56 protein-coding genes and 1 tRNA gene (2 of these 57 running past the window's edge) are annotated in these 55,309 nt (G+C 63.1%); 34 read left to right on the plus strand and 23 right to left on the minus strand.

The window, feature by feature from the left end; genetic code table 11:
• On the plus strand, positions 1–706 hold the 3' portion of the coding sequence (locus tag BMI85_RS18500; RefSeq protein WP_078602333.1) for an alkane 1-monooxygenase. Its footprint begins 437 nt before the window's first position; only the last 706 of its 1,143 coding nucleotides appear in the window; the start codon falls outside the window, past its left edge; the stop codon is at positions 704–706.
• Positions 707–772: 66 nt separating this feature from the next.
• On the opposite strand, the gene BMI85_RS18505 is transcribed toward BMI85_RS18500, so the two are convergent.
• Positions 773–1,408, minus strand: coding sequence for an alpha-ketoglutarate-dependent dioxygenase AlkB (locus tag BMI85_RS18505; protein ID WP_078602334.1), 636 nt, complete (start codon positions 1,406–1,408; stop codon positions 773–775).
• 182 nt (positions 1,409–1,590) lie between these two features.
• Here BMI85_RS18505 and dnaK point away from each other — a divergent pair, with 182 nt between their 5' ends.
• The 3 genes from dnaK (at position 1,591) to radC (ending at position 5,601) form a co-directional block, all read left to right on the plus strand.
• A complete protein-coding gene (gene dnaK, locus BMI85_RS18510; RefSeq protein WP_078550926.1) occupies positions 1,591–3,507 on the plus strand; it encodes a molecular chaperone DnaK in 1,917 nt (638 codons plus the stop codon).
• Positions 3,508–3,581: 74 nt separating this feature from the next.
• Positions 3,582–4,745 (plus strand): molecular chaperone DnaJ, encoded by a 1,164-nt coding sequence (gene dnaJ, locus BMI85_RS18515; protein ID WP_078570707.1) that lies wholly within the window; start codon positions 3,582–3,584, stop codon positions 4,743–4,745.
• Positions 4,746–4,839: 94 nt separating this feature from the next.
• Positions 4,840–5,601 (plus strand): DNA repair protein RadC, encoded by a 762-nt coding sequence (radC, locus tag BMI85_RS18520; RefSeq protein WP_078602507.1) that lies wholly within the window; start codon positions 4,840–4,842, stop codon positions 5,599–5,601.
• Here the strand turns inward: radC and BMI85_RS18525 are convergent.
• Both BMI85_RS18525 and secA read right to left on the minus strand, forming a co-directional pair.
• Complete coding sequence (locus tag BMI85_RS18525) at positions 5,592–6,554, minus strand: hypothetical protein (protein ID WP_143595174.1); 963 nt, start codon at positions 6,552–6,554, stop codon at positions 5,592–5,594. The two genes, radC and BMI85_RS18525, sit on opposite strands and share 10 nt — an antisense overlap.
• A 234-nt stretch (positions 6,555–6,788) precedes the next feature.
• Positions 6,789–9,500 carry a preprotein translocase subunit SecA gene (secA, locus tag BMI85_RS18530; RefSeq protein WP_078602336.1) on the minus strand — a complete coding sequence of 904 codons (2,712 nt, stop codon included), beginning with the start codon at positions 9,498–9,500 and terminating at the stop codon, positions 6,789–6,791.
• 181 nt (positions 9,501–9,681) lie between these two features.
• Between secA and BMI85_RS18535 the strand changes: the two genes are divergently transcribed.
• The 4 genes from BMI85_RS18535 to BMI85_RS21785 all read left to right on the plus strand — a co-directional run bounded on the left by BMI85_RS18535 (position 9,682) and on the right by BMI85_RS21785 (position 12,652).
• Entirely contained in the window at positions 9,682–10,596 is a 915-nt protein-coding gene (locus tag BMI85_RS18535; protein WP_078541602.1) for a peptidylprolyl isomerase, read from the plus strand.
• Between the two features lie 20 nt (positions 10,597–10,616).
• The gene (argJ, locus tag BMI85_RS18540; RefSeq protein ID WP_078602337.1) at positions 10,617–11,996 is read left to right on the plus strand and encodes a bifunctional glutamate N-acetyltransferase/amino-acid acetyltransferase ArgJ; all 1,380 of its coding nucleotides are present in this window, start codon (positions 10,617–10,619) and stop codon (positions 11,994–11,996) included.
• On the plus strand, positions 11,993–12,391 hold the full coding sequence (gene mutT, locus BMI85_RS18545; RefSeq protein ID WP_078522238.1) for an 8-oxo-dGTP diphosphatase MutT: 399 nt from the start codon (positions 11,993–11,995) through the stop codon (positions 12,389–12,391). Before argJ ends, mutT begins: the two co-directional genes overlap by 4 nt.
• Before the next feature lie 132 nt (positions 12,392–12,523).
• A complete protein-coding gene (locus tag BMI85_RS21785) occupies positions 12,524–12,652 on the plus strand; it encodes a hypothetical protein (RefSeq protein WP_256365680.1) in 129 nt (42 codons plus the stop codon).
• 80 nt (positions 12,653–12,732) lie between these two features.
• Here the strand turns inward: BMI85_RS21785 and infB are convergent, their stop codons facing one another.
• The 6 genes from infB to pip form a co-directional block, all read right to left on the minus strand.
• A complete protein-coding gene (gene infB / locus BMI85_RS18550; RefSeq protein ID WP_078602338.1) occupies positions 12,733–15,249 on the minus strand; it encodes a translation initiation factor IF-2 in 2,517 nt (838 codons plus the stop codon).
• The gene (locus BMI85_RS18555) at positions 15,246–15,875 is read right to left on the minus strand and encodes an RNA-binding protein (RefSeq protein ID WP_078522236.1); all 630 of its coding nucleotides are present in this window, start codon (positions 15,873–15,875) and stop codon (positions 15,246–15,248) included. Before BMI85_RS18555 ends, infB begins: the two co-directional genes overlap by 4 nt.
• A 29-nt stretch (positions 15,876–15,904) precedes the next feature.
• Positions 15,905–17,524: a transcription termination factor NusA gene (nusA, locus tag BMI85_RS18560; protein ID WP_078522235.1), complete on the minus strand. Its 1,620-nt coding sequence runs from the start codon at positions 17,522–17,524 to the stop codon at positions 15,905–15,907.
• A 1-nt stretch (position 17,525) separates the two neighbouring features.
• Entirely contained in the window at positions 17,526–18,107 is a 582-nt protein-coding gene (rimP, locus tag BMI85_RS18565) for a ribosome maturation factor RimP (RefSeq protein ID WP_078541597.1), read from the minus strand.
• A gap of 139 nt (positions 18,108–18,246) precedes the next feature.
• The gene (locus tag BMI85_RS18570) at positions 18,247–18,714 is read right to left on the minus strand and encodes a TspO/MBR family protein (protein WP_078602339.1); all 468 of its coding nucleotides are present in this window, start codon (positions 18,712–18,714) and stop codon (positions 18,247–18,249) included.
• A 29-nt stretch (positions 18,715–18,743) separates the two neighbouring features.
• A complete protein-coding gene (gene pip, locus BMI85_RS18575; protein ID WP_078602340.1) occupies positions 18,744–19,715 on the minus strand; it encodes a prolyl aminopeptidase in 972 nt (323 codons plus the stop codon).
• A 67-nt stretch (positions 19,716–19,782) separates the two neighbouring features.
• On the opposite strand from pip, the gene ubiG reads away from it, so the two are divergent.
• Positions 19,783–20,526, plus strand: a complete 744-nt coding sequence (gene ubiG / locus BMI85_RS18580; protein WP_078602341.1) for a bifunctional 2-polyprenyl-6-hydroxyphenol methylase/3-demethylubiquinol 3-O-methyltransferase UbiG — start codon at positions 19,783–19,785, stop codon at positions 20,524–20,526.
• Between the two features lie 128 nt (positions 20,527–20,654).
• On the opposite strand, the gene mog is transcribed toward ubiG, so the two are convergent.
• The 3 genes from mog to BMI85_RS18595 all read right to left on the minus strand — a co-directional run bounded on the left by mog (position 20,655) and on the right by BMI85_RS18595 (position 23,626).
• Positions 20,655–21,191, minus strand: a complete 537-nt coding sequence (gene mog / locus BMI85_RS18585; protein WP_078541593.1) for a molybdopterin adenylyltransferase — start codon at positions 21,189–21,191, stop codon at positions 20,655–20,657.
• Positions 21,188–22,417 carry an argininosuccinate synthase gene (locus BMI85_RS18590; protein ID WP_078602342.1) on the minus strand — a complete coding sequence of 410 codons (1,230 nt, stop codon included), beginning with the start codon at positions 22,415–22,417 and terminating at the stop codon, positions 21,188–21,190. Before BMI85_RS18590 ends, mog begins: the two co-directional genes overlap by 4 nt.
• A 105-nt stretch (positions 22,418–22,522) precedes the next feature.
• A complete protein-coding gene (locus BMI85_RS18595; RefSeq protein ID WP_143595176.1) occupies positions 22,523–23,626 on the minus strand; it encodes a DUF3450 domain-containing protein in 1,104 nt (367 codons plus the stop codon).
• Between the two features lie 335 nt (positions 23,627–23,961).
• Here BMI85_RS18595 and BMI85_RS18605 point away from each other — a divergent pair, with 335 nt between their 5' ends.
• Both BMI85_RS18605 and ilvA read left to right on the plus strand, forming a co-directional pair.
• Positions 23,962–24,654, plus strand: coding sequence for a hypothetical protein (locus BMI85_RS18605; RefSeq protein WP_210402378.1), 693 nt, complete (start codon positions 23,962–23,964; stop codon positions 24,652–24,654).
• A gap of 38 nt (positions 24,655–24,692) precedes the next feature.
• The gene (gene ilvA, locus BMI85_RS18610; protein ID WP_078602346.1) at positions 24,693–25,940 is read left to right on the plus strand and encodes a threonine ammonia-lyase IlvA; all 1,248 of its coding nucleotides are present in this window, start codon (positions 24,693–24,695) and stop codon (positions 25,938–25,940) included.
• Between the two features lie 214 nt (positions 25,941–26,154).
• Here ilvA and BMI85_RS18615 read toward each other — a convergent pair whose 3' ends face one another.
• Positions 26,155–26,484, minus strand: coding sequence for a histidine kinase (locus tag BMI85_RS18615; RefSeq protein ID WP_078602347.1), 330 nt, complete (start codon positions 26,482–26,484; stop codon positions 26,155–26,157).
• 150 nt (positions 26,485–26,634) lie between these two features.
• Here BMI85_RS18615 and BMI85_RS18620 point away from each other — a divergent pair, with 150 nt between their 5' ends.
• Complete coding sequence (locus BMI85_RS18620; RefSeq protein WP_078602508.1) at positions 26,635–27,945, plus strand: SpoIIE family protein phosphatase; 1,311 nt, start codon at positions 26,635–26,637, stop codon at positions 27,943–27,945.
• 55 nt (positions 27,946–28,000) lie between these two features.
• Here BMI85_RS18620 and BMI85_RS18625 read toward each other — a convergent pair whose 3' ends face one another.
• Entirely contained in the window at positions 28,001–28,441 is a 441-nt protein-coding gene (locus tag BMI85_RS18625; RefSeq protein ID WP_078602348.1) for an NUDIX hydrolase, read from the minus strand.
• Positions 28,442–28,538: 97 nt separating this feature from the next.
• Here BMI85_RS18625 and BMI85_RS18630 point away from each other — a divergent pair, with 97 nt between their 5' ends.
• From BMI85_RS18630 to BMI85_RS18655, 6 genes are all read left to right on the plus strand, one after another.
• Positions 28,539–29,567: an Hsp33 family molecular chaperone HslO gene (locus tag BMI85_RS18630; RefSeq protein WP_078602349.1), complete on the plus strand. Its 1,029-nt coding sequence runs from the start codon at positions 28,539–28,541 to the stop codon at positions 29,565–29,567.
• Positions 29,560–30,153, plus strand: coding sequence for a CoA pyrophosphatase (locus tag BMI85_RS18635; protein ID WP_078550944.1), 594 nt, complete (start codon positions 29,560–29,562; stop codon positions 30,151–30,153). Before BMI85_RS18630 ends, BMI85_RS18635 begins: the two co-directional genes overlap by 8 nt.
• Positions 30,150–31,289: a CCA tRNA nucleotidyltransferase gene (locus BMI85_RS18640; RefSeq protein ID WP_078602350.1), complete on the plus strand. Its 1,140-nt coding sequence runs from the start codon at positions 30,150–30,152 to the stop codon at positions 31,287–31,289. Before BMI85_RS18635 ends, BMI85_RS18640 begins: the two co-directional genes overlap by 4 nt.
• 43 nt (positions 31,290–31,332) lie before the next feature.
• On the plus strand, positions 31,333–33,159 hold the full coding sequence (locus BMI85_RS18645; RefSeq protein WP_078602351.1) for an ABC transporter ATP-binding protein: 1,827 nt from the start codon (positions 31,333–31,335) through the stop codon (positions 33,157–33,159).
• 39 nt (positions 33,160–33,198) lie between these two features.
• Complete coding sequence (locus BMI85_RS18650) at positions 33,199–34,419, plus strand: class I SAM-dependent RNA methyltransferase (RefSeq protein ID WP_078602352.1); 1,221 nt, start codon at positions 33,199–33,201, stop codon at positions 34,417–34,419.
• Positions 34,420–34,481: 62 nt separating this feature from the next.
• On the plus strand, positions 34,482–34,982 hold the full coding sequence (locus BMI85_RS18655) for a L,D-transpeptidase family protein (protein WP_078602353.1): 501 nt from the start codon (positions 34,482–34,484) through the stop codon (positions 34,980–34,982).
• Between the two features lie 69 nt (positions 34,983–35,051).
• Here the strand turns inward: BMI85_RS18655 and BMI85_RS18660 are convergent, their stop codons facing one another.
• On the minus strand, positions 35,052–35,567 hold the full coding sequence (locus tag BMI85_RS18660; RefSeq protein ID WP_078522216.1) for a CAP domain-containing protein: 516 nt from the start codon (positions 35,565–35,567) through the stop codon (positions 35,052–35,054).
• A gap of 168 nt (positions 35,568–35,735) precedes the next feature.
• Between BMI85_RS18660 and BMI85_RS18665 the strand changes: the two genes are divergently transcribed.
• Entirely contained in the window at positions 35,736–36,341 is a 606-nt protein-coding gene (locus tag BMI85_RS18665; protein ID WP_078550947.1) for a L,D-transpeptidase, read from the plus strand.
• A gap of 76 nt (positions 36,342–36,417) precedes the next feature.
• Here BMI85_RS18665 and BMI85_RS18670 read toward each other — a convergent pair whose 3' ends face one another.
• Positions 36,418–36,711 (minus strand): hypothetical protein, encoded by a 294-nt coding sequence (locus tag BMI85_RS18670; protein ID WP_078602354.1) that lies wholly within the window; start codon positions 36,709–36,711, stop codon positions 36,418–36,420.
• 147 nt (positions 36,712–36,858) lie between these two features.
• On the minus strand, positions 36,859–37,914 hold the full coding sequence (hemH, locus tag BMI85_RS18675; RefSeq protein WP_078550949.1) for a ferrochelatase: 1,056 nt from the start codon (positions 37,912–37,914) through the stop codon (positions 36,859–36,861).
• Between the two features lie 128 nt (positions 37,915–38,042).
• On the opposite strand from hemH, the gene otsB reads away from it, so the two are divergent.
• Both otsB and BMI85_RS18685 read left to right on the plus strand, forming a co-directional pair.
• Complete coding sequence (gene otsB / locus BMI85_RS18680) at positions 38,043–38,774, plus strand: trehalose-phosphatase (protein WP_210402379.1); 732 nt, start codon at positions 38,043–38,045, stop codon at positions 38,772–38,774.
• Positions 38,775–38,788: 14 nt separating this feature from the next.
• Positions 38,789–40,135: a trehalose-6-phosphate synthase gene (locus BMI85_RS18685; RefSeq protein ID WP_078602355.1), complete on the plus strand. Its 1,347-nt coding sequence runs from the start codon at positions 38,789–38,791 to the stop codon at positions 40,133–40,135.
• Here BMI85_RS18685 and BMI85_RS18690 read toward each other — a convergent pair.
• Entirely contained in the window at positions 40,127–40,963 is an 837-nt protein-coding gene (locus BMI85_RS18690; RefSeq protein ID WP_078602356.1) for a methyltransferase domain-containing protein, read from the minus strand. The two genes, BMI85_RS18685 and BMI85_RS18690, sit on opposite strands and share 9 nt — an antisense overlap.
• Between BMI85_RS18690 and BMI85_RS18695 the strand changes: the two genes are divergently transcribed.
• The 4 genes from BMI85_RS18695 to BMI85_RS18710 are packed head-to-tail and all read left to right on the plus strand — an operon-like array spanning position 40,962 to position 43,288.
• Positions 40,962–41,720 (plus strand): ComF family protein, encoded by a 759-nt coding sequence (locus tag BMI85_RS18695; protein ID WP_244176669.1) that lies wholly within the window; start codon positions 40,962–40,964, stop codon positions 41,718–41,720. The genes BMI85_RS18690 and BMI85_RS18695 overlap by 2 nt on opposite strands.
• A 35-nt stretch (positions 41,721–41,755) precedes the next feature.
• Positions 41,756–42,013, plus strand: a complete 258-nt coding sequence (gene grxC, locus BMI85_RS18700) for a glutaredoxin 3 (protein WP_078550954.1) — start codon at positions 41,756–41,758, stop codon at positions 42,011–42,013.
• Between the two features lie 4 nt (positions 42,014–42,017).
• Entirely contained in the window at positions 42,018–42,845 is an 828-nt protein-coding gene (locus tag BMI85_RS18705; RefSeq protein WP_078602358.1) for a carbon-nitrogen hydrolase family protein, read from the plus strand.
• A 53-nt stretch (positions 42,846–42,898) separates the two neighbouring features.
• A complete protein-coding gene (locus BMI85_RS18710) occupies positions 42,899–43,288 on the plus strand; it encodes a MarR family transcriptional regulator (protein WP_078541755.1) in 390 nt (129 codons plus the stop codon).
• Positions 43,289–43,528: 240 nt separating this feature from the next.
• Here BMI85_RS18710 and BMI85_RS18715 read toward each other — a convergent pair whose 3' ends face one another.
• The 3 genes from BMI85_RS18715 to BMI85_RS18725 form a co-directional block, all read right to left on the minus strand.
• The gene (locus BMI85_RS18715) at positions 43,529–44,632 is read right to left on the minus strand and encodes a site-specific DNA-methyltransferase (protein WP_078541571.1); all 1,104 of its coding nucleotides are present in this window, start codon (positions 44,630–44,632) and stop codon (positions 43,529–43,531) included.
• Positions 44,633–44,745: 113 nt separating this feature from the next.
• A complete protein-coding gene (locus BMI85_RS18720) occupies positions 44,746–45,381 on the minus strand; it encodes a ribonuclease HII (protein WP_078602359.1) in 636 nt (211 codons plus the stop codon).
• Positions 45,382–45,484: 103 nt separating this feature from the next.
• Positions 45,485–46,036 carry a hypothetical protein gene (locus BMI85_RS18725; RefSeq protein WP_078522204.1) on the minus strand — a complete coding sequence of 184 codons (552 nt, stop codon included), beginning with the start codon at positions 46,034–46,036 and terminating at the stop codon, positions 45,485–45,487.
• Positions 46,037–46,205: 169 nt separating this feature from the next.
• Between BMI85_RS18725 and BMI85_RS18730 the strand changes: the two genes are divergently transcribed.
• The 4 genes from BMI85_RS18730 to BMI85_RS18745 all read left to right on the plus strand — a co-directional run bounded on the left by BMI85_RS18730 (position 46,206) and on the right by BMI85_RS18745 (position 49,619).
• Positions 46,206–46,487, plus strand: a complete 282-nt coding sequence (locus BMI85_RS18730; protein WP_078551126.1) for a hypothetical protein — start codon at positions 46,206–46,208, stop codon at positions 46,485–46,487.
• The gene (locus BMI85_RS18735) at positions 46,459–47,163 is read left to right on the plus strand and encodes a hypothetical protein (RefSeq protein ID WP_078550958.1); all 705 of its coding nucleotides are present in this window, start codon (positions 46,459–46,461) and stop codon (positions 47,161–47,163) included. The genes BMI85_RS18730 and BMI85_RS18735 overlap by 29 nt, the downstream gene beginning before the upstream one ends.
• A gap of 62 nt (positions 47,164–47,225) precedes the next feature.
• Positions 47,226–48,320 (plus strand): carboxynorspermidine decarboxylase, encoded by a 1,095-nt coding sequence (gene nspC / locus BMI85_RS18740; protein WP_078602360.1) that lies wholly within the window; start codon positions 47,226–47,228, stop codon positions 48,318–48,320.
• A gap of 51 nt (positions 48,321–48,371) precedes the next feature.
• The gene (locus BMI85_RS18745) at positions 48,372–49,619 is read left to right on the plus strand and encodes a saccharopine dehydrogenase family protein (protein ID WP_078602361.1); all 1,248 of its coding nucleotides are present in this window, start codon (positions 48,372–48,374) and stop codon (positions 49,617–49,619) included.
• Between the two features lie 57 nt (positions 49,620–49,676).
• Here the strand turns inward: BMI85_RS18745 and BMI85_RS18750 are convergent.
• Positions 49,677–49,753, minus strand: a tRNA-Arg gene (locus tag BMI85_RS18750).
• Positions 49,754–50,118: 365 nt separating this feature from the next.
• Here BMI85_RS18750 and BMI85_RS18755 point away from each other — a divergent pair.
• Positions 50,119–51,111, plus strand: coding sequence for a LacI family DNA-binding transcriptional regulator (locus BMI85_RS18755; RefSeq protein WP_143595203.1), 993 nt, complete (start codon positions 50,119–50,121; stop codon positions 51,109–51,111).
• Positions 51,112–51,144: 33 nt separating this feature from the next.
• Here the strand turns inward: BMI85_RS18755 and BMI85_RS18760 are convergent, their stop codons facing one another.
• Positions 51,145–51,966 (minus strand): ABC transporter permease, encoded by an 822-nt coding sequence (locus BMI85_RS18760; RefSeq protein WP_078522201.1) that lies wholly within the window; start codon positions 51,964–51,966, stop codon positions 51,145–51,147.
• A gap of 131 nt (positions 51,967–52,097) precedes the next feature.
• Here BMI85_RS18760 and cysQ point away from each other — a divergent pair, with 131 nt between their 5' ends.
• The 4 genes from cysQ to galE all read left to right on the plus strand — a co-directional run.
• The gene (gene cysQ, locus BMI85_RS18765; RefSeq protein WP_078522200.1) at positions 52,098–52,892 is read left to right on the plus strand and encodes a 3'(2'),5'-bisphosphate nucleotidase CysQ; all 795 of its coding nucleotides are present in this window, start codon (positions 52,098–52,100) and stop codon (positions 52,890–52,892) included.
• Complete coding sequence (locus BMI85_RS18770) at positions 52,892–53,692, plus strand: manno-octulosonate cytidylyltransferase (RefSeq protein ID WP_078602363.1); 801 nt, start codon at positions 52,892–52,894, stop codon at positions 53,690–53,692. The genes cysQ and BMI85_RS18770 overlap by 1 nt, the downstream gene beginning before the upstream one ends.
• A gap of 194 nt (positions 53,693–53,886) precedes the next feature.
• Positions 53,887–54,780, plus strand: coding sequence for a UTP--glucose-1-phosphate uridylyltransferase GalU (gene galU, locus BMI85_RS18775; RefSeq protein WP_078522198.1), 894 nt, complete (start codon positions 53,887–53,889; stop codon positions 54,778–54,780).
• A 3-nt stretch (positions 54,781–54,783) separates the two neighbouring features.
• Positions 54,784–55,309, plus strand: partial view of a UDP-glucose 4-epimerase GalE gene (gene galE / locus BMI85_RS18780; RefSeq protein ID WP_078541566.1) — the 5' portion only. The gene runs 461 nt beyond the window's last position; the window shows 526 of its 987 coding nt (coding positions 1–526); its start codon is at positions 54,784–54,786; its stop codon lies beyond the right edge, outside the window.

Below are 55,309 nucleotides of genomic sequence, written 5' to 3' on the forward strand. Positions count from 1 at the left end.
GAGCGTCCTCTACTCCCATTTCCGGACCGAGCATCTCCTGGTCCATCACCTCTGGGTCGGCACGCCGCGCGATGCGGTCTCGGCGCGCTATAACGAAGGGTTTCACCGCTTCTTCTGGCGGGTGATTTTTGAATGCCCCCGTTCCGCCTGGAAGGCCGAGAAACTGAAACTGAGCCGCGCGGGCCGCCCGGTCTGGCACCGCTCCAACCCGTTCTGGCGCTACGGCGCATTGCAGGCGCTGGCGCTGATCGTGGCGGCACTCCTCGGCGGATGGATGGGGCTCGGCCTGTTCCTGCTGCAGGCGCTCTTCGCGGTCTGGCAACTGGAGCTGACCAACTATGTCGAGCATTACGGCCTGACCCGGCAATACAAGGGCGAAGGGCGCTATGAGCATGTCCTGCCCCGCCATAGCTGGAACGCCGATCACACGGCCTCGAACTGGCTGCTGATCAACCTGCAGCGCCATTCGGATCACCATTACAAGCCCGACCGCCGCTTCCCGCTCCTGCAGACCTACGATGCCGAGGAAGCCCCGCAGCTGCCCTTCGGCTATCCCGGCATGACGGCGCTCGCGATGATCCCGCCGCTCTGGCGGCGCCGGATGAACCCGCGCGTGCGGGCGTGGCGGCGGAAATACTACCCGGATGTCGAGGACTGGACGCCCTATAACAAGGGCACGACGCCGCTGCCGCGCGGCTCTTTCTGACCAGCCCCTTCCTCTTGGCAAAAATATCCCCGCCGGAGGCTCCCGCAGATGCCGCCAGAACAGGCGTCAGGTCACGACGCGCATCGTCAGGTTGATCCGCCCGCCCTTCGGCATCAGCGGCGAGGTGCCGGGCTTCACGCGGTCGATGCCATGATAAAGCAGCCGCGCCTCGCCCCCCATCACCATCACATCGCCCGAGTGCAGCCAGATGCTTTCGGTCTTGCCACCGCGCGTCTTGTTCCCGATGCGAAACAGCCCGTCATCGCCCAGCGAGACCGAGACCACGGGCTGATCGAAATCCTGCTCGTCGCGGTCCTGATGCATGCCCATCTTCGCGCTTTCACCGTAGAAATTGATGAGACAGCATTCGGGGGCGCGGCTCGTGCCCGAGACCGCCTCCCAGATATCGAGGATCGGCTGCGGAATTGCGGGCCAGGGCTGACCGTCGGGATGGGTCTCCGAATAGCGGTAGCCGCGTCGGTCGGAGATCCAGCCGAACCGCCCGGCCGACGTCATGCGCACCGACATCGGCTTGCCGTAGGGTGTCATCGGCGAGAATAGCGGCGCCTGCGCCACGACACCGCGCAGCGTCTCGATCAGCGCCTTCTGCTCGTCGAGGTCCAGCCAGCCGGGATAATGGCGGAAGCCGCGAATCTCCTGCGGATCGGGCCGAGATGTTGCGTGTTTCGGATTTTCTGTCATTTTCTCACCCTCTTCCTCGGGGGAGCCTTCTTGCAGCCCGATTTTCCCCTCCTTATATACGCTTCGAAGCCGAAGGCGGCTCACACCGCCAGATAGCAGAACATGAAACCGAAACCCAAGGGATAGGGGCCGGGGGCCTGAATGGACCCGTTCCCCGTCATATCGCCAAGAGAGGTAACATCATGGGTAAAGTCATTGGTATCGACCTCGGGACTACGAACTCCTGCGTCGCCATCATGGATGGCGCACAGCCCCGAGTGATTGAAAACTCCGAAGGGGCGCGCACCACCCCCTCGATCGTCGCCTATACGGACGACGAACGTCTGGTCGGCCAGCCGGCGAAACGTCAGGCGGTCACCAACCCCTCGAACACCGTTTTCGCTGTTAAGCGTCTGATCGGTCGCCGCACCACCGATGCGGAAGTCGAGAAGGACAAGAAACTCGTCCCCTACAACATTGTCGACGGCGGCAATGGCGACGCATGGGTCGAAGTGAAGGGCGACAAGTACTCCCCGGCTCAGGTTTCGGCCGTGATTCTTCAGAAGATGAAGGAAACCGCCGAGAGCTATCTGGGTGAGGAAGTCACGCAGGCCGTCATTACCGTGCCCGCCTACTTCAACGACGCTCAGCGTCAGGCCACCAAAGACGCCGGCAAGATCGCCGGTCTCGAAGTGTTGCGCATCATCAACGAGCCGACCGCGGCTGCGCTGGCCTATGGCCTCGACAAGAAAGAATCGAAAACCATCGCGGTCTATGACCTTGGCGGCGGTACCTTCGACATCACCATCCTCGAGATCGACGACGGTCTCTTCGAAGTGAAATCGACCAACGGCGACACGTTCCTCGGCGGTGAAGACTTCGACATGCGCATCGTCAACTACCTCGCTGACGAGTTCAAAAAAGAGCATGGCGTCGACCTGACCAAGGACAAGATGGCGCTGCAGCGTCTGAAGGAAGCTGCCGAGAAAGCGAAGATCGAGCTGTCGAGCTCGAGCCAGACCGAGATCAACCAGCCCTTCATCTCGATGGGCAAGGACGGCACGCCGCTGCACATGGTCATGAAGCTGACCCGTGCGAAGCTGGAAAGCCTCGTGGGCGATCTCATCAAGGCTTCGCTGAAGCCCTGCGCCGCCGCGCTCAAGGATGCGGGCGTCTCCAAGGACGAGATCGACGAAGTCGTGCTCGTCGGCGGTATGACCCGTATGCCGAAAGTCGTGGAGGAAGTGACCGGCTTCTTCGGCAAAGAGCCGCATAAGGGTGTGAACCCGGATGAGGTCGTGGCGCTCGGTGCGGCCATTCAGGCCGGCGTTCTGCAAGGTGACGTGAAAGACGTCGTCCTGCTCGACGTGACCCCGCTGTCGCTCGGCATCGAGACGCTGGGTGGCGTGTTCACCCGCCTGATCGATCGCAACACGACGATCCCGACGAAGAAGAGCCAGGTGTTCTCCACCGCGGAAGACAACCAGAACGCAGTGACGATCCGGGTTTTCCAAGGTGAGCGCGAGATGGCTGCCGACAACAAGATGCTCGGCATGTTCAACCTCGAGGACATCCCGCCGGCCCCGCGCGGCATGCCGCAGATCGAAGTGACCTTCGACATCGACGCCAACGGCATCGTGTCCGTTTCGGCGAAGGACAAGGGCACCGGCAAGGAGCAGAAGATCACGATCCAGGCGTCCGGCGGTTTGACCGATGACGAGATCGAGAAAATGGTTCAGGACGCCGAGGCGAATGCCGACGCGGACAAGTCCCGCAAGGAACTGGTCGAAACCAAGAACCAGGGCGAATCGCTCCTGCACTCGACCCGCAAGTCGCTTGAAGATCACGGCGACAAGGTCGATGCCTCGACCGTCGAAGCGATCGAACTGGCGGCCAACGCGCTTGAGGAAGCCCTCAAGACCGAGGAAGCCGGCAAGATCAAAGGCGCGATCCAGAACCTGACGGATGCGGCGATGAAACTCGGCGAGGCCATCTACAAGGCTGAGCAGGAGAAAGCCGGTCAGGGCGAGAGCTCGAACGACGAAGACAGCCCGCGCGATGTCGATGAAGATATCGTCGACGCTGACTTCGAAGATCTGGGCGAGGACGAGCGCAAGTAATTGCGCATGGAATGTCGGGCGGGCCTGCCTTTTCTAAGGGCGGGCCCGCCTGCGTTCCGCCAAGGGGGTAACCAATGGCAAAACGCGACTATTACGACGTTCTGGGAACTGCCAAAGGCGCCTCGGCCGAAGAGATCAAGAAAGCCTATCGCAAGAAGGCGAAAGAGCTTCATCCCGATCGCAATTCCGACAATCCCGATGCCGAGGCCCAGTTCAAGGAAGTGAACGAGGCTTATGACGTCCTCAAGGACGCCGAGAAGAAAGCCGCTTACGACCGGTTCGGTCACGCGGCGTTCGAAGGCGGCATGGGCGGCGGGCGTCCGGGCGGCGGCTACGGCGGCGCGGGCGGTCAGGGCGACTTCGCCTCGGCCTTCTCCGACGTCTTCGAAGACCTGTTCGGTGATTTCATGGGCGGCGGCAGAGCCGGTCCCGGCGGTGGGCGTTCGCGCGCACAGCGGGGCTCCGATCTGCGCTACAACATGCGCGTCACGCTCGAAGAGGCGTATCGCGGCACCCACAAGACGATCAACGTGCCGAGCTCGGCCGCCTGTACCGAGTGTAACGGCTCCGGTGCGGAAGGCGGCTCCGAGCCGCAGACTTGTCCGACCTGTTCGGGTCTGGGCAAGGTGCGCGCGCAGAACGGCTTCTTCACGGTCGAGCGGACCTGCCCGACCTGTGGTGGCCAGGGTCAGGTGGTGAAGAACCCCTGCAAGGTCTGCCATGGTGCAGGCCGCGTGGAGGTCGATCGCCAGCTTCAGGTCAACATCCCTCCGGGGGTCGAGACCGGCACCCGCATCCGTCACGCCGGCGAAGGCGAGGCGGGGCTGCGCGGTGGTCCGTCGGGCGATCTCTACATCTTCATCGAGGTCCAGCCGCACGCGATCTTCGAACGCGAAGGCACCGATCTGCATTGCCGCGTGCCCGTCAGCATGGCGACCGCAGCCCTTGGGGGCGAGGTCGAAGTGCCGACGATAGATGGCGGCCGAAGCCGTGTGAAAATCCCGGCCGGCAGCCAATCGGGTCGGCAGATGCGCCTGCGTGGCAAAGGGATGCCCGCGCTGCGCGGCGGCGGGGCCGGCGACATGTTCATCGAACTGGCCGTCGAAACCCCGGTGAACCTGACCGCACGGCAGAAGGAAATCCTCAAGGAGTTCCAGGGGATCGAAGCCGAGAACAACCCGGAAGGCGCGAGTTTCTTCAAGAAAGTCAAAAGCTTCTGGGATGGCATGACCCAGTGATCATTTGGAAAAGGCGCCTTCGGGCGCCTTTTTTCTTGTCCGGCTCGCAATCGATTAAGGCTTTCTTCAATCCGAATCGTTCATGGTCTGTTTCATGGACCAGATGCCCCATCATATGCAGGAGCCTCCGCTGCCGTTGTTCAACGGCGGCACCGCGATCCGTCCGCCGCCGGGCGCGTCCAAGCCGTCCTATCTGTTCGATCATCGACAACGGCTGCGCACGCGGTTCATGGAAGGCGGCGCGCAGGCCCTGCCCGATTACGAACTGCTCGAACTGGTGCTGTTTCGCGCGATCCCGCGGCAGGACGTCAAACCTCTCGCCCGTCGCCTGATCGAAACCTTCGGCGATTTCGGGCGGGTGGTCTCTGCCCCGCCTCACCGCCTGCGCCAAGTGACCGGCGTGGGCGAGGCCGTGGTGATCGAGTTGAAGCTGGTAGAGGCCTCGGCGCAAAGGCTCGCACGCTCGAAGGTGATGCATCGGCCGGTGCTCAGCTCGTGGCAGGCGCTTGTCGATTACTGTCACATGGCGATGTCCCATGCCGAGACGGAGCAGTTTCGCCTGCTGCTGCTGGACCGGAAGAACGCCCTGATTGCGGATGAGGAACAGGGCCGCGGCACGGTCGACCACGTGCCGGTCTATCCGCGCGAGGTGATGAAGCGCGCGCTGGAGGCCAATGCCTCAGCGCTGATTCTGGTACACAACCACCCCTCGGGCGACCCGACCCCGTCGGAGGCGGATATCGCCCTCACACGGCAGATCGACGAGGCGGCGAAGCTCTTCGGCATCGTGCTGCACGATCACCTGATCCTCGGTAAGGACTGCGAGATCAGCCTGCGGTCGGAGGGTTACTTTTGAGCGGTCAGGCCCTGAGATTCGAACCCATCAAGCGGCAAAACCACCGTGCCGCCATCGGAGGGGCAAGCGGGTAGGTCGAGGGTGATCGGCATCGCTGCGGTCCCGGTGCCATGCATCCGCATCAACCGGCCGCCGACCGGTTTGCCGCAATCTTCGGAGGACAACGTCGCCTCGAGTTGCAGCTTGAGCGCGGTAAGCGTCTTGGGAGCGGTATAGATTTCGATGCGCTTGCCATCTGCGGAGGTGAAGCTTTGCATATAGCCGCCCAGCGAGGTGTCCGGCGTGCGCGGCTTAGTCACGTCGAGATGGCCCGCATCGTCGAACTGCGCACCGTTCTCATAGGCGTTCAGATGCAACGGGCTTTGTCCATCGGTCACCCAGATCGCGCGGTTGATCTTATCGAGCCCCGACGCCGCGGCCTCGACCTGCGCGATCGTCGATCCACCGGTGGTGACTTCCAGCGACGTCGTCGGCGCGAGCAAAGGCAGAATAGCCGAGAAAGCCCCCGACTTATCGGTCTGCCCGGCGATCGAGAGCGACGCATCGCGGATCGTCAGTTTCGTATCGGGGTGGCACGGCGCATTCAGCTCCAGCTTGGTCAGCCCATCGCCTGCGGGGGTGACCGACAGGACGGCGTGCCCGCAATCGGCAGCGCCGGTTTTCAACGGCATCGGTTGCGGAAGCGAAGAGGTGAACTGGTCGCCGGATGTGCGCACCGTCGCAGGCACGATGCCGACGCCGGAATCCGTCGCGAAATGATAGACGGGAGGATTGCGAAGAACGGTTTTCGAAATGAGCTGAACCCGCGGTTCCTCGCGCGGCTCGACCCGATTTCTCCAAGTCTCGCGACTGACCGAGCTCGCCACCAAAGACGCACCGAGTTGCGGACGCGGACCCACGCTTTGCATCACATGACCGGTCGCGGCGGCGAGCAGGAACGTCGCTCCGATCATGGATATCTTGCGAATGGTGCGCATCGCCGCCTCGAACTGGGGTCTGTCTTAGAAAACTGCTTAATAATTTTCTAATGACCGAAAGCGGCGAAGCTGCGGCGCGAATTGGGAAATCGCGCCCTTCACGCGGCTGGCGTGGGGGGTGGAGCTGCCAAGAGAGTCAATGACTCCAACAAGATATGGAAAAGGCGGCCGAAGCCGCCTCAACTTTGCCACATTCGCGTCAGAGTTGTGTCAAACCAATTGCCCGTGGCAATGCTTGAACTTCTTGCCCGACCCGCAGGGGCAAGGATCGTTGCGCGACGGCTCGCCCCAAGTTGCCGGATTCGTCTCGTCGAATCCCGGAAGCGGCTCGCCCACCACCTCGACCTCGGGCATCGCCTCGGTCGGGGCTTCCGCCGACGCTTCGGTCGGTGCGGGCTGCTGCTGTTGCGCCTGCATCATCTGCGCCTGCTCTTCTTCGGTGAGCGGACGGATACGGGCCAGCTGCTGCGTCACGTCCGAGCGCAGGCTGTCGAGCATGATCTCGAACAGCTGGAAGCCCTCGGTCTTGAATTCCGACAGCGGATCGCGCTGCGCATAGCCGCGGAAACCGATGGTCTGGCGCAGCTGATCGAGCGTGACCAGATGCTCGCGCCATTTCGCGTCGATGATCTGCAGCAGGACCTGCTTTTCAATCATCTGCATCGTGTCGGCGCCGAACGCCTCGGCCTTCTCGGCCATCAGCGTATCAGTCGCTTCCTCGAGTCGCTCGGCGACGACTTCCTGATCGACGCCCTCTTCCTCGGCCCATTCCGCAAGCGGCACGTCGAGGTTCAGCTGTTCGATCACCTCTTGATGCATGCCTTCGACATCCCATTGATCGGCATAGGATTTCGGCGGCATGAAGCGGTCCACGAGGTCCTCGATCACCTGAACGCGCATGTCGCGGGTGATCTCGCCGACCTCTTCGGTTTCCATGATTTCGCGACGCTGCGAGAAGACCGCTTTCCGCTGGTCGTTCATCACGTCATCGAATTTCAGAAGCTGCTTACGAATGTCGAAGTTGCGGCCCTCGACCTTCGCCTGCGCGCGCTCGAGCGACTTGTTCACCCACGGGTGGACGATTGCTTCGCCCTCTTTCATGCCCAGCTTGGACAAGACCGAATCGAGCTTGTCGGAGCCGAAGATCCGCATCAGGTCGTCTTCCAGCGAGAGGAAGAACAGCGAGCGGCCCGGGTCGCCCTGACGGCCCGAACGGCCGCGCAGCTGGTTGTCGATGCGGCGGCTTTCGTGGCGCTCGGTCGCGAGAACGAACAGGCCGCCCGCTTCCAGAACTTTCGCTTTTTCCTCAGCGGTCGCCGCGTCGATCCGTTTGCGAACCTCTTCGGGATCGGCGTCGGGATTCGCCGCGAGTTCGTCCTGCACGCGCATCTCGACGTTGCCGCCAAGCTGAATGTCGGTGCCGCGGCCTGCCATGTTGGTCGCGATGGTCACCGCGCCCAGACGACCGGCCTCGGCGACGATGGTCGCTTCCTGCTCGTGCTGGCGGGCGTTCAGGACGTTGTGCTTGATGCCAGCCTTCTTGAGCATGTCCGAGAGCATCTCGGACTTCTCGATCGAGGTGGTGCCGACGAGCATCGGCTGGCCCTTCTCGTTGGCTTTCTTGATCGCCTCGACGACGGCGTCGTATTTCTCCTGCGCGGTGCGATAGACGCGGTCGTGTTCGTCTTTCCGCGCGATCGGGCGGTTGGTCGGGATCTCGACCACGCCGAGCGAATAGATCTCGGCGAATTCCTCGGCCTCGGTGGCCGCGGTGCCGGTCATGCCGCCGAGCTTGTCGTAGAGGCGGAAGTAGTTCTGGAAGGTGACCGAAGCCAGCGTCACGTTCTCGGGCTGAATGTCGACGCCTTCCTTGGCTTCGATCGCCTGATGCAGACCTTCCGAGAGGCGGCGGCCCTTCATCATGCGGCCGGTGAATTCGTCGATCAGCACGACCTCGCCCGATTGCACGACGTAGTTCTGATCCTTGAAGAACAGCTTATGGGCGCGCAGGGCCTGGTTGACGTGGTGCACGATGGTCGTGCTTTCCGGATCGTAGAGCGACTGACCCTCGGGGAGCACGCCCGCCTCCAGCAGGAGGTTCTCGAGGAAGTCGTTGCCCTCTTCGGTGAAGGTCGCGGTGCGGGCCTTCTCGTCGATGGTGTAATGCTCTTCGCTCAGGCTCGGGATGAACTTGTCGAGCGTGATATACAGCTCCGAGCGGTCGTCGGACGGGCCCGAGATGATCAGCGGCGTGCGTGCCTCGTCGATCAGGATCGAGTCGACCTCGTCGATGATCGCGTAGAAATGGCCGCGCTGCATCATCTGGTCGACCGACGTCTTCATGTTGTCGCGCAAATAATCGAAGCCAAGCTCGTTATTCGTCGAATAGGTGATGTCGGCGGCGTAGGCCTGCTTCTTCTCGGGCTCGGCCTGGAAGGGCACGACGACGCCGGTGGTCAGACCCAGCGCGCCATAGACCTTGCTCATCCATTCCGCGTCACGCCGTGCGAGGTAGTCGTTCACGGTGACGACATGCACGCCCTTGCCGGCGAGCGCATTCAGATAGGCCGGGAAGGTCGCGACGAGGGTTTTCCCTTCGCCCGTCTTCATCTCGGCGATATTGCCCTGATGCAGGAAGATGCCGCCGACGAGCTGCACGTCGAAGGCCCGCAGGCCGAGTGCACGCTTCGCGGCTTCGCGACAGTTGGCGAAGGCTTCGGGCAGGATCTTGTCGAGGCTCTCGCCGTCTTCCTGCACGCGGTGCTGGAAGTCGCGGGTCTTCTCGATGATCTGTTCGTCGGAGAGGGCTGCGAACTCCTCCTCCAGCGCGTTGATCTTGGCCACCAGCGGGCGCACCGATTTCACCTTACGATCATTCGACGTGCCGAAGACCTTCTTCGCGAGTGTTCCGATGCCGAGCATGTAATCTCCGAGGGTAGCTGACCAGATCGTTATTCCCTGTGCCTTGTCGCATAGGGTTTGCTTGCCTAGAAGAGCTAGCGAAACAAGGCCGAAATGGCTCTTACAGGCCCTAGGCGATGTAAGGGGCGGCTGCCAGACTGTCAACGCCGCCTAGAGACGCGGCAGAAAGGAAGTGGCAAGGATGCCGAATCTGACGAAACTGTTCGCGAGCGTCGCGATCTGCGCAATGACTGCCGGGATCGCACAGGCCGATGACGCGAAAGTGCCTGCCGCCGCTGCGGATGCCGCGAAATCGGAAACCGCCGCCAAGCCGCGCACCGACCTGAGCGCCGACACCGTGGTCGCCACCGTGAACGGTCAGGATATCACGCTGGGCATGATGCAAACGGTACGCGACGGCCTGCCCGCGCAATACCAGCAGCTGCCCGATGACAAGCTGTTCCAAGGCGTCCTGGAGCAGCTGATCCAGCAGACCGCGCTCGCCCAGCTCGAAGAGAAGCGCATCACCCAGCGCGACAAGATCGCTCTCGAAGTGCAGAAGCGCGCGTATCTCTCGGGTGCGATGCTGAACTACACCGCTGACAAGGCCGTGACCGACGACGCCGTGCAGAAAGCCTATGACGCGAAATACGCCAAGGCCGAGCCGACCAAGGAATATCACGCGGCCCATATCATCGTGAAAACCAAGGAAGAGGCCGAAAAGATCAAGAAAGAGATCGATAACGGCGGCGACTTCGCAGAACTGGCGAAGAAGAACTCGACCGATGGTGCGGCGGCGAATGGCGGCGATCTGGGCTGGTTCAAGCTCGACGCGATGGTCAAGCCCTTCGCGGATGAGGTTGCAGGCATGAAGGACGGCGAAGTCGCCGGTCCGATCCAGACCCAGTACGGCTGGCATGTCGTGAAGCTGCTCGGCACGAAGATGGTCGACGCGCCGAAACTGGCCGATGTGCGCAAGAAGCTCGAAGGCGATATTCGCCAAGAGGCTGTCCAAAAACGCGTAAAGGCTGTTGTGGGCGAAGCCAAAATCGACAAGATGACCGACGGGATTGATCCGAGCGTTCTGAAAGATCAATCCATCTTGGGTAGCAACTGATCGATCAAAAGGCGGGCGCGATGGCGAAGAAAAAGTCGAAGGACACCAAGGAGTTGAAGACCAAGGTCAAGAAGCTCCGCGCCAAGGTTAAGGCGCTGAAGTCCGACCTTTCCGCCGCGCCCGCCCCTGCCGCTTCTGCGGCGCAAACAAAGGCGAAATCGGTGACGATTTCGCCGCTCGCCCCCGCGAAATTTCCCGATCTTCCGGAAATCGCGGGGGTCGAATTCGCCTCCGCCGCGGCGGGGGTCAAATATGCCGGCCGTACCGATGTGATGCTGGCGCGTGTCACGCCGGGATCGTCGATCGCTGGCGTTTTCACCACCTCGTCCACCCGCGCGGCCTGCGTTCTCGATTGTCAGGAAAAGCTCGCGATGCGCGCGCCTGCCGAGACGGGTGCCGCGATCATCGTCAACTCCGGCAACGCCAACGCCTTCACCGGTAAAAGCGGTCAGGAGAGTGTCGACAAGGTGACCGGTGCGGTGGCTCAGGCGCTCGACATGCCGATCAGCCGTGTGTTCTCGTCCTCCACCGGCGTCATTGGCGAGCCGCTTCCGCATGACAAGATCGTCGCGGTGCTCGACAGCCTGACGCAGCGCCTCTCCCCTGCCGGGATCGAGGATGCCGCGCGCGCGATCATGACGACCGATACCTATCCCAAAGGCGCTTTTGCCGAAGTTCAGGGCGAAGGCGGCAAGATCAAGATCGCCGGGATCGCGAAAGGCTCGGGGATGATCGCGCCGAATATGGCGACGATGCTGGTCTATATCTTCACCGATGCGAAAATCACGCCGGCGCGGCTGCAGAAGATGCTGTCGCGTCAGGTCGACGACACGTTCAACGCGATCACCGTGGACAGCGACACCTCGACCTCGGATGCGCTGATCGTCGCGGCGACCGGGAAATCCGACGCCGCCGAGATCGCCGATCTGCGCTCGGAGCCTGCGAAGGCGTTTGAGGCCGGGCTGCGCGAGGTGATGATGGATCTCGCGCATCAAGTCGTCAAAGACGGCGAAGGGGCCACCAAATTCGTCGAAATCCGCGTGACGCGGGCGCGCTCGAACGAGGACGCGCATAAGATCGCGATGTCGATTGCGAATTCGCCGCTGGTGAAGACCGCGATTGCGGGCGAGGACGCGAATTGGGGCCGCGTGGTCGCGGCTGTCGGTAAATCCGGAGCCGAGGCCGATCGCGACAAGCTCAAGATTTCCTTCGGGGACATGGTGGTGGCCGAGAAAGGCTGGCGCGTGCCGGATTACTCCGAAGAGGCCGCGAGCGCCTATATGAAGAACGACGAGCTCGTGATCGGCGTCGATCTCGGCCTTGGCCGCGCCTCGAAATCGGTCTGGACCTGCGATCTGACCCACCGCTACATCGACATTAACGCGGATTATCGTTCGTGAAGATGGTTCTGGTATCCGCCGTCGCCCTGATCGACGCCGACGGGCGCGTGCTTCTGGCACAGCGCCCCGAGGGCAAGTCGATGGCAGGTCTGTGGGAGTTTCCCGGCGGCAAGGTGGAGGCGGGCGAGACGCCCGAGGCCGCGCTGATCCGCGAGCTAGACGAGGAGCTGGGCATCCAGACCCATCAGAGCTGCCTCGCACCTCTGACCTTCGCCAGCCACGCCTATGACGACTTCCACCTGCTGATGCCGCTGTTCGCTTGCCGCAAATGGGAAGGGATCGTCAGCCCGCAAGAGGGGCAGACCCTCGCCTGGGCGCGGGCGCGTGATCTGCGCGACTACGAGATGCCGCCGGCGGATATCCCCCTGATCCCGATCCTGCGCGATTGGCTCTGATCGGGGTTACTGCGCGGTTAACCTTTGTGATCTTTTTTCCCACCTCTCGCGTCTAACGCGAAGGGCAGACCGTTTCCATTTGTCGTTCCTTAAGACCTTGCGCTTCTAATGAGCGCTCAAGGGAGGAACCTCATGCTCAGAACCATTCAGATCGGCAGCAGCGTCTTCGTTCAGGGAGTTTACGAACGGACGCTGGATTGCGGGCGCATCCTCGTGCGTGTCGGCGATGCGCTCTTTGCCGGGCGTCCCGTCAATCGCTGATGCAGCCGGATGACAGTCACAGATGCAAAACGGGGGCCCGAAGGCCCCCGTTTCTATATTCGTAACTCGGTCCCGAAGGATCATAGCGTCCGCTCGACCTCTTCGCGCTCGAAGATCTCGATGACATCGCCGGGGCGGATATCGTCGTATCTTTCGAAGGCCATGCCGCATTCCTGACCGGAGGGCACTTCCTTGACCTCGTCCTTGAAGCGCTTGAGCGTCTTCAGCGTGCCTTCGTGGATCACCACATTGTCGCGCAGAAGGCGGACGCCAGCCGAACGACGGGCCACGCCCTCGGTGACGATACAACCCGCGACCTTGCCGACGCCGGTGACCTTGAACACTTCCTTGATCTCGGCATAGCCGATGAAGTGCTCGCGGATCTCGGCCGACAGGAGGCCCGAAGCGGCGGCTTTGATGTCGTCCACCAGATCATAGATGATCGAGTAGTAGCGGATCTCGACGCCCTTCTGGTTCGCGGCGTTGCGCGCAGGCGCATTGGCACGAACGTTGAAGCCGATGACCGGCGCGTTGGACGCCTCGGCCAGCGTGATGTCGGATTCGGTGATTGCACCGACGCCCGAATGCAGCACGCGCACGCGCACCTCTTCGTTGCCGACCTTCTCGAGCGCCTGAACGATCGCTTCCGCCGAGCCCTGCACGTCGGCCTTCACCAGCACGGGCAGTTCGGTGACGCTTTCGTCGGCCTTGGCTTTCGCCATCAGCTGCTCCAGCGTCGTCGCGGCACCGGCAGCGGCGCGTTTGTCCTTCGCGGCCTGCTCGCGGTATTCGGCGATCTCGCGGGCCTGCGCCTCGGTCTCGACGACGTTGAGAACGTCGCCAGCCTCGGGCGTGCCGTTGATGCCAAGCACCTCGACAGGAACCGACGGACCGGCCTCATCGACGCGGTCGCCCTTGTCGTTGATCAGCGCGCGGACTTTACCCCACTGCTCGCCGACGACGAAGATGTCGCCTTTGCGCAGCGTGCCGTTCTGCACCAGAACCGTCGCGACCGGACCACGGCCCACGTCGAGCTTGGCTTCGATCACCGCACCTTGCGCGGCGCGATCGGGGTTGGCCTTGAGTTCGAGCAGTTCGGCCTGAAGCGCGATGGCTTCGAGCAGCTGATCGAGACCCTTGCCGGTCTTGGCCGAAACTTCCACGTCCTGCACGTCACCCGACATCTCTTCGACGACGACTTCGTGCTGCAGAAGCTGGGTGCGGACCTTCTGGGCATCCGCATCGGGCTTGTCGCATTTGTTGATCGCGACGATCATCGGAACGCCAGCGGCCTTCGAGTGATTGATCGCTTCGATCGTCTGCGGCATCACCGAGTCATCGGCTGCCACCACGAGCACCACGATATCGGTGACATTGGCACCGCGGGCACGCATCGAGGTAAAGGCCGCGTGGCCGGGCGTGTCCAGGAAGGACAGGGTCGCCCCGCTCTCGGTCTGCACCTGATAGGCGCCGATATGCTGCGTGATCCCGCCAGCCTCGCCGGAGACGACGTTCGCCTTGCGGATCGCGTCGAGCAGCGAGGTCTTGCCGTGGTCGACGTGACCCATGATCGTGACGATCGGCGGACGCGGCTGAAGATCTTCTTCTTTGTCGTCGACCTGATCGATGACCTGTTCGACATCCGCATCCGAGACGCGCACGGACCGGTGACCGAATTCCTCGATCACGAGTTCTGCGGTATCGGCGTCGAGCGTCTGGTTCGCGGTGACCATCATGCCCATCTTCATGAGCGTTTTGACCACGTCGGCTGCGCGCTCTGCCATACGGTTGGCGAGCTCCGACACGATGATCGTCTCGGGAAGCTGCACTTCGCGCGACTGCTTTTCAGCACGCTGCGAGCCGCCCATCGCCTTCTGACGGGCCTTCTCCTGCTTGCGCTTCATCGCAGCAAGCGAGCGCTGGCGGCCTTCGCCACCCGAAAGCGCATCGCTCAGCGAGAGCTTGCCCGAACGGCGGTTGCCGCGGTCGTTGCCCTTGTTGTTGCGATCGTTGCGCGTGTCACGCTCACGATCCGTCTTGCGCGGACCCGAAGCGGACACACCCTTGGTCTCGGCGCGGGCGGCAGCAACCTCCACGGCAGCCTGATCGACCGGCGCATCTTTCTTCGGTCCGCCCTTGCGGATCTCTTCTTTCTTCTTGTCGCGAAGTTCGGCCTCGCGCTTCTTGCGCTCGTCCTCTTCAGCCTTGGCTTTCAGGGCCGCTTCGCGTTCACGCTCCTCGCGCTCCTTGGCCTCAGCCTCGGCGCGACGACGCTCACGTTCTTCTTCGCGGGCTTTTTCCTCGGCCTCGCGGGCGGCGGCCTCTTCGACCTCACGCGCCTTCGCGGCCTGAAGCGCCTTCAGGCGACGCTCCATCTCGGCGTCGGAAATCCCGGCGGGGCGCTTCGACGGATCGCCAAGGGAAGTTTTGTTACCCCCTCCCTTACCAGCGCCTGCCGCCGGTTTGTTCAGCACCCGCTTCTTGCCTTTCGTCTCGACCACGACGTTCTTGGTGCGCCCGTGCGAGAAGCTTTGCTTCACCTGCCCGGGGCGCCCGCCGCCCAGTCCGAGAGTCTTTTTGCCGTCCGTATCGCTCATGCCGTCTTCGTATCCTTCATGGCGGTCTTGCCGCCGTCCTGCTTGCGTACGCCCGCAAGCCTCGATGCGTCTTCAATTACGCGCCGGGTGAGGCCACCGGCTGCAAGCGCGCCGTGTATCGCACGATCGCGGCCGAATGCCAAACCCAATTCCTGAGAGGTGAGGCAGCCGAACCAGCGCCCGCCTTCGGGCGTCCACAGCTTGCCCTTGCCCCTGTCCGAGCCGTCGCTTGCCTGTAGCAGCACTTTCGCGCGCCCCTCGGCCAGCCAGCCCTTGACCTTTTCGAAGCCGACAACCGCTTTGCCGGCCTTCCGCTCCAGAGAAATAAGCTCCACAACGCGAGAGGCAAGGGCCAGTTCCACCAATTCCACCAGATTTTCTGGGGTTTTGGCCGCCTGCTTCGCTGCGCGAGCAAACAATCCCTTTTTCATCGCCGTCTCAATGACGCTGCGTTCGGAGGTGACCCAGATGCCGCGGCCGGGCAGCTTGCCTGCCACGTCCGGATAGATCATCCCATCGGGTCCGAGCACGAAGCGGACAAGCCCCGCCTTCGGCTGAACATCGCCGGTGACGATGCAGCGCCGTTCGGGGTCGTCGTTGGTTTTCGGCTTTCCGCCGCGACTCATCTAAGCTCCTCTCCGGTCGGGACCGAGGCTTACGCCTCGGCCTCCTCCTCGGTTTCCTCTTCGCCTTCGTCTTCCGCGTCGCTTTCCAGCTCGGACGGATCGACCCAGCCTAGCTGAATACGCGCGGTCATGATCAGGTTCTGCGCCTCTTCGAGGCTCACGTCGAATTTCTCGAGCAGACCGTCATCCTTCACGCGCTGACCGTCGACCGTGGTCCAGCCACCGGCCAGTTCCCAGTCGGCGCAGGTCGCGAAATCTTCCAGCGTCTTGACGTCATCTTTCGCGAGCGCCTCGATCATCTGCGGGGTCAGGCCTTCGAAGTCGAACAGCGACTGCTCGACGCCCATTTCCTTCGCCGCTTCCAGCGCCTTGCGGTTCTGCTCTTCGATCACGTCGCGGGCACGGGCCTGCAGTTCGCCTGCGGTGTCCTCGTCCACGCCTTCGATCGACAGCAGCTCGTCCATGTCGACATAGGCCACTTCCTCGAGCGAGGTAAAGCCCTCGGCCACGAGCAGCTGCGCGAAGAACTCGTCGAGGTCCAGCGCGTCGACGAACAGCTTGGTGCGCTCGGCGAACTCGGCCTGACGGCGCGCCGATTCCTCGGCTTCGGTCAGGATGTCGATGTCGAGACCGGTCAGCTGCGAAGCCAGACGCACGTTCTGACCGCGACGGCCGATGGCGAGCGACAGTTGCTCGTCCGGGACCACGACTTCGATCTTCTGCGCTTCCTCGTCGATCACCACTTTCGACACTTCGGCCGGCTGCAGCGCGTTCACGAGGAAGGTCGCCTGATCTTCGTTCCACGGGATGATGTCGATCTTCTCGCCCTGAAGCTCGCCGACGACGGCCTGCACGCGCGAACCGCGCATACCGACACAGGCGCCGACCGGGTCGATCGAGTTGTCATAGGAGATGACGCCGATCTTCGCGCGCGAACCGGGATCGCGGGCCACGGCCTTGATCTCGATGATGCCGTCGTAGATTTCCGGCACTTCCATCTTGAACAGCTCGGCCATGAATTCCGGCGCGGTGCGGCTGAGGAAGATCTGCGGGCCACGGGTCTCGCGGCGCACGTCTTTCACATAGGCACGGATGCGGTCGTTCGGGCGATAGCTCTCGCGGCCAATCTTCTCGTTGCGGCGCAGGATCGCTTCGCCACGGCCCACATCGACGATGATATTGCCGTATTCCTCGCGCTTGACGATGCCATTGATGATCGTGCCCACGCGGTCTTTGAACTCTTCGTACTGGCGATCACGCTCGGCTTCGCGGACCTTCTGCAGGATGACCTGCTTGGCTGATTGCGCGGCGATGCGGCCCAGATCGACCGGCGGCACCTCGTCGACGATCTGATCGCCGACCGAGGGGTTGTCGAGATACTGCTTCGCCTGCTCGACGGTCAGCTCGGCCTGATAGTTCTCCAGCTCTTCGTCTTCGACGACGGTGCGGACACGGGTGAAGGTCGCCTTGCCGGTCTTGCGATCGATCGAGACGCGGATGTCCATCTCCGCGCCGTAACGCGACTTCGCCGCGCGCGCGAGGCTTTCTTCCATCGCCTGGATCACCAGATCCGGGTCGATCATCTTTTCGCGCGCCACCGCCTCGGCGGTCTGCAGAAGCTCAAGCTGGTTGGCTGCCGTGATGGCCATCTCAGTTCTCCTCCTCGGGGGAATCGTCAATCTCGTCAAATTCAGCTTCGTCGACGCCTTCGGTCGCCTTCTTCTGGCGCAGCATCTCGTCGATCAGCTCATCGGTCAGCACCAGCTTCGCATCCGCGAGCCAGTCGAACTGGAGGCCGATCACGACGTCTTCGCCGTTCTCGTCCAGCTCGATCAGGATTTCCGAGCCTTCGGTGCCGCGCAGGATACCCTTGAAGCGCTTGCGTCCGTCGATCTGCTCGGAGGTCTCGATCTTCGCCTCGTAGCCTTCCCAGATGTCGAAATCCTTGAAGCGCGTCAGCGGCCGGTCGATCCCGGGCGACGACACTTCCAGCGTATATTTGTCCTCGATCGGGTCTTCCACATCGAGAGCCGCGGACACGGCGGTCGAGATCGCGGCGCAATCGTCCACGATGATCCCGCCATTGGGGCGGTCTGCCATGATCTGAAGCGTGGCCGTCTTGCCGCCCTGCAGCCGCAGCCGCACGAGCTCGAAGCCAAGCCCCTCGATCACGGGGGTCACGATCTCGGCCAGACGCCGATCAATGGCGGTCTTGGCGATCAGGTCGGTCATGTCTCTCTTTCCGATCCTACAAAAACAAAAAACGGGCCGTTGCGGCCCGTCACACGTTTCCGGTGGGCGTCAGGTTTGGACCCCGGCGCGCCGCTGTTGAAGGCGATATAGTCCTGTATCGCAGATTCCGCAAGTGGAATCAGGTTTGGGCCCCCGCCCGCGGGTTGTCGCGCCAAACGCGGAAGTTCAGCGCACCCGCCAATGTCAGCCAAACGAGATAGGGGAAGACCAGCAGTCCGGCCAACATATCGAGCTGCAGGAAGGCCAGCATCATCGCCGCGACAGCGACCCAGAGGCAGATCAAAACGAGGAGCCCGAGCCACAACCGATGCGCCCCGAAAAAGACCGGCGTCCAGAGCGTGTTCAGCGCGATCTGCACGGCAAACAGCGCCAGCGCGATCTGGCTGCCCGCCTCGGGCGCGATGCGCGCCGCCCCATAGGCGACCGAGACGTAGAGATAGGTCCAAGCCACGGGAAACACCCAGTTGGGCGGCGTAAAGCCGGGCTTCTTCAACCCGACATACCATGCGCCCGGCTTGAAGATGATGCCCGTCGCAGCGGCGGCCGCGGAGGCCACGAGAAACAGCAGGAAATAGGTAAGCGTCATGGCGGCCCCGATCGAAATCTTTTGCTAGATCAGGATCTAAGCTCATCCATCGCGCGGACAAGCCCGGCGGTGATCCCCGGCTCGGAAAGCGCATGCCCGGCCATAGGCACCAGCTGCAGCTTCGCCATCGCCCAGCCCTGCGCCAGCCTGTAGGCCGAGGTCGGCGGGCAGATCATATCGAGCCGCCCCTGCACGATGGTCGTCGGGATATGCTCGATCTTGTGACGGTCGCGCAGGATCTGTTCGTCCTCTTCGAGGAAGGCCGCGTTCTGGAAATAGTGGTTCTCGAGCCGCGCGAAGGCACGCGCGTAATCGGGCGAGGCTTCGCCGGGCGGGCCGTCATAGCGCACCGAAGCCAGCGCGTTTTCCCACATCGCCCAGTGCCGCGCATAGCGCGCCTCGGCCATGTAGTCGCCCGAGAACAGCCGCTTGTGATAGGCCCCGATCAGATCGTGCTGCTCGTCTTCCGGAATCGGACGCCGGAAATTCGCCCAGAGGTCGGGATAGAAATTCCCCGCGCCGCCGCCGTAGAACCAGTTGAGCTCGGCCTGCGTCGCAAGAAAGACACCGCGAAGAATCAGGTTCGACGCCCGGTCGGGATGCGCCTGCGCATAAAGCAGCGCCAGCGTGGCGCCCCAGCTACCGCCGAAGACCATCCAGCTATCGATGCCGAGGGTCCGGCGGATCTGCTCCATATCCGCGATCAGATGCCAGGTCGTGTTATCCGCGACGCTGGCATGCGGGCGCGACAGACCGCAGCCGCGCTGATCGAACAGGATGACCCGGTAATGCTGCGGATCGAAGAATCGCCGCATCGTCGGCGAGCAGCCGCCCCCCGGCCCGCCATGACACACGACGACCGGCTGGCCCTCGGGATGACCCGATTGTTCGACGTAAAGAACATGGCCATCGCCCACGTCGATCCGGCGCTGATCGAAGGGTTCGATCGGCGGATAAAGATGGGCGCCCGATGCGCGCTTTTGCCCTGCAGTTCTGTCCATGTCTGGACTATATAGAGCAAAAGGCGCGCCCGCCATGGGCTGCCCGAAAATCAATGCGAGGAGAGCAATGGCAGATCCGGCAAACAGCATCGACCCGTCCGAAGTCGCCAAATTCGAGGCGATGGCCGCCGAATGGTGGGACCCGAATGGCAAGTTCAAACCGCTGCATATGCTCAACCCCTGCCGGCTCGACTACATCACCACGCAGATCGCCACGCAGTTCGGCCGCGACCTGAAAGCGCCACGCCCGTTCGAGGGGCTGCGTCTGCTGGATATCGGTTGCGGCGGCGGGCTACTGTCCGAACCGATGGCGCGGCTTGGCGCGACGGTCGTGGGGGCCGATGCCGCCGAGGGTAACATCCCCGTGGCGCGGCTGCATGCCGAACAGTCGGGGCTCGAGATCGACTACCGCCATTGCGCGGCGGAAGACCTCGCGGCGAGCGGTGAGCAGTTCGATGTCGTCCTCGCGATGGAGATCATCGAACATGTCGCCGACCCGCAGGGCTTCGTGAACACGATCCAGAGCCTGATGAAACCGGGCGGGCTGATGATTTGCTCGACGCTGAACCGCAATCCGAAAAGCTACATGGTCGCGATCATCGGCGCCGAGCGGGTGATGCGCTGGCTGCCCGTGGGCACGCATGAATGGTCGAAATTCGTCACCCCCGACGAGCTTTACGAGCTGTCGCGCAGCGCGGGGCTCGACCCGGTCGACCGCCGCGGCATGGTGTTCAATCCGCTGGCGTGGACCTGGTCGCTCTCGGAGCGCGATCTTTCGGTGAATTATGCCATCGCAGCGGTGAAGCGTTAAGGGGCGCTGCCCCTCTGCCTTCGGCATTCACCCCGGGATATTTCAGCCAACACGAAGAGAGGCGATTTTCGCCTTGGGTCAAATATCCCGGGGGAGTCTCTGAAAGAGACGGGGGGCAGCGCCCCCTCTTACTTTTTCTTCGGACGGAAGGCTTTGATCCGGGCCGGATCGGTCTCGATATAGCCCGCGCCGATCAGGTCGAGGCAATAGGGGACGGCAGCGAAGACCGCATCGAGGCAGGTCGCGATGGCCGAGGGTTTGCCCGGCACCATGATGATCAGCGATTTGCCCGCGATCCCCGCCGATTGGCGCGACAGGATGGCGGTCGGCACTTCCAAAAGGCTCGCGCGGCGCATTTCTTCGCCGAAGCCCGCGAGTTCCTTCTCGATCACGTCGAAGCAGCCCTCGGGCGTCTCGTCGCGCGGCGCGGGGCCGGTGCCGCCGGTGATCAGGATCAGATCGGCTTCGGCCGCGACCAGTTCGCGGAGTTTCGCGGCGACCGACTCGCGCCCATCGGGAATGATGTGACGCTCGATTTCCAGCGGCGAGGTGACCACGCCGCGCAGATAGTCCTCGCAGCCCGGACCGCCCTTGTCTTCGTATTCGCCGCGCGACGCGCGATCGGAGACGGTGACGATGGCGGCCTTGGGCTGCGAAAAGCTCATTTCTTCACTCGCGCGTTGCGGGTTGCGATCAGTTTCAGGCGCAGCGCGTTGAGCTGGATGAAGCCCGCCGCGTCTTTCTGATCGTAGGCGCCTGCGTCTTCCTCGAAGGTCACATGGGCCTCGGAATAGAGCGAGTAATCCGACCAGCGCGCCACGGTCCGGGCCGCGCCCTTGAAGAGCATCAGCTTCACCGTGCCGGTCACGTATTCCTGGGTCTTGTCGATCAGCGCCTGCAGCGCCTCGCGCTCAGGGCTGAACCAGAAGCCGTTATAGATCAGCTCCGCGTAGCGCGGCATGATCGAGTCCTTCAGGTGGCCCGCGCCGCTATCGAGCGTGATCTGCTCGATGCCACGGTGCGCTTCCAGCAGGATGGTGCCGCCGGGGGTCTCGTAGACGCCGCGCGACTTCATGCCCACGAAGCGGTTCTCGACGAAATCGAGACGGCCGATGCCGTGGGTCTTGCCGTATTCGTTGAGCTTGGTGAGGATCGTCGCCGGGCTCATCGCCTCGCCGTTGATCGACACCGCGTCGCCCTTTTCGAAGCCGATCTCGATGAATTCCGGCTCGTTCGGAGCCTGCGTGATCGGATCGTCGGTGCGCTGATAGACGTAATCGGGCGCCATGTCGGCCGGATCTTCCAGCACCTTACCCTCGGACGAGGTGTGCAGAAGGTTCGCATCGACCGAGAACGGCGCTTCGCCGCGCTTGTCCTTGGCGATCGGGATCTGGTTCGCCTCGGCGAATTCCAAGAGCTTGGTGCGCGAGGACAGGTCCCATTCCCGCCACGGCGCGATCACCTTGATCGACGGGTCGAGCGCATAGGCCGACAATTCGAAGCGGACCTGATCGTTGCCCTTGCCGGTCGCACCATGCGCCACCGCATCGGCGCCATGCTTATGCGCGATCTCGACGAGGTGCTTCGAGATCAGCGGCCGCGCGATCGACGTGCCCAGCAGATAGAGCCCTTCATAGACCGCATTGGCGCGGAACATCGGGAAGACGAAATCGCGGACGAATTCTTCGCGCGCGTCGAGAATATGGATATTCTCCGGCTTGATGCCGAGCATTTCGGCCTTCTTGCGCGCCGGTTCCAGTTCCTCACCCTGACCGAGATCGGCGGTATAGGTGATGACCTCGCAGCCGTATTCGGTCTGCAGCCATTTCAGGATGATCGAGGTATCGAGGCCGCCCGAATAGGCAAGCACGACTTTCTTGGGCGCGGACATGCGGCATCTCCCGGTTTTCTTGTTCCGCGACGGAATAGAAGCTTTTTTTCCAATGAACAAGGGCCGCCCCGAAGGACGGCCCTTTCACATGTGCTCTGCGCGAGATCAGCTCTCGGTGGACGGGTCCACGAGCGGATCGGTCGTGGTGTCCCCGCTCGAGGCGAGATCGCCATCGACCGTGGTCCCGTCGCCCGTCGTGCCGTCGCCGGTCGCCACATCGCCATCCGCAGGTGCCTCCGCCGTCGCGGTTTCCGGCGGCGGCAGGTCGAGCAGTTCATGCAGATAGGCTTTGGCCTCGGGCGAAAGATCGCGCCCGTTGGAAGCGGCGAGAAGCGCGTCCGCCTGCATCTGATCGGCTTCCGCGACCTGTTTCTCAAGCTCGGTGACCTGATCCTGAGCGGTCGCGAGATCCGTCTGATAGGTCTCCGCCGCCTGCTTTTGCGCTTCGAGCGTGTCGAGCTGGCTCTGGTAGTCCTCTGCCTCGGGATCGAGATCGTCGATCTGAGCCTGAACTTCTTCCGGCGTGGGAACATCCTGCGCCTCGAGATCCGAGAGGGTCTGCTGCGCGGTCGCGAGATCTTCTTCTGCTTGCGCCGCCCCGACGACAGAGTCGCGATAGGTCGCGATCCGGCCCACCTGACTGTTCGGCGAGGCGTTGGCGAGCGCGGTCGCGCTTGCATGGGCCGCGTTCAGACCCTTCAGCTCGGAGGCCAGTGCGCCGTGATTGCGCAGCTCATCCTCGCTCAGGCTCGGCTTGCCGTTCGGGCGCGGCGACTCGTTAACCGCATATTTGGTTGGAGTGGTCGAGCGCGTCTTCGTCGCCGTGGTGCCGCGCGACGCCGTTTTCACAGTGGAGCGGGTCGTATGCTGCGATTTCGCCTGCCGCTTACCCGAGAACAGATCGTCGAGGAATTTCGCGGGGCCGCCGCCATGCGCAGCAGCCTTGCCGGAATTTCCGGGGCTCGTTGCACGCCCGGCCGATGCGGATTTGCCCGCCGAGCCGGAATTGCCGCCTGCGTTGCTTTTGCCTCCGCCATTGCCGCCACTATTTCCGCCGCCGTTGCCGCCACCGTTTCCACCGCCATTACCGCCACCGTTGCCGTTCTTGGCAAATGCGGCATCCGCGCCGGTGAAATGGCTGGTCGCCACCGGGGCGACGACGAAGCTCGCCGCGACAAGGGCGACAATCGAAGTTTTTCTCAGGCGCATGCGGCCCTCCTCTTTTGTTGCTCGCAACACAGTTTCAGCACGATTAGCGTCGAAAGTGGGCAAAAAAGCGGCAGCCTTTGCAAAATGCGCAAGGCTTCGCTCAAAGCGAAGGTGAGCCAGCGGTGACTCGCTCTTTTCCACCTCGATCACACGGAGAATTCAACCAAGGCGCGCCGAACGTGCTTTGACTGCGGTGAGATCGAGCCCCAACGGTGAATTGTTAAATGACATTCTTTGGGGGCAAAGTGATGAATGTATTGGGGGTTTTCGGACACTCGTTCCGGCAGATCTTTGGAAATTGGCGGCAGACCCTTCGGATCTCAGCGCTTCTTCTCTTGATCATGATCATCGGGCAGCAATGGCTTATCGAGAGCGTGATGCAGGCCGGAGCATCGCAACACCCGAGTTTCGAAAAATCATTGTTCATTTTGGTTTTCAACACGTTCATCCTGCCGATCCCGATGATCATCGCGGCAGTGAACTGGCACAGGTTCATCCTGCTCGGCGAGCGCGTCGGCTGGCTGCCGCGGATTCATCTGCGCCGCGACGTGAGCTATTTCTGGCGTGGAATAGTGATCACGCTCTGTGCCATGGCAATCATGGTTCTGGGAGCCGCGATTGTCTTTCTTTTCGCCCTCGCGGCGCAGGAAATCATTCCGAACCAGACCGCTGAAGCCGTTCTACTTGCCGTGGTGGGGCTGGCATTCTTCATTGCCGTGTATGCCTTCATGCTCCGTCTCGGAGTATCCCTGCCCGGGGCCGCGATCGGCGGCGCCACGATCCGCGACAGTTGGCGCGCGACTCGCGGCCACTGGCGTGGCTTCGCTTTGCTCACTCTGCTGGCATTTCTCGTGGTACTCCCTTTCGTTGCGGTGAACATGCTTTCGATACAAGCGCCACATGACCTCGCGGATGATATGGTCGTGGTCGCGCTCAAGCTGCTTTTCGCTGTGCCCACCGTGATGCTGCTGCTGTCGATCCTAACGACGCTCTACGGTCATTTTGTCGAGCAACGCGCCCTCGTCTGAGCTTGCCAAAGCGGGCGGCGCGCGTCACATCTGGCGGTATGAGTGAGTTCGCCCTTTCCGCCCAAGCCGCCACCCGCGCGCTGCGTGCGCTCTTCGAGCCCACGCCGCTGCAACTCAATGCCCATCTGTCGAAACGTTTCGACGCCGAGGTCTGGCTCAAGCGCGAGGACCTGACGCCGGTGCGCTCCTACAAGATCCGCGGCGCCTTCACTGCGATGCGCAAACTGCGCGAGCGCGATCCGTCGGCGGCGCATTTCGTCTGCGCGAGCGCCGGGAACCACGCGCAGGGCGTGGCCTTCGCCTGTCGGCATTTCGGGGTGAAAGGCACGATCTTCATGCCGGTGACCACGCCGCAGCAGAAGATCGACAAGACCAAGACCTTTGGCGGCGACGCAGTCGAGATCGTGCTGACGGGCGATTATTTCGACGACACGCTGGCGTCGGCGCAGGAGTTTTGCCGTGAGGCCGGGGCGCATTTCCTCGCACCTTTCGACGATCCGGATGTGATCGAGGGGCAGGCGTCGGTCGGGGTGGAGATCCTCGACCAGTTGGGCGGCGCGCCGGATATGGTCATCCTTCCGGTCGGCGGCGGCGGCTTGGCTGCGGGCGTCACCGGCTATCTGCGCGCGACCGCCCCCGATACGGAATTTCGCTTCGTCGAGCCGTTGGGCGGCGCGAGCCTCACCGCTGCGGTCAAGGCGCATGAGCCCGTGACGATCTCGCAGGTGAACAGTTTCGTCGATGGCGCCGCGGTTGCCCGGATCGGCGCGCGCCCCTTCGCGGAGCTTGGGTGGGTCACGCCCGAACAAGTTCATCTCGCACCGGAGGATCGCATCTGCATCACGATGCTTGAGATGCTGAACGTCGAAGGCGTCGTGCTGGAACCCGCTGGCGCGATGTCCGTCGACATCCTGCCCGAGCTGGCCGAGACGATCCGCGGCAAGCGCGTGGTCTGCGTGACTTCAGGCGGTAATTTCGATTTCGAGCGGTTGCCGGAGGTGCGCGAACGCGCCCAGCGCTATTCGGGTCTGAAGAAGTATTTCATCCTCCGCCTGCCGCAGCGCCCCGGCGCCCTGAAGGACTTCCTGCAGATGCTTGGCCCTGACGACGATATCGCGCGCTTCGAGTATCTGAAGAAATCGGCGCGGAACTTCGGCTCGGTCCTGATCGGGATCGAAACGAAACGCGCCGAGAACTTCACAGAGCTCTTCGCGAAGCTCGACGCCGAGGGCTTCGTCTGGCGCGACATCACCGAAGACGAAACCTTGGCCGAGTTTCTTATCTGAGGCCTTCAATTCGATAGAGCGGCCGCCTGACGGACGAAACACTCTGGCCCTTCACCGGTTTACACTGTGGAGGCCTTTCTACACCTCCCAACTCCTGCGCTCACGGCCCGCAGTAGGCACGCGAGTTAACCAAAGTTTGGCCGCACCCGTGCCCAATGGGTGCGACTGCGTGCAAACTGCGCTCGGCGCAGCTCAATCTGCTCAGCACCTCGCACTATGCTGCCGGCGTGAACTCCGATAGCCGCCCCATGAACTGCGTCTTGGACAGACGATAGGTCTCGCGGATCGCGCCCAGATCGACCTCCACGGCGCGTCCGGCGGCGGCCATTCGTTCTCCCTGCTGACAGGCCCCGCCGAAATCGCGGAACCCGAGATTCCAGGCGGACCCTTTCAAGAAGTGCAAATCCTCTTCGACCCGGTCGGGACGTCCGCCAAGCCCCATCACCACGGCCTCGACCTCGTCGAGAAAAAGGTCCACGACCTCGGCAAAGCCATCGGCGCCAATTTCCGAGCGCAGTTCCTGCACCCGATCCCAATCAATCATCACGCCCTCCAGGCCACTCGATCCGACTCCACCCGAGACTGACCGTAGCGCCGCACCCTTTCGATTTTCTTAACGTCTGATCCGGGCTGGTTTTCACCGAATCTTAGGGAGTTTGCGGTTTCGTGAGGGCAGAGGTTTCGGATGATGCAGATGGTGCAAAGACAAGAGGCCCCCGCAGATGCGGGCCGGAGACCATTGGCGGGCGCTGCGCGGCACGTTCTCGTCGTGGACGACAGCCGCATGCAGCGCCGTATCCTCTCGGCGCAGTTGTCCCGCTCCGGCTATCAGGTGAGCGAAGCAGAAAGCGCAGAAGAGGCGATCGCGATCTGCGCCCAATGCGAGCCCGATATCGTGATCTCGGACTGGATGATGGCGGGGATGAGTGGCCCTGAATTCTGCCGCGTCTTCCGAGGTTTGCCGCGGCGAAGCTACGGGTATTTCATCCTCCTGACCTCCAAGGCCGAGAAGACGGACGTCACGCGTGGATTGGAAAGCGGCGCCGATGATTTCCTGTCGAAACCGGTCAACGGAGCGGAGCTTCGGGCGCGCCTGAGCGCGGGCGCCCGCATCCTGACCATGCAGGAGGAGTTGAGCGAAAAGAACCGTCTGTTGCGCGAGGCACAGGAGGTGATCGACCGTGACCTGCAAGAGGCACGCAAACTGCAACAAAGCCTCGTGCGGACACGACACGCGCGGTTCGAGGCGGCGGATGTCTCGCTGCTCTTGCGGCCCGCAGGCCATGTCGGCGGCGACCTCGTCGGGTTCTTTCCGATCAATGAACGCCGGGTGGGCCTATACGGCATCGACGTCTCGGGGCATGGCATCACCTCGGCCCTGATGATGGCGCGGATCGCGGGCTACTTCTCCGGCACCACGCCCAGCCAGAACCTCGCGATTTACCGCAACGCACAGGGCGAATTGCGCGGACGACGCCCGGCGGAACTCGCGCAGCGCCTCAACGATCTCGTGCTGAGTGAAATGAGCACCGAGAGCTATTTCACCCTTATCTACGCCGATGTCGACCTGCGCACCGGCAAGGCGGAATTGGTTCAGGCGGGCCACCCCTACCCGGTCCTGCAACGGCGCAACGGCACGGTGGAGTTTTTTGGAGAGGGCGGGCTGCCCATCGGCCTGATCGAGGGCGCCGAATACGAGACGCTTACGGTTCAACTGACCCCGGGCGACCGGCTGGTGCTTGTCTCGGACGGGATTACCGAAGCCAGCGACCGCAGCGGCGAGATGATCGATCAGACCCGGCTGGCCCGGATGCTCCGCAAGTTTTCCCAGATGCCGGGGCCCGGGCTTCTGGATGCACTCTACTGGGCCACCGAGGAATTCGCCGAGGGTGAGATCGGGGACGATGTCTCGGCTGGCGTATTGGAATTTCACGGCCCCGGCAGCACCGAGCGAGGTTCGGAGCTTGGGTCAGACAGCAGAGACCATCCCCCCGGGGAGACTTGAAAGGAGAACGCACCAGCTCAGCTACATCTGAGGCGAACGAAACGCCCAAGACGATTCAGCGACGGACGAACCGCTGAAAAAACGCGCGCTCGCCTTCATTCGCGAGCAGTTCGAGCGCATCCTCGGGATCGGCCCAATGCGCCGTATGATGCGGCTCCGGCGGTTGACCGCGCTTCAGCACCGGGCGCGCCAGCCAGACGGAGCAGAGCTTTTCCGCCCAGAACTCGTACTCGGGCATATAGGTGAAACGCCGATAGGCCCCGAGGCGGCGCAGCCCCGTGATCGCCCAGCCGGTTTCCTCGAAGACTTCGCGGTGCAGCGCCTCGATCGGCCCCTCGCCCGGATCAATCCCGCCGCCGGGCAATTGAAACTCCGGTATGGGATGGGCCTGATGGGTCAGCAGCACCCGCCCGTCGCGGATCAGGATCGCGTAGGCACCGGGGCGCAAACGATACTGCTGACCGGATTTCACCCGCTCTCCGAACCTCGCGATCATGTGCTCTCCCTTGGGTCTGCGGTTGCCGCGCCTATATTGGGGCTGTATGGCAGGCTCCGCGCTGCCCGAAAACCCCTCTGAGCCCCTCAGGAGCACCATGTCCAAGCTATCCCAAATCGCATGGGACGATACAGTTCTGCCGTTTCAGCTCGACCGCTCTGACATCCGCGGCCGGGTTGCCCGCCTCGACGGCGTGCTCGACACCGTCCTGTCGCAACATGATTACCCGCGCGCGGTCGAAATGCTGGTGGCCGAAGCCGCCCTTCTGACCGCGTTGATCGGCCAGACCGTCAAACTGCGCTGGAAGCTGTCGCTGCAAATCCGCGGCAACGGCCCGATCCGCATCATCGCAACCGATTACTACGCCCCCGAAAAGGAGGGCGCGCCCGCCCGCATTCGCGCCTGGGCGAGCTTCGATGAAGAGAAGCTCGATCCCAAGGCCGACCCGTTCGAACAGATCGGGCAGGGTTACTTTGCGATCCTGATCGACCAGGGCAAAGGCACGACCCCCTATCAGGGCATCACGCCGCTGTCCGAAGGCTCGCTGCGCGCCTGCGCCGAGGCCTATTTCGCGCAGTCCGAACAGCTGCCCACGCGGTTCTCGCTGTCCTTCGGGCGCTCGATCCTGCCCGGTCAGGGCGAAAGCTGGCGCGCGGGCGGCGTGATGCTGCAGCATATGCCCCCGGCCTCGCCCTTCGCCGCTCAGGAAGGCTCGGGCGATCAGGGCCTGCTGACCGCCGACGACATTCTCGACGGCGAGGAAGGCGAGAACTGGGCGCGCGCCAATATCCTGCTCGACACGGTCGAGGATATGGAGTTGATCGGCCCGACCGTGCAGCCAACCGAGCTGCTGGTGCGCTTGTTCCACGAAGAGCGGCCGCGCGTCTTCGATCCGCAGCGGGTGGAGTTCGGCTGCACCTGTTCGGCCGATCGCGTGCGTCAGTCGCTCTCGATCTACTCGGCGCGCGATATCGCGCATATGACTACCGATGAGGGCACGGTCACCGCGGACTGCCAGTTCTGCGGCGCGCATTACATTTTCGATCCGCTGACACTCGGCTTCGAGGCGCAGAAGAACCCCGACGGATCGCTGCGCGAAGCGGGGGACGAGGGATCGAATGAGTGATCCTCTCGCCCCGGTTCTCGACGCCTTGGCGCGACCGGGGCGGCCCTCTTCGGATTACGATCTGAACCCGGAAGTGATCCTGCCCGAAGGCCGCAAGCTGCGGCCCGCGGGCGTTCTCGTCGCCTTCGACACGTTCGGGCCGGAACCGCGCCTGCATCTGACGAAGCGCAGCTCGCATCTGCGCCATCACCCCGGCCAGATCGCCTTTCCCGGCGGCAAGGTCGATCCCGATGACGAAGGTCCGGTCGGCGCGGCGCTGCGCGAGGCGCAGGAAGAGATCGGCCTGCCCCATGCCCATGTCGAGGTGCTGGGCACGCTCGATCCGCATGAGACCGTGACGTCCTTTCTGGTGACGCCGGTGCTGGCGCGCATCCACACGCCGTTCGAGGTGATCCCCGAAGCGGGCGAGGTGGCCGAGGCGTTCACCGTGCCGCTCTCGCATATCACGCCCGGGAATTTCCGCGTCGAATCGCGGCGCTGGCGCGGCTCCCGGCGCAGCTATTTCGTGGCGCCTTACGGGCCCTATTACATCTGGGGCGCCACCGCGCGTATATTGCGCTCATTGGCGGACCGGATGGCGGAATGAGACTGACCGGAGACTGGATCGAGGCAGAGCCGACCCAACGCGTGCTGAAGATGCTCGAAGAGGGCGGGCATCAGGCGCTTCTGGTGGGCGGCTGCGTGCGCAACAGCGCCCTCGGCGCGCCGGTCAACGATATCGACATCGCCAGCGATGCGCGCCCCGAGCGGGTGATCGAACTTGCGAAGGCGGCCGGTTTGAAGCCGGTACCGACCGGGGTCGATCACGGCACGGTCACGGTGGTCGCGGAGGGGCATCCGCATGAGGTCACCACCTTCCGCCGCGATGTGGAGACGCATGGGCGGCATGCTACGGTCGCGTTTTCCGACGACATCGCCGAGGACGCGGCGCGGCGTGATTTCACGATGAACGCGCTCTATGCCCGCTCGGACGGCACGATTCTCGACCCGCTCGGCACCGGGCTGGAGGATCTGGCGGCGCATCATGTCCGCTTCGTCGGCGAGGCGGAGGAACGTATCCGCGAGGACTACCTGCGCATCCTGCGCTTCTTCCGCTTTACCGCCTGGTATGGGCACGATCTCGACCCTGACGGGCTGGCGGCGTGTGCCGAGAATATCGCCGGAATAGAGACGCTTTCGCGCGAACGCCTCGGCGGCGAGATGCGCAAATTGCTGGCCGCGCCCGATCCCGTTCACGCGGTGGCGGCGATGGCGCAATGCGGGGTTCTCACCGCCGTGCTGCCCGGCGCGGATGCGACCGCGCTCGGGCCGCTCGTGCATCTCGAGGATCGCCCCGCCGATCCGATCCGCAGGCTGGCCGCGATTGGCGGCGAAGACGTGGCCGAGCGGCTGCGGCTGTCGAAGAAGGACACAAGGCAGCTCGAGGCCCTGCGCGCCTCGCTGTCCGACGGTGATGACGCGGCGGTCCTTGGCTATCGGCTCGGGGCCGAAACTGGGGCCGATGCGCTTCTTCTGCGGCATGCGCTGATGGGGCAGGAAATGCCGGACGGCTGGAAAAACAGGGTCTGTTTCGGCGCAAAACAGAAATTTCCAGTGCAAGCCAAAGACCTGATGCCCCGCTATGAGGACAAGGCTTTGGGAGATACGCTGAGGGCGCTCGAAGCGCGCTGGATCGCCTCCGGTTTTACGCTGACGCGCGAGGATTTGCTCGCCGCGCTTTGAACCGCGCCGCAACCGCCTATATCGGGAGAGGAAAGAGAGACTCATGTTCGATCCCTTCTCCCCCGCCGAAGGCGCCCCGCCGCGCCAGCTTGGCGCTTTCTTCCGCTGGTGCCTCAAGGGCAGCTGGGGCGCGATTGCCGTGGCCAGCTTTGGCACGACTATCGCCGGCGTGATGGAGGTCGTCTCGGCCTGGCTTCTGGGTCAGGTGATCGACGCGGCGCTGAACAGCGACCGCGCTGCGGTGATCGGGGCCAATGTCGGGCTTCTCGTTCTGTTCGTCGCGTTCTTCCTGCTGATCCGTCCCCTGACCTTCGGCATCAGCTCCGCCACCAACAACCTGCTGATCAGCCCCAACGTGATGCCCTTGGTGCTCTCGCGGCTGCACCGCTGGACGATGGGCCAATCGGTCACCTTCTTCGACAACGACTTCGCCGGGCGCATCGCGCAAAAGCAGATGCAGACCGCGCGCGCCGTCACCGATACCGTCACCGAGATCATCAATACCGGGCTCTTCGCACTGGCCTCGATCGTCGGCTCGCTGATCGTTCTGGCCCAGATCGACCGTTGGGGAGCGGTGGGTCTCGTGTTCTGGACCTTCGGGCTTTACCTGATCATCCGCCTTTTCCTGCCCCATATCCGCGGACGCTCGCGCGAGCGAGCTTCGGCGCGGGCGATGGTGACGGGGCAGGTCGTCGACACGGTCACCAACATCAAGACGGTGAAACTGTTTGCCCATGCCGAGCACGAGGATCGCGCGGCGCTGGAGGCGATGCAGAAGTTCCGCCAGAAGACCTATTCCTTCGGCATGGTCCAAAGCCTCTATCGGGTGGTGCAGATGGCCTATGCCGGTCTCGTTCCGGTGATGCTTGTGGGCGGCGCGATCTGGCTCTGGTCGCAGGGCGAGGCGACTGCGGGGGCCATCGCCACCTCGGGCGCCATCGCGATCCGGCTGTCGCAGATGTCGGGCTGGGTCAGTCAGGCGCTGATGTCCGTCTGGACCCATATCGGTGAGGCCGAGGACGGGATGCGGACGCTTGCGCATATGCACGACCTGACCGATGCGCCCGACGCACGCACGCTGCGCCACGTGGAAGGTGAGATCCAGTTCGACAATGTCGATTTCGCCTATGGGCGCCGCAGCGGTGGCATCGCGGATATTAATCTGACCATCGCGGATGGCGAGCGGATCGGGATCGTCGGGGCCTCGGGCGCGGGGAAATCGACGCTCGTGGCGCTGCTGCTGAGGCTCTATGATCCCGAAAAAGGGTCTATTCTGATCGACGGGCAGAACATTCGTGAGGTCACGCAGGAGAGCCTGCGCCGCAATATCGCGATGGTCACGCAGGAGACAGCGATGTTCAATCGCTCGGCACGGGAGAACATCCTCTACGGCAAACCCGACGCGACCGAGGAGGAGATGATCGCCGCCGCGCAACAGGCCGAAGCGGACCACTTCATTCGCGGCCTCGCCGATCACGAGGGCAATCGCGGCTATGACGCCAAGCTGGGCGAGCGTGGGGTGAAGCTGTCCGGCGGCCAGCGCCAGCGGATCGCCCTTGCCCGCGCCTTCCTGAAGAACGCGCCGATCCTCGTGCTGGACGAGGCGACCTCGGCGCTCGATTCCGAGGTGGAGGCTCAGATTCAAAGCGCGCTGCACCGGGTGATGGCAGGCAAGACCGTGCTGGCGATCGCCCACCGCCTCAGCACCATCGCCGAGATGGACCGGATCGTGGTGCTGGAGGAAGGCCGGATCGTCGAGCAGGGCAGCCATGACGAGCTGCTGGCGATGAACGGGCTCTACGCACGCTACTGGGCACGTCAGTCCGGCGGCTTCTTGACCTGCGACGACGCGGAGGATGCGGCGGAATAGGGTCTTTTCTGACCCGCGCCGCGCAGCTAGAGAAGGCGCATGACCTACGAAATCGAGCGACTGTCCCTGCATGCCGACGGCGTGACCCATGGCCCCGAGGGGACCGTGCATGTCGCAATGGCGCTTCCCGGTGAAGTGGTCGAGGGCGAGGTGATCGACGGCCGCATCGCGCAGCCCAAGATCGTGACGCCCTCGCACGACCGCGTCAAAGCGCCCTGCCCGCATTACCGTTCCTGCGGGGCCTGTTCGATGCAGCACGCATCCGAGGCGTTCACCGCCGAGTGGAAGATGGACGTGGTGCGTCAGGCGCTGGCCGCGCGCAACCTGCCCGTGCCGGAGATGAGCATCGCGACCTCGCCGCTCAATTCCCGCAGGCGGGCGACGCTTTCGGGACGGCGCACGAAGAAGGGCACCTTGGTCGGGTTTCACGCCCGCGCCTCGGACACGGTCGTCGAGATTCCGAACTGCCTGATCCTGCGGCCCGAGCTGCTGGCCGCGATCCCGATGCTGCATGAGGCCACCTCGATTGCAGGCTCGCGCAAAGGCGAAATCGCCTTCACCCTGACGCTGTCGGAGGCCGGGCTGGAGCTGGCCACACAGGGCGGAAAAGACCCTGATACGGCCCAATTCGAGGCTTTGTCGGCTCTGGCGCGCAGCCACGATCTCGCCCGGCTCAGCTGGAACGGGCAGGTCATCGCGGGCCGCCGCCCGGCGATCCAGCAATTCGGAAAAGCGAAAGTCGTGCCGCCGCCGGGCGCGTTTCTGCAAGCGACCCATCATGGCGAAGCGGTGCTGACCGCCTTCGCCAAAGCGGCGATTGGCAATGCGAAAAAGGTGGCCGATCTCTTCGCAGGCTGCGGCACCTTCTCGCTGCCGCTGGCCGAGCTGGCCGAGGTGCATGCGGTCGAAGGGGTCGCGGCGATGACCGAGGCGCTCGATCAGGGCTGGCGTCAGTCGCAGGGCCTGCACCGGGTCTCCACCGAGGCGCGCGACCTGTTCCGCCGTCCGCTTCTGCCCGACGAGCTGGCGAAGTTCGACGCGGTGGTGATCGACCCGCCGCGGGCTGGCGCGCAGGCGCAGATCGCCGAGATCGCGGCATCAAAACTCAAGCGGCTGGTCCATGTCTCCTGCAACCCGGTCACCTTCGCGCGCGACGCAGAGACGCTGATTGCAGCGGGCTTCACGCTCGACAAGCTTCTGGTGGTGGATCAGTTCCGGTTTTCCGCTCATGTGGAGCTTGCGGCCCTTTTCACCCGCTAGATGCGACGGCGAAAATCGGGTAGAAAGACTGCAAAACAGCAGTCTCCGAATACAGGCCGAACATGAACCGTCGAACCCTCCTCTTGGGCGGATGCGCCCTCGCAACGCTCGCCGCCTGCGGCGATTCCACCAAATTCAAATCCTATAACGGCCCTGCCGTGACTCAGATCCAGCTCTTCAAGTCGCAGCGGATGATGTATCTGCTGCATGGCGACGAGGTGCTGGAGAAGTACAAGGTGGGCCTTGGCGGCGATCCGGTCGGGCCGAAGCGGTTCGAGGGCGACGGCAAGACCCCGGAAGGGCTCTATTACATCAATCGGCGCAATCCGAACTCGGCCTATTACCTGTCGATCGGTATCAGCTACCCGAATCCGCAGCAGGTGGCCTTCGCGGAATCGCAGGGAAAAAAAGCGGGCGGCGACATCTTCATCCATGGCCGCGACGGCAAAAACAAAGGCAAGGGTCGCGACTGGACCGCGGGCTGCATCGCGGTGAAGGACAAGGAAATCAGCGACATCTACGCGATGGTCCGCGACGGCACGCCGATCTTCATCTTCCCCTGATCGCAGCATCCCCCGGAAATGACAAAGGGCCCCGCGTGGGGCCCTTTTTGATTGCGGCGGGTCTTCGGCTCAGTTGCCGGTGACCATCGTCCACCAGATCTTGCCGGACGGCTCCTGATACCAAGAGAAGCCCATCTGCGTCGCTGCCGGGTTCAGGATCACGTCGCGCGTATCGGCGACCTTCATCCAGGCCGAGAGGGTCTCCATCTCGGTCTCGTAGGTCTCGGAGATATTCTCGCCCAGCACCTGCCCCGGATAGCCGGCGCGCTGCGCCCGGCTCAGCGGCGAGGAGCCGTCGGAGCCCCAGTGCCACGGGCGGTTCTGCACGGCCATGTCCTTGGAATGCGCGAGCGCCGCCGTGGTCAGCGCGTCGTTCAGCACCAGCGGCGCAGCACCGCGCGCCGAACGCAGGCTGTTCACCGATTCCAGCACGCGCTGCGGGATCACCGAGCGATCGCTCGCAGTGATGTTGTAGACTTTCGGCAGCGGCAGGCCATCGGGCCCGAGTTTGGGCTGCGTGTCGGTCGGCTGGCAAGCCGCCAGAGCCACAATCGCGGAGACCGCAAATACAGAAGCGCGCAACATCTTTGGTCCGTCCCTCGTTAAAACGTCAATCTGCATTACACGCTTGTCCCCAGCCGCGCAAACCCCTCTGTCGCTTTGCGGGCACATCCCCGCCAGTTTGATTTGCCGCCGCCGCGCGATCACATTATATTTATCGCAATTGACCCCGTCGCGAACCCGGAGCCTGAGATGTCCCATACGCGCAAGCCCTTCGACCGCCGCGCCTTCCTCGGCGCCGCCGCCTGCCTTGGTGCGGGGCTCGCGCTGCCCGCCCGGGCGCAAACGCCCGATTACGGTCAGGAGCAGTTCGAAACGAACGCCTATACGAACCAGCGCCGCAATATCTCAAGCTTCCAGAACCGCGACTGGCAGCCCTATTTCTCGAACCTCCGCGGTGGGGCGATCCTTGTGGATACCCATTCGCGGGCTTTGCATTACTGGTCGGCGGATCAGTCGATCTACCGCCTCTATCCGACCTCGGTGCCGGTGTCGGAAGAATTGACGCGGCGCGGCCGGACCTCGGTGATCCGCAAGGTCGAAGGGCCGAGCTGGGCGCCGACGCCCTCGATGAAGAAGCGCAATCCGGAATGGCCCGATTACGTCCCGCCGGGCCCCGATAACCCGCTGGGCACCCATGCGCTGTATCTGTCGTGGCGCTATTACCGGATCCACGGCACGCATGACACGCGCAAGATCGGTCGCAAAAGCTCGAACGGCTGCATTGGTCTTTACAACGAACATATCCAGGAGCTGTTCGGCTTCGCGAAGATCGGCACGCAGGTGCTGCTGATCTGAGCCACGCCACCCATCGGACAAAGTAAAACCCCCGGGACTACGCAGTCCCGGGGGTTTTCAATTCATTGGATAGGGGTCAGTGGTTACCACCTTTGCCCCCGCCCTGGCCGTGTTCGTGGTCCGAGCCGCCGCCAGTGCCGCCGCTCGAACCCGAACCGCCCGCCAAGCCGTCGAGCTTGCCGTGGGCGCTTCGCACCATGACGCCGAGCATCTCGTCTTCGCCGGGCGTATCGATGGATTTCACGAGGTTATCCTCGTGCTCTTGGTTGTAAATCACGTCATCCTCGGTCGCCCACGGATTTGCGTGCCCGGCCCAGGAAGCGCCAGCATAGAGAGCCGCCAAGGCGACCAGTCCCATAGTCTTGAGCATTCTCTTTCCTTTCTGCTCTGAACGGCCCGGTCGTTGCCGGTCCGCAGGGTACGCCTTCACGGCGATCCCTTGCCCCCGCGTCAGAACTTATAAGAAAAGACACCCACGAATCTGTGAGGCAGGACGTCGCAGATCGCGACAGTTTTATCAGTCGATCCAACCGGCGAGGTTTTCTCCGACCACCTCCATCAGCGCCTTGATGTGCAGATCGTCGTCGTTGAGGCACGGAACGTAGGTGAATTTCTCACCGCCCGCGTGCTCGAAAGCCTCGCGGATTTCGCCGTTGATCTCTTCGAGCGTCTCGATGCAATCCGCGCTGAAGGCGGGCGAGATCACCGCGATGTTCTTCTTGCCCTGCTTCGCCAGCTCCGCGACATGCTCGACCGTGTAGGGCTTGAGCCATTCCTCGGTGCCGAAGACCGACTGGAAGGTCGTGTCGATCCCGTCCTTGTCCCAGCCGAGCCGTTCGCGCAGCAGACGCGAGGTCTTCTGGCACTGGCAATGGTAGGGGTCGCCTTCCATCAGATAGCGCTTTGGCATCCCGTGATAGGAGGCGACCAACACGTCGGGCTTCTCGTCGAGCGTGGCATAGACCCGCTCCACCGATTGCGCGAGCGCGTCGATATAGGAGGGCTTGTCGAAATATTCCGGCGCGACGCGCGCGGCGGGCTGGCGCTTTTGCTTCATCAGCGCGCGGAAGAACTGATCGTTCGCGGTGGCCGAGGTGGCGCCCGCGTATTGGGGGTAAAGCGGCAGGAACAGGATCTTCTCGCAGCCCTGTTCGACCATCCGGTCGACGACGGACTGGGTCGAGGGATTGCCGTAGCGCATGCAATAATCGACGACGACCTCCTGACCGTAGCGCGCCGAGACAGCCTCGCGCAGCTTTGCGACCTGCTGCTTGGTGATCGTCATCAGGGGGCTCTCGCCCGCCTCGTTGTTCCAGATCGTCTTGTAGTTCGCGCCCGAGGTGAAGGGCCGCTTCGACAGGATGATGAGTTGCAGCAGCGGCTGCCATTTCCATGCCGGGTAATCGATCACGCGCCGGTCCGAGAGAAACTCGTTCAGATAGCGACGCATCGACCAGTAATCGGTGTTGTCCGGGGTTCCGAGATTGGCGACGAGCAGACCGATCTTCGCTTCCTTGACGGGCGGGTGATCGGCGGGGGCATGGGCAAGGCGCGTATTTGCGGCGTTGGTCATCGTGTCACTGTCCTGTCGTCATTTATCGCGGAACTTCCACCCGACTTAACGGGTTTCCCGATCTGTGCCAATGCGGCCTATTCAACCGGGACAGGATCACTTACGGTCTTCACATGGCAATGGATGACATGACCGGGAAAAAACCGGCCCCGCCCGCTCTCGACCCGTCGCGAGACGCGTTGTTCCTAGATTTCGACGGATGTCTGGTGGACATAGCGCCCCGCCCGGATGCGGTGATCGTGCCGCAAAATCTGCCGCGTTTGCTCGAACAACTCTCGGAGGCGCTCAACGGGGCGCTTGCGGTTGTCTCGGGGCGATCCCTGCACGAGCTGGAACGTTTCCTCGACGGGTTCGACGGGCTGATGGTTGGCTCCCACGGCTCGGAAGCGCGCGGAATGGAACCGCCGATGGCCGAGACCCCACAACATCTGGGCGCGGTCAAAGAGGATCTGGCCGGGTTCGCGCAGGACCACGATCTCATTTTTGAAGACAAGAGCCACGGCGCCGCGATCCACTTCCGCTCCAACCCCGCCAAGCAAGGCAAAGTGGAAGCCTTCACCGAAGAGCTGACCGCGCGCTATGACGGTTTCACGATCCAGCCCGCGAAGATGGCGGTCGAAATCCGTCCCGAGGGGTTCTCGAAGGATGGCGCTCTGGCGATCCTGTCCGACCTCGTGCAGTTCGGCGGGCGCAATCCTGTCTATGCGGGCGACGACACGACCGACGAGCCCGCGCTGGCCTGGGCAGAGGCGCATGGCGGTTTCGGCATCAAGGTCGGTGACGGAGAGAGCGTCGCGCGCTATCACCTTGACGAACCGATGGATGTGCGCGCCTGGCTCGCCGCTGCCGTGGCACGCTGAATGAGGAACGTCGAATGGGCCGCCTGATCTGCATCTCGAACCGTATTCCCACCGGGGCCAATCCCTCCGGCGGGCTGGTCGTGGCGCTTGGCGATGTGCTGGAGGAAACCGGCGGCATCTGGATCGGCACCTCGGGCGAGATTGCCGACACGCCTGCCGCAGAGTTGCGCGAGATCGAGGGCGGGCCGTTCAAGCGCTACTGCTTCGATCTGACCGAGGAAGAGCAGGACAACTATTACGCGGGATATTCGAATTCGGTGCTCTGGCCGCTGTTCCACGGTCGCGCCGATCTGATGGATATCCATCAGGAATATCTGGGCGTCTACAAGCAGGTGAACCGACGGATCGCGAAACTCGTGGCACCGTTCCTCAAGCCCAATGACCGGATCTGGGTGCAGGATTACCATCTGCTACCGCTGGCCTACGAGCTGCGCCTGATGGGCGTGACCAATCCGATCGGCTTCTTCCTGCACACGCCCTTCCCCGGCCCGACCGCGATGCAGGCCCTGCCCAACGGGCGCGAGGTCTGCCAGTGGATCGCGAATTACGACCTCGTGGGCCTTCAGGCAGAGCGCGACGTGCGCGCCTGTCTCCACTCGATGATCGAGATCGCCGACGCCTCCAATCTCGGCGCGGGCTATGTGCATCTCTCGCCCCGTCAATGCCGGATCGCCGCGTTCCCGATTTCGATCGATGCGCGAGAGTTTCAGGAACTGGCGGAGACCGAGTTCGATAAACTGCCCGCCGGGATCGTGAAGGATCACCGCCGGCTGATGATCGGCGTCGACCGGCTGGATTATTCCAAAGGTGTGCCGCATCGCTTCCGCGCATTCGGCGAATTTCTCGAGCGGCACGAGGACTGGCATCGTTACGTCTCGCTCTTGCAGATCTCGCCGCCGACCCGCGAGGGCGTGCAGGCCTATGACGATATTCGCGAAGAGACCGAGCATCTCTCGGGCCGCATCAACGGCCAATTCGCCGACATCCAATGGGTCCCGATCCGCTTCATCAACCGCGCAGTGCCGCGCGAAGTGCTGGCGGGGCTTTACCGCGCCTCTCATGTGGCCCTCGTGACACCGCTGATGGACGGGATGAACCTCGTGGCGAAGGAGTTCATTGCGGCGCAGAACCCCGACGATCCCGGCGTTCTGATGCTGTCGCAATTCGCGGGCGCGGCCGAGCAGATGGATGCGGCGCTGATGGTGAACCCGCACGATCCCGAACAGGTCGCGACCTCGATGCTGACCGCGCTGATGATGTCGCGCGGCGAACGGCGGGAACGCTATCGGTCGCTGATGACGGGGCTGACCACCTATGACGTGCATTGGTGGTCGAAGTCTTTCCTCGACGCGCTAGGCTGAGCCGGGCTTGTCGCCGCTCGGGCGTTCGGTGGTGCCCAGCGCATCGGCGAGCCGCTGTGCCGCGGACCCCGGACGCAACGGTTTTTGCTGATCGGGATGCGGCTTCCAGCCGGTGAGCCAGACCATATCGAAGGTCGCGCGCACCCGGCCATCGGGCTCCTGATAGGTCTCGATATAAAGTCGCAGCGCCTCGGTCAGCACGTCACGGCGCAGGAAGCGGCGATCGCGGGCGGCAAGCGCATTGGTCTCGCCCATCGCGCGCAGGTCCGACAACAGCCGCAGCGGCGTCTCGTAGGTCACCTTGCGTGTCACGGCATCGGCCACCGGCAGCGCCAGCCCCGCCCGCTGGATCAGCGCGCCGAGATCACGAATTTCGCCCATCGGCACGATCCGCGGGCTCAAGCCTCCGGTGATCGCTGCCTCGGCCTGCGCCAGCGCGGCGCGCAGTTCGTTGAGCGTCTGGCCGCCGAACATCACGCCGATGAAAAGCCCGTCGGGTTTCAGCGCACGCGACGCCTGCACCATCTGCCCGACCGGATCATTCGCCCAATGCAGACAGAGCGCGTGGACCACCAGATCATGCGCGCCCTCCTCGAGATCGAGCACATCCGTATCAGCCACGATCTTCGCCTCGGGAAGAATTTCGCGCCACGGTTCGGGAAATGCGGCGATCAGGGCTGGCTCCGTAAAGGTTCTGTTAACCTCTAGCAGCCTTTCCTCAAGTTCAGCCGCCGCGTCCTCGTGCAAGAACAGTTCGGGGGCACGGGCGGCGCGAACTCTGTGGCGCTCGAGCGCGGCGCGGTCGGTCAGAAGGGGCGGCGTATCCATGGCAGAAACCCTTAACGAGGTTCGCAGCCGGATGCTAGCGGCGGGACGTCTGGGATTGCGCGCGCTCTTCCCCCCGCGCTGCATCGCTTGCGGCGACGCGGTCGGCACGGATTTCGGCCTTTGCGGTGCGTGCTGGTCCGAGGCCACCTTCGCGCGCGGCACGGTCTGCGACGCCTGCGGCACGCCGCTGCCCGGCGAAAGCGAGACGGCCATCCTTTGCGATGACTGCCTCACCCATCCGCGGCCCTGGGCGCGGGGACGCACGGTGATGCATTACTCGGGCACCGGGCGCGATCTTGTGCTAGCGCTGAAACATGGCGACCGGCTCGATCTGGTGCCGCCGCTGGCGGATTGGATGGCGCGGACCGTGGAGTCGCTCCTGACGCCCGACACGCTGATCGCGCCGATCCCGCTGCATCGGCTGCGGCTGCTGCGACGGCGCTACAATCAAGCGGCGGAACTGGCGCGTGCGCTGGCCCGGCGCACCGGCCACGACTACTGCGCCGATCTCTTCACCCGCGCCCGCCCGACGTCGAGCCAGAAGGGCAAAAGCCGGGAGGAGCGGCACACCAATCTCGACGGCGCGATCACCGTCACGCCGCGCCGCGCGGCGCTGCTGCACGGGCGTCCGCTCCTGATCGTCGATGACGTGATGACCTCGGGGGCCACGCTTTCCGCCGCGACGGAGGCGGCGTTGAGCGCAGGTGCAAAGCGGATCTGCACTGTGACACTGGCACGCGTTGCGAAGGCACCCTAAATCCCTATAGTCTCGCAGACCAAAGGGAATTGAGAATGAAACGCGTCGAAATCTACGTCACCAGAACCTGCCCCTTCTGCATCATGGCCAAGCGCCTGTTAGACAAGAAGGGCATCTCCTACGAGGAAACCGATGTCGGGCGCGAACCGCAACTGCGCGCCGCGATGACCCAGCGCGCCAATGGCCGCCGGACCGTCCCGCAGATCTTCATCGGCGACGAGCCGATCGGCGGCTGCGACGAGCTGCACGCGCTCGAACATTCGGGCAAGCTCGATCAGATGCTGGCGAGCTGACGCGATGAAGGCGGCGCTCGTTCAGCTTTCGGTAACGGATGATCCGGCACAGAACCTGCCGGTCACGCTCGACTTCATCCGCGATGCCGCGTCGAAAGGTGCGCAGCTGATCGCGACGCCGGAATGCACCAATCTGATCTCGTCGGACCGCGCCCATCAGAACGCGGTCCTGCATCACGAGCATCACGACCCGACGCTGGAGGCGCTTTGCAACGAGGCAGAGCGCCTCGGCGTCTATATCCTGATCGGCTCGCTCTGCCTGAAATCCGGAGACGATGCGCGCTTCGCCAATCGCTCCTTCCTGATCGGGCGCAAGGGCAATATCAAAGCCCGCTACGACAAGATCCACATGTTCGACGTGGACGTGTCCGAGTCCGAACGCTACCGCGAATCCGAAGCCTACCGCCCGGGGCGCGAGGCGGTTCTGGGCGCCACGAAATACGCCCAGCTGGGCCTGTCGGTCTGCTACGACCTGCGCTTCCCGCATCTCTACCGGGCGCTGGCACAGGCCGGGGCGCAGGTGTTGACGATCCCGGCGGCGTTCAACGACACGACCGGGGCCGCCCATTGGGAGGTTCTGGTGCGTGCCCGCGCGATCGAGAATACCTGCTTCGTGCTGGCGCCTGCGCAATGCGGCACCCATGCCGCGCATGGCGGTCGGCCGCGCCGGACTTGGGGTCATTCGCTGGCGGTGGATCCGTGGGGCAAGGTGCTGGCAGATGGCGGCACCGAACCCGGCGTGACCCTCGTCGATCTCGATCTCGATCAGGTGGACGCGGTGCGCTCGCGCCTGCGGTCCCTCTTCCATGACCGGAGCTTCGACGGACCGTGAGCACCCCGCCCGAGAACGATCCGCTCGCCGCGACGCTGTTCGCCGAGGTCTTCATGGCCGATCAGCTGGCGCGCAACGTCGTGAGCCGCGCCCTGCCGAAGGGCATGGAGATCTCGCATTTCTCGGTGCTCAACCTGCTGGCCCATATCAACGAAGAGCGCACGCCCGCCCAACTGGCCGAGGCGCTGCATGTGACCCGCGGTGCGATGACCAACACGCTCGCCAAGCTGGAATGGGCGGGACATGTGCATATCCGGCCCGACTGGGACGATGCGCGGCGCAAATGGGTATCGCTCTCGCCCTCCGGTCGGCGGGCGCGCGATGCGGCTCTGGCCTCGCTGATGCCGATCATCGGAGGGATCGTGCGCGATCTCGGCCCCGATAAGGTCCGCGCCACCCTGCCGGTGCTGCGCGAATTGCGCGCTCGCCTCGGCCAGGCCTGAATGCGGCAGGGGCGCTGCCCCTCTGGCCTGCGGCCATTCACCCCGGGATATTTCCGCCAAGCCGAAATCCGGCTCTTTGTTCTTGTTCAAATATCCCCGGGGGCGCGGTGGGGCAGGCCCCTTTTCATCGTCAGCACAAACGAAAAGACCCCGCCGTTTCGCACGGCGGGGCAAGGCGCGTGCCGAGGAGCGGCCCTCGGCACCGGCGGTAACTTCTAATTCTTGAGAGAGGGCTGAGCCTCAGTTCATCTCGGCGCGGATCTGCTGGCGCAGCAGGTCGATCGGGACCTGTTTGCCATCGCGCTTGAACGTCCAGTAGGTCCAGCCATTGCAGCTCGGCGCGCCTTCGAGATGGGCGCCGACCTGATGGATCGAACCTTTCACGTCGTCGCCGATCAGCGTGCCATCGGCGCGGACCTTGGCCTTGTGGCGACCGTTGAGCGAGTAGAGCTCTTCGCCCGGGCGCAGCATCCCGCGTTCGACCAGCTGGCCGAAGGGCACACGCGGCTCGGCGCGTTTCGAGGTGGAAACTTCCAGCGCTTCCTTGTCGAACTTGCGGATCTTGGCGAGGCGCTTCAGCGCGACTTCGCGATACGCTTCCTCGCGCTCGATGCCGATGAAATCGCGGCCGAGCATCTTCGCCACGGCGCCGGTCGTGCCGGTGCCGAAGAACGGGTCGAGGATCACGTCGCCGGGATTGGTGGTGCCGACGAGGACACGATGCAGCAGCGCCTCGGGCTTTTGGGTCGGGTGGGCTTTCTCGCCGTTCGCATCCTTCAGACGCTCGCCGCCATTGCAGATCGGGATCACCCAGTCGGAGCGCATCTGCACCCCTTCATTGAGCGATTTCAGCGCCTCGTAGTTGAAGGTGTATTTCGCGCCTTCGGATTTCGACGCCCAGATCAGCGTCTCATGCGCGTTGGTCAGGCGCTTGCCGCGGAAGTTCGGCATCGGGTTCGACTTGCGCCACACGACGTCGTTGAGAATCCAGAAGCCCTGATTCTGCAGCTCTGCGCCCATGCGGAACACGTTGTGATAGGAGCCGATCACCCACATCGCGCCATTCGGCTTGAGGATGCGGCGTGCGGCCTTCAGCCAGTCTCGGGTGAAATTGTCGTAATGCGCGAAGGAGCCGAACTGGTCCCAGGCGTCATCGACCGCGTCGACCTTGGAATTATCTGGGCGGTGCAGATCACCGCGCAACTGTAGATTGTAGGGCGGATCGGCGAAGATCAGGTCCACACTGTCCTCGGGCAGCGAGTTCATCATCTCGATGCAATCGCCATCCAGAATTTCGTTCAGGGGCAGTGCATTGCGCACCACCGGAGTCTTGGTCTTTGCCATTTTTAGCCTCTTAACTGCCCGCCTCAGGGCCCAATATCTGGGAGCCGGCTTTGTGCCGATCTATGGCTATAAAAATGAGTCAAAGGCGATTCATCGTCAATTTCTTTTTTGAATCAAGGGGTTATATAATTAGCTTGGCACAAGATATTGTGGACCGGCTTGAAGCTTCGTCTATGAACGGGGGTGACCCCTAAATCTAGAAGCGCCTGCAGATGGTCCTTGGTCGGGTAGCCCGCATTCCGCTCCCAGCCATAGCCCGGATACTGTTGCGCCAAATCCACCATGAGCAAATCGCGGGCCTCTTTCGCGAGGATCGAGGCCGCCGCGATCGACAAAGAGCGGGCATCGCCCTTCACGATCGGTTCGCTGGACAACTTCAGGTCGCGCGGCACGCGGTTGCCGTCGACGAGGACATGATCGGCGGTGCGGGCCAGCCCTTCGACCGCGCGGCACATCGCGAGATGCGAGGCGTGGTAGATATTGAGTTCGTCGATCTCCTCGACGCTGGCATGGGCCACGCAGAACTCGGCGCAGTCCATGATCTGCGCGGCCAGATCGGCGCGGCGCTTTGCGGTGAGCTTCTTCGAGTCGTTGAGCCCTTCGGGAATGCGGGCGGGATCGAGAATGACCGCCGCTGCCGTCACCGGACCGCAAAGCGGGCCGCGGCCCACCTCGTCCACGCCTGCAACGATTGTCAGGCCGCGCGCGAAGGCGGCTTCTTCGAAAGAGAAATCGGGGTTCTGTGCCATGAGTTCGGAATGCCCCGGAACGGCAGGTCTGTTCAATGAAAAAGCGGGGACCCGAAGGCCCCCGCGCTGCTCGACGACGCTCTTATGGCGTCTGCCGCATGGCTTAACGCCGGCTGAGACGGATCCCGCGATCCTCGAGGCAGTTGCTGCCATAGACTTTCTCGACGCCGTGACGGCCGGTCTTCATCGTGAAGGCGCAATTGGCGGGCAGGCGGCGCTCGGTGCGGCGATCGAGGCAGGAGGCGGAGACCACCTCGCCCCAGCCCCGGCCGGTCTTCACACGCTGCACGCATTGCGCGGGCAGACGGATGCGGTCGCGATCATGGCTATAGCGACGGTGGTCGCGGTCGTAACGCTCCTGCGCGCGCTGGCGGCGGGCTTCGGCTTCGCGGCGCTCGCGCTCGCGGCGTTCGCGCTCGAGACGGCGCTGGCGGTCCTGCCAGCTCTCGTAGCGCGGCTGCGCCTTCTTCGCCTTGTGATCCTTTTTGTTCATCCCGTCGAGGAGCAGCGCGGCAGCACCGACCCCAAGCAGGATGCTCAGCGCCTGACGGTCCTTCTTGCCCAGCGCGGCGGCGGGCGTAGCACTGATCGCGACGGAGCCCAGCGCGAGGGCGAGGGCGGTGATGGCGGCGGTGGCCTTGGTCTTGAGGCTCATGGCTTCGGTCCTTTCACTCGGCAGCCCGGAAGGCCGCATGACGTCGATGAACCGAGATTGGGCCGAGGGGCGAAAGTCAGGCAATAACGGCCCCCTGCTATCGGATAACAGGCGGGCCAACCCCCTTTGGCTATTGAATAACACGGGCGTTGAGCGCAGCGTGTTCCACATGAAACACGTAGTCCTTATATTGGCGTTTCTCGCCTCTGCCTCGGCCGCGCAGGCCGAGTGCTATGCCGATTACAAGGCCAAGCGCGACAACCCGTTGCAGCTGCAATACGGGGTAGCGCAGGTCTCGGACTCGGCCTGTTCGAAAAAGGCGGCGGCGCGCGAATTGGCGCCGAAGCTGAAAGCCGATGGGTGGACCTTGCTGACGGTTCTCTCCACATTCGGCGCGGAAGGCTTGGAGCAAAGGAAGGCCAGTGCCGGACAATATTTCCTCCGTTACTGATAGTTTACGACTCGGCTCGCGCGCAGTCGTGGGCGGGATCGTGGCCGTGGTCGCGATTCTCGCCGTGGCCGCGGTGCTGCTGTTCGCGAATCTGCCGAACGCGGATGCGTTCAACGCGCGGGTCGAGCAGATCTTCGTGCAGAACGACAATCTGACCTCACAAGCCGAGATCAAGCTGCTGGAGGTGCTGGCGCAGTCGGGCACCGCGTTCTCGGACGTGCTGGCGAATTACCGGGTGATCATCTTCATTCTGCTGATCTTCGCCGCCGCGCTTCTGATCGCGACGATCGTCTTCCTTCTGCTGCTGATCGCGCTGAACAAACGGATGACCGAGATTCGCCGCGCCGGGATCGAGGTGCAGTCCTTACGCATCCTGCGGGGCGAAAACGCGGTGATGCTCAACGATATGGGCTTCACCCTGACCCCGGCGGCGATCGAGACGCTGTCTGTTCTGGCCGAGGCGCGGATGGATGACGACATCCTCACCGGCGTGCAGATCGAGGCGATGATCTCGGGCCGGGACGAGGCCGATTGCGACGAGGCCGCGGGCGCCACGCGGATCAAACGCCTGCGCGACAGCCTCGGAAATCAGCTCGTCAGCGAGCTTCTCGTGCGCAACATTTCCCGCAAAGGCTATGCACTTAGCGTGGCCAAGGATGCGATCCGAGTCGACTGATCCGGTTGCGCCACTGTCACATGCGCCCTATATCGCAGGGTCTGTTGACCCGAGGGAGAGCCATGTCCGACACGCCCTTCTACCTGATCGACGAGGCGCGCCTGCGCGAGAACATGCGCAAGATCGAGCGTCTGCGCGAACGCTCCGGCGCGAAAGCCCTGCTGGCGCTGAAATGTTTCGCGACCTGGTCGGCCTTCGACATCATGAAGCCCTACATGGATGGCACGACCTCAAGCTCGCTGTTCGAGCTGCATCTGGGGCGTGAGAAATTCGGGAAGGAAACCCATGCCTATTCGGTCGCCTGGGCGGATCACGAGATCGACGAGGCCATCGGGTACGCCGACAAGATCATCTTCAACTCTCTGAGCCAGCTGGATCGCTTTGGCGACAAGGCCGCGCATATCGAACGTGGCCTGCGTCTGAACCCGCGGTTTTCGACCTCCGGTTTCGATCTGGCCGACCCGGCACGGCCCTTCTCGCGTCTGGGCGAATGGGATGCGGAGCGGCTGGAAGCGGCGATGGACCGCATCTCGGGCGTGATGATCCACTACAATTGCGAGAACGCGGATTTCGCGCTGTTCGATCATCAGCTTTCCCGCATCGAAGCCGAGTTCGGCGACATCCTGAAACGTCTGAAATGGGTCAGCCTCGGCGGCGGCATCCATTTCACCGGCGACGATTATCCGCTCGACGCTCTGGCGGACCGGCTGAAGAAATTCTCCGAGGATTTCGACGTGCAGGTCTATCTCGAGCCCGGCGAGGCCTCGATCACGCAGACCGCCTCGCTCGAAGTGACGGTTCTCGACATTCTCGATAACGGCAAGAAGATCGCCATCGTCGATAGCAGCATCGAGGCGCATATGCTCGACCTGCTGATCTATCGCGAGACCGCCAAGCTGCCGCAGCATGGCGAGTTTGAATACCAGATCGCGGGCAAGACCTGCCTCGCGGGCGACATCTTCGGCGAGGCGCGGTTCGACAAACCGCTCGAAATCGGCGACCGTATCTCGATTGCCGATGCCGCCGGTTACACGATGGTCAAGAAGAACTGGTTCAACGGCGTGGCGATGCCCGCCATCGCCATCCGCCGCGAAAATGGGAACATCGACCGGATTCGCGACTTCACCTATGAGGATTATCGCGCCTCATTGTCCTGAGGGCCCACAAGAGCCCCCTTCCCCTGTCCGCAGAAAAAGGAGACAGCCGAAGTGAAAAAGAACGTGCTCATCATCGGAGCGGGCGGCGTCGCCCAGGTCGTGGCGCATAAATGCGCGCAGAATAACGACATCCTTGGCGACCTGCATATCGCCTCGCGCACCAAATCGAAATGCGACGCGATCATCGAGAGCGTGCATGAAAAGGGCGCGATGAAGGTGGACGGCACGTTCGAGGCGCATGAGGTGGATGCGACCGATTCCGAGGCCGTCGCAGCGCTGATCCGCGAGACCGGCGCGCAGATCGTGATCAACGTCGGCACCGCTTTCGTGAATATGCACGTGCTCGACGGCTGCATCGCGACGGGCGCCGCCTATATCGACACCGCGATCCACGAGGAGCCCGACAAGATCTGCGAAACCCCGCCGTGGTATGCCAATTACGAGTGGAAGAAGCGCGACCTGTGCACCGAGCATGGCGTGACCGCGATCCTCGGCGCGGGCTTCGATCCGGGCGTGGTGAATGCCTATGCGCGTTTCGCGATCGACCAGATGGACGAGGTGAAGTCGATCGACATCGTCGACATCAACGCAGGCTCGCACGGCAAGTATTTCGCGACCAATTTCGATCCCGAGATCAACTTCCGCGAATTCACCGGCGTCGTCTATTACTGGGAAGACCAGCAGTGGAAAGAGACGAGCATGTTCGCCTCGGGCCACAAATGGGATCTGCCCGTCGTCGGCCCGTCCCAGGCCTATCAGTCGGGCCATGACGAGGTGCATTCGCTGGCGACCAACTATCCGCAGGCCGATGTGCGCTTCTGGATGGGCTTCGGCGATCACTATATCAACGTCTTTACCGTGCTGAAGAACCTCGGCCTGCTGTCCGAACAGCCGGTGAAAACCGCGGAAGGTCTGGAAGTAGTGCCGCTGAAAGTGGTGAAGGCCGTGCTGCCCGACCCGTCGAGCCTCGCGCCCGATTACACCGGCAAGACCTGCATCGGCGATCTGGTGAAAGGCACCAAGGACGGCAAGGACGTGGAATATTTCGTCTATAACGTCGCCGATCACAAAGAGGCCTATGAGGAAGTCGGCTCGCAGGGCATCTCCTACACGGCGGGCGTGCCGCCGGTCGCCGCCGCGATCCTGATCGCCCAAGGCGACTGGGATGCGAAGACGATGAAAAACGTCGAAGAGATGGACCCCAAGCCCTTCTTCACCGAACTCGACCGCATCGGCCTCCCGACCCGCGTGATGGTCGGCGGCCTCAAGGGCGAGGACAAGGCCTGGACCGAGCTTTAAGCGGTCGCACCAGAAACACGAAAGGCCCGCATCGCGCGGGCCTTTTTCATGTCTGATTGGCGATCCCGGCAGGATTCGAACCTGCAACCTGCCCCTTAGGAGGGGGCTGCTCTATCCAGTTGAGCCACGGGACCGCACTGCGCCTTTGATGCCGCCAAAGAGCCTATGGTGCAAGTCCATCGCTGCGCTGCAACAGAAAACCCCGCGCATATTCCTATGCATGCGGATCTTGCAGAAGTTTCAGGATTCCGGGGGAAAGGAAAGAAAAGGGAGCGCAAATTGGCCCACTGCGCCCCCTTTCGCATCCCTCGCCGTGACGAATCCGACACCGGCGCGGGTCGTTCCAGGTATCGGGCGGAGATTATCCGACCCTACAACCGTTAACGCTAACATACTTGGCATCATTCGCTTGCGCAAGGGAAATGTTTGGCGCTAACAAGAGGAGAACCTTGAGGAACCGCCCTTGTCTCGCCCTATCGAAACCCGCCGTCCTTTGACCCTGCGCGATGTCTCCGAAGCCTCCGGCGTCTCGGAGATGACCGTCAGTCGCGTGCTGCGCAATCGCGGCGATGTCTCTGATGCGACACGCGAAAAGGTCCTGCAGGCCGCGAAAGCGCTTGGCTATGTGCCCAACAAGATCGCGGGCGCGCTCGCCTCTCAGCGGGTGAACCTCGTGGCCGTGATCATCCCGTCGCTGTCGAACCTCGTCTTTCCGAAAGTGCTGTCGAGCGTGTCCGACGAGCTCGAGGATACCGGGCTGCAGCCGGTCGTCGGCGTGACGAATTACTCGCCCGAGAAGGAAGAGCAGGTTCTCTATGAGATGCTCTCGTGGCGCCCCTCGGGGGTGATCATCGCGGGGGTCGAACACACGCCCGCCTCGCGCGCGATGCTGCAGAATGCGGGCATTCCGGTGGTCGAGATCATGGATGTCGATGGCGAGGGGATCGACTCGGTCGTGGGGATTTCGCATCGCCGCGCCGGGCTGCATATGGCCGAGGCGATCGTCGCCGCAGGCTATCGCAAGATCGGGTTCCTCGGCACGAAAATGCCCGAGGATCACCGGGCGCGCAAACGGCTCGAAGGGTTCAAGGAAGGGCTCGCCAAGGCGGGGATCGAACTGGCGGACACCGAGTTCTACGCGGGCGGTTCTGCGCTCGCGAAAGGGCGCGAGATGACGGAGACGATGCTCAAGCGCTCGCCCGATCTCGATTTCCTCTATTACTCCAACGACATGATCGGCGCGGGCGGTCTGCTCTGGTGCCTCGATAACGGCATCGACGTGCCGAACAAGATGGGTCTGGCCGGGTTCAACGGGCTGGAACTGCTCGACGGGCTGTCGGTGCGACTCGCCACGATGAATGCCTGCCGCGCTGAAATCGGCCGCAAGGCGGCGCAGATCATTTCGGGGCGCTCGCGAAGCGGGATGATCGGCGGCGAAGTGATCGAGCTGGAGCCGACCCTCGATCCGGGCGACACGATCCGCAAACGCTGATCCCAAGGCGGCGGCGCAAGCACAGCCTGCCTTTTAGCGCCGCGCACCCCAGCTAAGCGACGCGTATTGCCGCGTGTAGAACTCGCCCAGAAGGCCGATCATCAGGATCGCGAGCCCGACATAGAGCGGGTATTCCCAGTTCGAGAAATGCGGATTGTAGTTGATGAAGGTGTAGCCCCGCGCCTGATCGATCGTGTGAAACAGCGGGTTCCAGTTGAACAGGATCAGCATCTTGTGCGGCAGATTGTTGGCGAGGAACATCTTGCCCGAGGCGATCATGTTGGCGCGGGTATAGACCTGCTGGATCACGCTCACCACTTCGGGCGCCCAAGGCTTCGCCGCAAGCAGCACGACCCCGACCGCAAGCCCCGTGAACCAAGCCAGCAGCACCATCGCGAACGCGCCGACCCAGTCGTAAATCTCGATCGGTTTGAAGGCCGCGTGGTAGATGTAGAGCACCGTCACCATCGACAGCACCTGAATATAAAGCGCGCTCAGCGCCGCCGACGCGATCGAGATCGCCGTGGTCATCGGCGCGTGTTTCATCATCGCCGAAGTGGGCCCTTCCGACCCGAAGACCGCGCCGAGGGTCTTGGTGTGGGTCATATAGAGGAAGATACCCGTCATGATGTAGAGCAGGAAATCGCCCCGCACCGAGCTCGACCGCATCCCGAGCACGCTGAACATGATGTAGAAAGAGATGACCAGCAGCATCGTCTGAAACATGTTCAGCAGCAGACCGATCAACGCATTCCCGTGGTTCTTGCGCAGATTGCGCACGGTGGCGTGATAGATCAGCTCCAGCAGGCTGAAGGTCGTGCCGAGCTTGGTCGATTTCGTCTCTGGTCTGAACATGTCCCTGCCGATTCGGGCGTCGTTGCGGCCCAAGCTAGGTCGGATTGCTTGCTCAACCCTTATCGCCGCATCATAAGGGGGGAGTTGGAGCATAGCAATTGGGCCTTAACAAGGCCGGGAGAGGCGTGACGATGGATTTCGAACATCTGATGCGAGTGATGCGGCGGCTGGCGCTCGAAGCAGGCGACAAGATCATGGAGATCTACGACTCGCCCGATTTCGAGGTGAAGTCGAAGTCGGATAACTCGCCGGTGACCGAGGCCGACGAGGCCGCCGACGCGCTGATTTCCGCGGGGCTGCGCGCCGAATTCCCCGATATGCCGCTCGTCACCGAAGAGCAGGCCGCGAGCCATTCGCAGGAGGTATCGACCTTCCTGATCGTCGATCCGCTCGATGGCACGAAGGAATTCGTCAAGCGCCGCGGCGATTTCACGGTGAACATCGCCTATGTCGAGAACGGCAAGCCCGTGCGCGGCGTGGTCTACGCCCCCGCCAAGGGACGTCTGTTCTACACGCTGGCCGAGGGCCGTGCGGTCGAAGAGGACGGCCCCTTCGACAAGGAACGCCCCGGCAAGCAGCATCCGATCACCGTTTCGATGCCCGACAATCGCGGCCTGATGGTGGTCGCGTCGAAATCGCACCGCGATCAGGCGACCGACGATTACATTGGCAAATACGCAGTGAAGGACATGGCCTCGGCCGGGTCGTCGCTGAAATTCTGCCTTGTCGCGACGGGCGAGGCCGATCTCTATCCGCGCCTCGGGCGCACGATGGAATGGGATACGGCAGCCGGTGACGCGGTTCTGCGCGGCGCGGGCGGCGAAATGATCCGCTTCGACGATCACGCGCCCTTCACCTATGGCAAGCCGGGCTTCGAGAACCCGTTCTTCATCGCCTATGCCCCCGGCGTTCTCTTGGTGAAGTAATGTCGGTCCTGATCGTCATCCCGGCGCGCTACGCGTCGAGCCGCTATCCCGGCAAGCCTCTGGTCGAACTGACCGGCGCCACGGGCGAGAAAAAGACCCTGATCCAGCGCAGCTGGGAGGCCGCGACGCAGGTCGGCGGCGTCGACCGTGTCGTGGTGGCGACCGATGACGACCGTATCCGCGAGGCCTGCGAAGCCTTCGGCGCCGAGGTGGTGATGACCTCCGAGAGCTGCCGCAACGGGACCGAGCGCTGCGCCGAAGCGGCAGCGACCCTTGGCGGCGGTTTCGACATCGTCGTGAACCTTCAGGGCGACGCGCCACTGACGCCCGCCTGGTTCATCGAAGACCTCGTCGCCGGGCTGCGCGCGAATGACTGGGCCGAGCTGGCCACCCCGGTGCTGCGCTGCGAAGGCGCGACGCTCAACAGCCTGCTGGAAGATCGCCAGAACGGGCGCGTCGGCGGCACGACGGCAGTGTTCGGCGCCGGCAATCGCGGGCTCTATTTCTCGAAAGAGGTCATTCCCTTCACCTCCGAGACTTACGCGGACGAAGCCCCCACGCCGGTGTTCCACCATGTGGGCGTCTATGCCTATCGGCCGGACACGCTGGCGGCCTATGCGGGCTGGCCGATCGGGCCTCTGGAAACCCTCGAAGGTCTGGAGCAGCTGCGCTTTCTGGAGAACGGTCGCGCGGTGCTCTGCACAGAGGTCGAGTCGCGCGGACGGCAGTTCTGGGAACTCAACAATCCGTCAGATGTGGCCCGGATCGAATCCATGATGCTGCAGATGCAGCTTCCCTGAACGCACGCAATTTCTCGCCTATCGCATTAAAAATGCGGTTTTTCACGGCATTGCAGGAAACAATTTTCGCATTTGCAGCATTTCTTCCTTCGGGAGTGCTCAACGCCAGAACCGGTCCCTTGTTGGATCACGGCTTTGGGGACACAATAAACCAACTTCTGACGATTTAATCGTAGCAACCCTATAGGTGACGAATGAAAAGCAAGGTGACGAAGGCGATCTTCCCGGTGGCCGGCCTCGGAACCCGCTTCCTCCCCGCGACGAAGTCGATCCCGAAAGAGATCCTCACGTTGGTGGACCGCCCGCTTATCCAATACGCCATCGACGAGGCGCGTGCGGCCGGTATCGAGGAATTCATCTTCGTCACCTCGCGCGGCAAATCGGCACTTGAGGATTATTTCGACAACGCCCCCGAACTGGAAAGCGCATTGGCGCAAAAGGGCAAGACCGAAATCCTCGACGAGCTGCAGCAGACCAATATGGACAGCGGCGCGATCGCCTATGTCCGTCAGAACCAGCCGCTGGGTCTGGGCCACGCAGTCTGGTGTGCGCGTCGTCTCGTGCATGACGAGGCCTTCGCCGTGATCCTGACCGATGACGTCATCGCCGCCGACAAGCCCTGTCTGCAGCAGATGATGGAAGCCTATAACGAGACCGGCGGGAACTATGTCGCGGCGATGGAAGTCCCCGCCGACAAGACCGCGTCCTACGGGGTTCTGGATGTCGCCCCGGGCGACGGCCCGCGCCTGCAGGTCAACGGCATGGTCGAAAAGCCCAAGCCCGAGGATGCCCCCTCGAACCTCGCGGTGATCGGTCGCTACATCCTCACCCCGCGCATCATGTGGAACCTCGATGCGCGCAAGGCGGGTGCTGGCGGTGAAATCCAGCTGACCGACGCGATCGCGCAGGAAATCCATGGCGGCAACTCGGTCTATGGCTATCGCTTCGACGGGCAGCGCTACGATTGCGGCTCGAAGGCGGGCTTCCTGCAGGCGACGGTGGCTTTCGGCCTCCAGCGCCCGGATCTGAAGGATGAGTTCGGCGAATATCTCTCCGATCTTTCCGCGATGCGGCAGGCGGCTGAGTAAGCGATGCAGCAACATGTGTTGGTAACGGGTGGTGCGGGCTATATCGGCTCGCACGCCTGCAAAGCGCTGGCCGCGGCGGGCTATGTCCCGGTCTGCTTCGACAATTTCTCCACCGGCTGGAAAGAGGCGGTGAAGTTCGGCCCCGCCGAGGAGGGCGATCTTGCCGATCGTTCCCGCCTCGACGAGGTCTTCGCGAAATATCAGCCGATCGCGGTGATGCATTTCGCGGCGCTGAGCCTTGTCGGCGAGTCGATGCAGAACCCGTCGAAATACTGGCGCACCAACGTGAATTGCGCGCTGAATTTGATTGAAGCGGCCGTCGATGCGGGCTGCCGCAACTTCGTCTTCTCCTCGACCTGCGCGACCTATGGCGATCAGGACGGGGTCGTTCTCAACGAGGACACCGAGCAGCGCCCGATCAATGCCTATGGCGGCTCGAAGCGGGCCATCGAAGACATGCTGCGCGATTTCGGCGCGAGCCACGGGCTGAACTCGGTGATCTTCCGCTATTTCAACGTGGCGGGCGCCG

It is taken from the genome of Thioclava sp. DLFJ4-1 (assembly GCF_002020145.1).
In the GTDB taxonomy this organism is placed as follows: Bacteria; Pseudomonadota; Alphaproteobacteria; order Rhodobacterales; family Rhodobacteraceae; genus Thioclava; species Thioclava sediminum.

What these genes read in the sequence shown, in the direction of transcription:
- ilvA (WP_078602346.1), top strand. Translation starts at nt 24,693, where the DNA reads ATGAGTGAGTTCGCCCTTTCCGCCCAAGCCGCCACCCGCGCGCTGCGT.
- BMI85_RS18665 (WP_078550947.1), top strand. Translation starts at nt 35,736, where the DNA reads ATGTCCCATACGCGCAAGCCCTTCGACCGCCGCGCCTTCCTCGGCGCC.
- infB (WP_078602338.1), bottom strand. Translation starts at nt 15,249, where the DNA reads ATGAGCGATACGGACGGCAAAAAGACTCTCGGACTGGGCGGCGGGCGC.
- BMI85_RS21785 (WP_256365680.1), top strand. Translation starts at nt 12,524, where the DNA reads ATGCTCAGAACCATTCAGATCGGCAGCAGCGTCTTCGTTCAGGGAGTT.
- BMI85_RS18715 (WP_078541571.1), bottom strand. Translation starts at nt 44,632, where the DNA reads ATGGCAAAGACCAAGACTCCGGTGGTGCGCAATGCACTGCCCCTGAAC.
- BMI85_RS18630 (WP_078602349.1), top strand. Translation starts at nt 28,539, where the DNA reads ATGTCCAAGCTATCCCAAATCGCATGGGACGATACAGTTCTGCCGTTT.
- BMI85_RS18620 (WP_078602508.1), top strand. Translation starts at nt 26,635, where the DNA reads ATGGTGCAAAGACAAGAGGCCCCCGCAGATGCGGGCCGGAGACCATTG.
- BMI85_RS18710 (WP_078541755.1), top strand. Translation starts at nt 42,899, where the DNA reads ATGGCCGATCAGCTGGCGCGCAACGTCGTGAGCCGCGCCCTGCCGAAG.
- BMI85_RS18615 (WP_078602347.1), bottom strand. Translation starts at nt 26,484, where the DNA reads ATGATTGATTGGGATCGGGTGCAGGAACTGCGCTCGGAAATTGGCGCC.
- BMI85_RS18660 (WP_078522216.1), bottom strand. Translation starts at nt 35,567, where the DNA reads ATGTTGCGCGCTTCTGTATTTGCGGTCTCCGCGATTGTGGCTCTGGCG.
- radC (WP_078602507.1), top strand. Translation starts at nt 4,840, where the DNA reads ATGGACCAGATGCCCCATCATATGCAGGAGCCTCCGCTGCCGTTGTTC.
- BMI85_RS18695 (WP_244176669.1), top strand. Translation starts at nt 40,962, where the DNA reads ATGGCAGAAACCCTTAACGAGGTTCGCAGCCGGATGCTAGCGGCGGGA.
- BMI85_RS18685 (WP_078602355.1), top strand. Translation starts at nt 38,789, where the DNA reads ATGGGCCGCCTGATCTGCATCTCGAACCGTATTCCCACCGGGGCCAAT.
- BMI85_RS18645 (WP_078602351.1), top strand. Translation starts at nt 31,333, where the DNA reads ATGTTCGATCCCTTCTCCCCCGCCGAAGGCGCCCCGCCGCGCCAGCTT.
- BMI85_RS18650 (WP_078602352.1), top strand. Translation starts at nt 33,199, where the DNA reads ATGACCTACGAAATCGAGCGACTGTCCCTGCATGCCGACGGCGTGACC.
- rimP (WP_078541597.1), bottom strand. Translation starts at nt 18,107, where the DNA reads ATGACCGACCTGATCGCCAAGACCGCCATTGATCGGCGTCTGGCCGAG.
- BMI85_RS18670 (WP_078602354.1), bottom strand. Translation starts at nt 36,711, where the DNA reads ATGCTCAAGACTATGGGACTGGTCGCCTTGGCGGCTCTCTATGCTGGC.
- galU (WP_078522198.1), top strand. Translation starts at nt 53,887, where the DNA reads ATGAAAAGCAAGGTGACGAAGGCGATCTTCCCGGTGGCCGGCCTCGGA.
- BMI85_RS18690 (WP_078602356.1), bottom strand. Translation starts at nt 40,963, where the DNA reads ATGGATACGCCGCCCCTTCTGACCGACCGCGCCGCGCTCGAGCGCCAC.
- BMI85_RS18570 (WP_078602339.1), bottom strand. Translation starts at nt 18,714, where the DNA reads ATGACGCTTACCTATTTCCTGCTGTTTCTCGTGGCCTCCGCGGCCGCC.
- BMI85_RS18625 (WP_078602348.1), bottom strand. Translation starts at nt 28,441, where the DNA reads ATGATCGCGAGGTTCGGAGAGCGGGTGAAATCCGGTCAGCAGTATCGT.
- argJ (WP_078602337.1), top strand. Translation starts at nt 10,617, where the DNA reads ATGGCGAAGAAAAAGTCGAAGGACACCAAGGAGTTGAAGACCAAGGTC.
- nusA (WP_078522235.1), bottom strand. Translation starts at nt 17,524, where the DNA reads ATGGCCATCACGGCAGCCAACCAGCTTGAGCTTCTGCAGACCGCCGAG.
- BMI85_RS18535 (WP_078541602.1), top strand. Translation starts at nt 9,682, where the DNA reads ATGCCGAATCTGACGAAACTGTTCGCGAGCGTCGCGATCTGCGCAATG.
- secA (WP_078602336.1), bottom strand. Translation starts at nt 9,500, where the DNA reads ATGCTCGGCATCGGAACACTCGCGAAGAAGGTCTTCGGCACGTCGAAT.
- dnaK (WP_078550926.1), top strand. Translation starts at nt 1,591, where the DNA reads ATGGGTAAAGTCATTGGTATCGACCTCGGGACTACGAACTCCTGCGTC.
- hemH (WP_078550949.1), bottom strand. Translation starts at nt 37,914, where the DNA reads ATGACCAACGCCGCAAATACGCGCCTTGCCCATGCCCCCGCCGATCAC.
- cysQ (WP_078522200.1), top strand. Translation starts at nt 52,098, where the DNA reads ATGGATTTCGAACATCTGATGCGAGTGATGCGGCGGCTGGCGCTCGAA.
- BMI85_RS18590 (WP_078602342.1), bottom strand. Translation starts at nt 22,417, where the DNA reads ATGTCCGCGCCCAAGAAAGTCGTGCTTGCCTATTCGGGCGGCCTCGAT.
- BMI85_RS18555 (WP_078522236.1), bottom strand. Translation starts at nt 15,875, where the DNA reads ATGAGTCGCGGCGGAAAGCCGAAAACCAACGACGACCCCGAACGGCGC.
- BMI85_RS18595 (WP_143595176.1), bottom strand. Translation starts at nt 23,626, where the DNA reads ATGCGCCTGAGAAAAACTTCGATTGTCGCCCTTGTCGCGGCGAGCTTC.
- BMI85_RS18730 (WP_078551126.1), top strand. Translation starts at nt 46,206, where the DNA reads ATGAAACACGTAGTCCTTATATTGGCGTTTCTCGCCTCTGCCTCGGCC.
- nspC (WP_078602360.1), top strand. Translation starts at nt 47,226, where the DNA reads ATGTCCGACACGCCCTTCTACCTGATCGACGAGGCGCGCCTGCGCGAG.
- BMI85_RS18760 (WP_078522201.1), bottom strand. Translation starts at nt 51,966, where the DNA reads ATGTTCAGACCAGAGACGAAATCGACCAAGCTCGGCACGACCTTCAGC.
- BMI85_RS18655 (WP_078602353.1), top strand. Translation starts at nt 34,482, where the DNA reads ATGAACCGTCGAACCCTCCTCTTGGGCGGATGCGCCCTCGCAACGCTC.
- BMI85_RS18505 (WP_078602334.1), bottom strand. Translation starts at nt 1,408, where the DNA reads ATGACAGAAAATCCGAAACACGCAACATCTCGGCCCGATCCGCAGGAG.
- BMI85_RS18705 (WP_078602358.1), top strand. Translation starts at nt 42,018, where the DNA reads ATGAAGGCGGCGCTCGTTCAGCTTTCGGTAACGGATGATCCGGCACAG.
- dnaJ (WP_078570707.1), top strand. Translation starts at nt 3,582, where the DNA reads ATGGCAAAACGCGACTATTACGACGTTCTGGGAACTGCCAAAGGCGCC.
- grxC (WP_078550954.1), top strand. Translation starts at nt 41,756, where the DNA reads ATGAAACGCGTCGAAATCTACGTCACCAGAACCTGCCCCTTCTGCATC.
- BMI85_RS18640 (WP_078602350.1), top strand. Translation starts at nt 30,150, where the DNA reads ATGAGACTGACCGGAGACTGGATCGAGGCAGAGCCGACCCAACGCGTG.
- mog (WP_078541593.1), bottom strand. Translation starts at nt 21,191, where the DNA reads ATGAGCTTTTCGCAGCCCAAGGCCGCCATCGTCACCGTCTCCGATCGC.
- otsB (WP_210402379.1), top strand. Translation starts at nt 38,043, where the DNA reads ATGACCGGGAAAAAACCGGCCCCGCCCGCTCTCGACCCGTCGCGAGAC.
- BMI85_RS18635 (WP_078550944.1), top strand. Translation starts at nt 29,560, where the DNA reads ATGAGTGATCCTCTCGCCCCGGTTCTCGACGCCTTGGCGCGACCGGGG.
- BMI85_RS18725 (WP_078522204.1), bottom strand. Translation starts at nt 46,036, where the DNA reads ATGAGCCTCAAGACCAAGGCCACCGCCGCCATCACCGCCCTCGCCCTC.
- BMI85_RS18720 (WP_078602359.1), bottom strand. Translation starts at nt 45,381, where the DNA reads ATGGCACAGAACCCCGATTTCTCTTTCGAAGAAGCCGCCTTCGCGCGC.
- pip (WP_078602340.1), bottom strand. Translation starts at nt 19,715, where the DNA reads ATGGACAGAACTGCAGGGCAAAAGCGCGCATCGGGCGCCCATCTTTAT.
- ubiG (WP_078602341.1), top strand. Translation starts at nt 19,783, where the DNA reads ATGGCAGATCCGGCAAACAGCATCGACCCGTCCGAAGTCGCCAAATTC.
- BMI85_RS18770 (WP_078602363.1), top strand. Translation starts at nt 52,892, where the DNA reads ATGTCGGTCCTGATCGTCATCCCGGCGCGCTACGCGTCGAGCCGCTAT.
- BMI85_RS18525 (WP_143595174.1), bottom strand. Translation starts at nt 6,554, where the DNA reads ATGATCGGAGCGACGTTCCTGCTCGCCGCCGCGACCGGTCATGTGATG.